We start from the raw sequence: 55,462 nt of genomic DNA, 5'->3' as shown, positions 1-55,462 counted from the left end.
GCTTGTTGTTTCGGTCATAAGGGCGTTTCTTTCGATATCGTCTCATGACCTCAACACACAAGAAATCTGACAGGCTCTGCCCTGAGCCTGCTACCCCGCACTAGCAACCGTAAGTTGCTAGTGAAGCGCCATTCCACTCCCTAGTGCGACGTCCGCTCCACGCCTAGATTGGTCTCAACGGCGGCTGCACGGCGCCATCCCCGGAACCACACCGGGATATGCGCAGCACCCACCGTCCGCCTCATTCTTCGATGACCAGTCTCCAGGAGCGACATCATGATTGCCCAACTCGCACGCACCCTTGTTCCCGCCGCCATCTCGCTGGTGGTCGCCGTCTCCCCCCAGAACGCCAATGCCGCGCCAGCCGGCAACAGCGCGCCCGCCAGCGTGGCAGCGCGCACGCATGACGTGTTCACCGACGGCCAGCGGCAGGGCAGTTTCGACACCTTCTCCGAAGGCGCGCATAACCGTGGCGCCGCCGCGCTCGTTGCCGGCCTCGACCGCGGCGAGGTCTCGGCCACTCCGCGGCGAAAGTTCGATCCGTACACCGATGGTGCCCGTGCGGTCGAAGGCGATCCGCGCCCGCGCGGCACGGCGTTGAATGGCGCATCGGCGTGGGTGTGATCGCCCGCTCCGAAGTCGAGGCAACGCGGCAGCGCAAGACCTGAACGGCTGACTCCGGCCCCAGACAAAGCGCCTTTCCAGACATCTCATTCTGGCCCTTCGCTTGACTTTTTCTCAACCGAAAACGCCGGAAATATCGTTTGTCGCGCAGGCCGACGACGACAACAATTACGCCAAGGCCAACCCACAGGAGACAGCCATGTCAGACCAGCCCTATCCGCTCTGGAGCGCGGAACCCGTTCCCCACCTGCTTGCCTCGCGTGATCGTGCCACCGGCGAGTGGATCTTCCCGGCGCTGCCCGCCGACTCGCCGCTGGCGGACGGCCACGAAACCGTCGCCATCACCGGCACGGGCGTGCTCTACAGCTTCACCGTGATCCACCCCGCGCCCAAAAGCGGGCAGCCGCCGTATGCGCTGGGTTATGTCGACTTCGTCGGCCCGGTGCGCATCTTCGGCCGCCTGCAGGGCACGGCGCGCCCGGTCATCGGCGAACGCTACGCGCAGCGGCATGACGCCGGGCTGGGCTATGTCTTCGAGGCCGTCACAGCCTGAACGATCGAGAAAAGGAAAGGTAAGCAAGATGCAAGACATCTATATCCACGGCGGCGCGATGACGCCGTTCGGCCGCCACCCCGGCGTGCTGGCGCCGGAACTGGCGCAACAGGCGATCCTCAAGGCGCTGGCCGATGCCGAGGTGCCGGCCGGGCGCATCCAGGCGGTCTACTGCGCCAACGTGCTGGGCGGCATGATTCTCGGCCAGCTGATCGTGCGCGACCTGGGGCTCAAGGGCATCCCGGTCTACAACGTCGAGAACGCCTGCGCCAGCGGCGCCACCGGCGTGCACCTGGCACGGCACGCGCTGCTGGCCGGGCAATACGACACGGTGCTGGTCTTCGGCATCGAGCAGCTGACCGCGCTCGGCGGCGGCACCATCCCGCTGCAGCGCAATGACCAAAAGACCGAGCTCTATGCGAAGTCGGGCATGGTGCTGCCCGCGGTGTATGCGATGCGCGGCACGCGTTTTCTGCACGAGCGCGACGCCAATCCTGCCGACCTCGCCGAAGTGGCCGTGAAGAACCGCTACCACGGCTCGCTGAACCCGTATGCCCAGCAGCGCAAGACCACCACGGTCGAGGAAGTGCTGGCCTCGCGCATGATTGCCGACCCGCTGACGCTGCTGCAGTGCTGCCCGTCGCAGGTCGATGGCGCGGCGGCGGTGGTGCTGAGCACGCGCCGCCCGGCGCAGGCGCGGCCGGTGAAGGTGCTCTCGTCGGTAGTGGTGTCGGGCATGCGAGAGGAGGCCGACGACGACATTCTCGATGCCGAGATCACCGCGCGCGCTGCGCGCCAGGCCTATGAACAGGCCGGTCTCGGCCCGCAGGACGTCGACGTGGTCGAGCTGCACGACGCCTTCACCATCGCCGAACTGCTCTACTACGAAGCCCTCGGCCTGGCACCGCGCGGCGACGCCGTGCCCCTGCTCAAATCCGGCGCGACGCGCCTGGGCGGGCGCGTGCCGGTCAACCCGAGCGGCGGCCTGCTGGCCAAGGGCCATCCGCTGGGCGCCACCGGCGTGGCGCAGATGGTCGAGATCCTGTGGCAGCTGCAAGGCCGCGCCGGCGAACGCCAGGTGGCGGATGCGCGCATCGGCCTGACGCAATGCACCGGCGGCGGCATCGCGGGCGTGGACCACGCCGCCTCTTCCGTCCATTTGCTGGGAGTCTGAGATGGGCACGCAACGCTTCGATCCTTCCCATGTAGCCGTGGTCACTGGCGCCGCGCGCGGCATCGGCCTGGGCATCGCCACGCAACTGGCCCGCCAGGGGCTGGCCGTGGCCCTGCTCGACCGCGACGCGGCCGCGCTCGATGCCGCCGTCGGCGCGCTGGTCGCCGAGGGCTTCAACGCCATTGGCGCCAGCGTCGACCTGACCGACTCGGCAGCGGTCAACGACGCCTTCGCGCAAGTGCAGGCGCGGAGCGGCCGCGTCGACTACCTGGTCAACAACGCCGGCGCGGTCCGCGACATGCGTTTCCTGAAGATGACCGACGAGGACTGGGACCTGGTCATCGATACCAACCTGCGCTCGCAGTTCCTGTGCTGCCGCGCGGCGCTGCCGGGCATGGTCGAGCGCGGCTACGGGCGCGTGGTCAATATCTCGTCCCGGGCCTGGCTCGGCGGTTTCGGGCAAGCCAACTACTCCGCAGCCAAGGGTGGTGTGGTCAGCCTGACGCGCTCGCTGGCGATCGAGTTCGCGGCCAAGGGCATCACCGTCAATGCGGTGGCGCCGGGCATCGTCGATACCCCGCTGTTCCGCGGCTTTACGCCCGAGGTGCAGGCACGGCTGCAAAAGTCGGTCCCGGTGCAGCGCATCGGCACCGCCGACGACATCGCCAACGCGGTCAGCTTCTTCCTCGATCCGCAGTCGTCGTACGTGACCGGGCAGACGCTCTATGTCTGCGGCGGGCGCAGCCTGTCGTCGCCGAGCGTATAAGGAGGCCGCCATGACCGTACGACTCCACACCGAAGGCGCGGTCGCCGTGCTGACGATCAACCGGCCCGAGGCGCTCAATGCGCTGGACGTGACCGCGCTGCGCGAACTGCGCGCGCATCTCACCGAAGTGCGCGACCGCGACGACCTGCGCGTGGCCGTCCTGACCGGCGCCGGCACGCGCGCCTTCTGCGCAGGCGCCGACCTGAAGGGCACGCGCAGTTCGCCCGCCACCTACCCGGAAGCGCTGTTCCGCGCGCCGGAGCAGGCGGCCGACCTCGGCCTCTATATCCGGCTGATGGACCTGACCGACCTGAGCCTGTGCAAGCCGCTGATCGCTGCCGTCAACGGGCATTGCCTCGGGGCCGGGCTGGAGATCGCGCTGCAATGCGATGTGCGGATTGCGTCGGAGCGGGCGAGCTTCGGCCTGCCCGAAGCCGCGGTCGGATCGATCCCCGCCGTTTCCGGCCTGCATCGCCTGCTCAAGGCCGTGCCGGCGGCGCATGCGATGCAGATGGTGCTGACCGGCGAGCGGATCGATGCGGTGCAGGCCGCGCGCATTGGCCTGGTCACCGAGTCGGTGGCGCCAGCCGCGCTGCTCGACCGTGCGCTGACCATCGCCACCTGCATCGCCGCCAATGCACCGCTGGCGGTTCAGGCAGTCAAGCGGCTGTCGCGCCAGACCAGCCACCTCAGCGAAGCCGATGCGCAGCAGCTGACTGAACTCTACTGGGGCGTGCTGCGCGATACCGCCGACCGGACCGAAGGCCGGCAGGCATTTGCCGAGAAGCGCCAGCCCCGCTACACGGGCCGCTGAGCGTTTGAAAACACACACACAGGAGACAAAGCATGACTCGCATTACCCGATTCGCACGCCTGGCGCTGGCCGGCATGCTGGCAGCCACCGCCCTGGGCGCGGCGGCACAGGCGCCCTTCCCCACGCAGAAGCCGATCACCCTGGTAGTGCCGTTCGCCCCCGGCGGCGGCAACGACATCCTGGCGCGGCTGATTGCGCCCAAGATGGGCCAGTTGCTGGGCCAGACCATCGTCATCGAGAACAAGCCCGGCGCGGGCGGCAACCTTGGCGCCGACTACGTCGCCCATGCGGCGCCGGACGGCTATACGCTGGTGATCGCGTCGAGCCAGGTGACGATGAACCCCTTCCTCGGCACCAAGATTCCGTTCAGCATCGAACGCGACTTCGAGCCGGTGGGGCGGATCGCGTCGGTGCCAATCATGCTGGTCGCCAACCCCAACCAGCCGTTCCGCACGCTGCAGGACTTTATCCAGTACACCCGCGCCAACCCCGGCAAGCTCAGCTATAGCAGCCCGGGCAACGGCACGCCGCAACACCTCGCCGGTGAAGTCTTTGCCAAGCTCAACAAGACCGAACTGCTGCACGTGCCCTATCGCGGCACCGGGCCGTCGATCACCGACCTGATGGGCGGCCAGGTGCAGATCTCCTTCGCCACCTTTGCCTCGGCGATCCAGTACGTGCGCGCCGGCAAGCTGCGCGCGCTCGGCATCGCCGGCAAGACGCGCACCGCGCTGATGCCGGACCTGCCGACCTTTGCGGAAGCCGCCATGGCCGGCTACGACGCCGAGCTGTGGTACAGCCTGCTGGCGCCGGCGCGGACGCCCAAGCCGGTGGTCGACAAGATCAACGCCGCGCTGGTGGCGGCGCTGAAATCGCCTGATGTGGCGGAGCAGATGGGCAAGCAGGGCTTCGAGCCGCAGGCATCATCGCCGGCCGAGCTGAAGGCGTATATCGGCAAGGAGATGGCGCGCTGGCAGCGCCTGATCCGGGACAACGGCATCAAGGTGGCGCTATGAACACGCATACCGAAAGCCATGTCCTGCCCGCCACGGACAACCCGCTGCTGGACTACCTCGGCATCCGCCTGGCCAGCGTCGGCGACGGCCGCTGCACCTTCGAGCTCGATCTCGAGCCGCGCCACCTGAACCGCCAGGGCAGCGTGCAGGGCGGCGTGACTGCCACGCTGCTCGACGCAGCCTGCGGGTACGCCGGGCTGCCCGCCCGCCGTGACGGCGCGCTCGGCCACGCGGTCACTGTCATGCTGACGATCAGCTACCTCAGCAAGGCCAGCACGGGCCGGCTGCGCGCCACGGCGCAGGTCACCCGTGCCGGCATGAGCCTGTACTTCGCCTCGGCGGAGCTGACCACCGATGCCGGCGTGCTGGTGGCCACCGCGCAAGGCACATTCAAACGATCCCGCACCCTTCCGGAGGCATGACATGTTGCGCGACGCACTGGACGGCCTGACCGTCATCGACTTCACGCAGATCGGCGCCGGGCCGACCTGCACCATGCTGCTGGCCGACATGGGCGCCAGGGTCATCAAGGTGGAGCCGCCCGGCGGCGAACTGGGCCGCGGTCTGGGACCGGGCTGGCTCGGCGACGACAGCGCGCTGTTCCACGGCTTCAACCGCAACAAGCTGGGCGTGGCGCTCGACCTCAAGTCCGCTGACGGCGTGGCCGTGGCACGCCGCCTGATCGCGGGCGCCGACATCGTGGTGGAAAGCATGCGCCCGGGCGTGATGGAGCGCCTCGGCCTCGGCCATGCGCAACTGGCCAACGCGCACCCCGCGCTGATCTACTGCTCGATCTCCGCCTACGGGCAGGAAGGGCCGCATGCGCATCGCGCCGGCGTCGACGGCATCATGCAGGCCGATTCCGGCCTGATGAGCCTGATCGGCCTGCCCGACGGCGAGCCGTGCAAGGTGCAGGCGCCGGTGGTCGACGTGACGACAGGTTACGTGGCCTGCGTGGGCGTGCTGGCGAAGCTCGCGCAGCGGGCGCGCGACGGCCTGGGCGGCCATCTCGACGTCAACCTGCTCAATGCGGCGCTGGCGCTGCAGCAGTCGTCCATCACCAGCTATTGCGCCGACGGGAAACTGCCGGAACGCGTGGGCAGCGCGGCACCCTACTCCGCGCCCAACCAGGCCTTCCGCACCGCCGATGGCTGGGTCATGGTGGCCGCCTATATGCCCGAGCGCTGGCGCCGGCTGTGCGATGTAGTGGGCCGGCCCGAACTGGCCGACGATCCGCGTTTTGCCACCTCGCCGCTGCGCGTCGCCAATCGCGCGGCAATGGTGGAGGCGCTGACCAGTGTCTTCATCACCAGCACGACCGACACATGGCTGGCGTTGCTCCAGGACGCCGACATTCTGTGCGCCCCCGTGGCGACCTACGAGGACGTCATGGCGCATCCGCAGGTGGCTGCCAACCGCATGGTGCAGCGCGTCCGGCACGACACCCTGGGCGAGATCCGGATGCCGGGATTCCCAATCAACAGCGCTCAGGAGAACGCATTGCCATCGCGGCCGGCACCGGCTTGCGGGCAGCATACGCAGGCGGTGCTGGGCGAGCTTGGCTACAGCCGCGACGAAATCGCCGCGCTGTCGTCACGGGGCGCTATCCACTGCGGCGATATCGAGGAGAAGCGACACGTGGTCGCGGCGGCATCGTGAGCGCGCTCAACCCTGAGCGTCAAACTGCGCCAGCAACCACTGCCGGAACACCGCCATGCTCGCGCTTTCCTTGCGATCGGCGGGCGTCAGCAGGTAGTAGGTGAAATCGCCCATGTCCACGGTCTGGCGGAATGGCGCCACCAGCCGGCCGGCGTCGAGATCCGCCGCCACCAGGAAGCGCTGCGCGATGGCAAAGCCCTGCCCTTCGACCGCGGCCGCATAGGCCATGGCCGAGCTCTGGTAGGTCATGCCGCTGTGCGCATCGACCTGCCCCTCCGCGCGCGCGGCCTTGAGCCAGTGGGCCCAGTCGTCGGGCCGCGCGATCGAGTGCAGCAGGGTCTGGTGCTGCAGGTCAGCGGGCTTCTTCACCTTCGGCCCGCCCTCCAGCAGCCCTGGGCTGCATACCGGCACCAGGATGTTCGACACCAGCCGGTAGGTATTCACGCCGCTCCACTTGCCGTCGCCCAGCCGGATCGCGCCGTCGATGTCTTCCTTGCGGAAGTCGACCGGATCGAGCGACGCCGTCAGCAGCACCTCGATGCCGGGATTGGCGGCATGGAAGCTCGACAGCCGCGGGATCAGCCAGCGCATGGCAAAGGTGGTGTAGGCGCGCACCTTCAGCTGCTTGCGCTTGGCGCGCTTGCTCAATCGCCGCGTGGCCTCGCGCAGGTCGTCCATCGCCTTGGTCACGGCGCGGTAGTAGTCCTCGCCGGTGCGGGTCAGCGAGATCTGCCGGTGGCCGCGATGCAGCAGCTGCACGCCCAGCCCCTCCTCCAGCGCGCGGATCTGGCGGCTGACGGCGCCGGGCGTGACGTGCAGCTCCTCGGCAGCCGTGGTGATGCTGAGGTGCCGTGCGGCCGCCTCGAAAGCGCGCAAGGCGTTCAGTGGGGGCAGTTTGTCCATGCCGGCGAGTCTGCCACACGGTTGAGGTTTGCTCAATCGACGCGCTGGCTTTTCATTCACAACTAGTAGTTGTTATTGAAACTCGATTACGCCGCCTAGTGTTGCGGGCATCGCCAGCCTAAATTTGTCTCCGTGGCCCCCGCCATCAGACATCGCAGTCAAACGGAGCACCCTGAAAGGAGATTCACCATGTCCGCCAACACCACCAACACCACTGTCAACGCCACCAGCAAGGTCTGGTTCATTACCGGCGCTTCGCGCGGCTTCGGCCTGGAACTGACCCGTGCCGCGCTGGCACGTGGCGACCGGGTCGTCGCCACCGCGCGCCGCCCGGAAACGATCACCGCCGCACTGGGCGAACACGCCAACCTGCTGGGCGTGGCGCTGGACGTCACCAGCGAAGCCCAGGCCATCGCCGCCGCCGGGGCCGCCGTGGCCCGCTTCGGCCGCATCGACGTGCTGGTCAACAACGCTGGCTACGGCCTGCTCGGCGCGGTCGAAGAGGCCTCCGCGCAGGAAGTCGAGCAGCAGTTCGCCACCAACGTGTTCGGCGTGCTCACCGTGACGCGTGCCGTGCTGCCGCAGATGCGCCGGCAGCGCAGCGGCCGCATCCTCAACATCTCGTCGATCGGTGGCTACGCGGCGTACCCTGGCTGGGGCGTCTACGGCGCCACCAAGTTCGCGGTCGAGGGCCTGACCGAAGCGCTTGACGCGGAACTGTCGCCGCTGGGCATCCGCGCCACCGTGGTCGAGCCGGGCTTCTTCCGCACCGACTTCCTCGATGCCAGCTCGCTCGTGCGCGTGCGCACCGAGATCCCGGCCTACGCGGAAACGGTCGGCGCAATGCGCGAGCACATGACTTCGGCGAACCACCAGCAGCCCGGCGACCCGGCCAAGCTGGCGGCAGCGCTGCTGACGCTAGCGGACAGCGAAACCCCGCCAGTGCGCCTGCCGCTGGGCTCGGACACGGTCTACCGCATCGCCGAGAAGAACCGCAAGGTGGAAAGCGAACTAGCCGCGTGGCAGGCGCTGGCGGTGTCGACCGACCACGACGACGTGCGCCGCTGATCTTTGCTGCGGCGCACCAGCGCACGGTTTGCTGCAGTGCAGGCAAGCCGTGCGACCCGCGAAACAAAGGCCGGCCGAGCGCCGACCTCGCCACTTGCGGGCCATCTTGCGTCCGGCATTGCACGGTGTCGGGCATCCGCGTATGTCGCTTCCGGCGAATTTCGCCAATAATGCCCTGAGAGTCATTGCCGGACGAACCGAGAGCCAACATGCACGATAGTCCCGATGCCATCCGCACCGTCGCCCTGCTCGGGCACGCGGGGTGCGGCAAGACCTCGCTGGCCGAGGCACTGTTGTACAAGGGCGGTGCCGTGCACACGCCCGGCAGCATCGAACGCGGTTCCACGGTGTGCGACAGCGATCCGTTGGAGCGCAAGTACAAACGCTCGCTGACGTCCGCGGTCGCCCACCTGCACTACCGCGACACCCGCATCTACCTGGTTGACACCCCCGGCTACCCGGACTTCTCCGGGCTGGCGATCAGCGCACTGGCGGCGGTGGAAACCGCCGCCATCGTCATCAATGCGCAGACCGGCATCGAGATGACCACGCGCCGGGCCATGGCCTGGGCGCAGGCGCGCCAGCTGTGCCGGATGATCATCATCAACGGCATCGACGGCGACAAAGTCGACCTGCCCGCGCTGCTGACGGAGATCCAGGAGGCCTTCGGCAAGGAATGCCTGCCGATCAACCTGCCGGCCGACAACGGCAGCAAGGTGGTTGACTGCTTCTTCAATCCGGCCGGCGAGTCGGATTTTTTATCTGTGCCCTCCGCGCACGATGCGCTGATCGACCAGGTCATCGAGATCGATCCCGAGCTGATGGAGCTGTACCTGGAACAAGGCGAGGCGATCACGCCGGAGCAGCTGCACGCGCCGTTCGAGCGCGCGCTGCGCGAAGGACACCTGGTGCCGATCTGCTTTACCTCGGCGGCGACCGGCGCCGGCATCACCGAGCTGCTGGATGTGTTCGTGCGGCTGCTGCCCAATCCCACCGAGGGCAATCCGCCACTGTTCTATCGCGATACGGGTGAAGGCAGCGAGAACCGCAAGGCCGTGCGCGCGGAGCCCGTGCCGGACAAGCATGTGCTGGCGCACGTCTTCAAGATGGTCGTCGATCCCTATGTCGGCAAGCTGGCGGTGTTCCGCATCCACCAGGGCACGATCACGCGCGACAGCCAGCTCTATATCGGCGAAGGACGCCAGCCGTTCAAGGTGGCGCACCTGCTGCGGCTGCAAGGCAAGGAGACACAGGAAGTGCCACGCGCCGGGCCGGGCGATATCTGCGCGGTGGCCAAGATCGATGAACTCGGCTTCGATGCCGTGCTGCACGATGCCACCGAGGACGGCGATATCCACCTGACGCCGCTGGAATTCCCCACGCCGATCTACGGACTGGCGATCGAGCCGGCACGCCGCGGCAACGAGCAGCGGCTGGCGGAGGTACTGCACAAGCTGAGCGCCGAAGACCCGTGCCTGCGCGTGGAGCATCCGGCCGGCACCAACGAGACCGTCGTGTTCGGCCTGGGTGAGTTCCACCTGCGCTGTGCGCTGGAGCGGCTGACCGAGCAATACAAGGTGGAGGTGGTGACGCGCCCGCCCAAGATCGCCTACCGCGAAACCATCGGCGGCAAGGCCGAGGGCCACCACCGGCACAAGAAGCAGACCGGTGGCGCGGGGCAGTTCGGCGAAGTGATGCTGCGCGTGGAGCCGCTGTCGCGCGGCGAGGGCTTCGACTTCGTCGATGCGGTCAAGGGTGGCGCGATTCCCGGCCAGTTCATTCCCGCCGTGGAAAAAGGCATCCGCCAGGTGCTGGACAGCGGCCCGCTGGCGGGCTTCCCGATGCAGGACGTGCGCGTGACCGTGTTCGACGGCAAGAGCCATCCGGTCGATTCCAAGGAAGTCGCGTTCGCGACCGCCGGACGCAAGGCGTTTATCGACGCGGTGCTCAAGGCCAGGCCCAGCGTGCTGGAGCCGATCGTCGATATCGAGGTGACGGCGCCGGGCACCGCCATGGGCGACATCATCGGCGACCTCTCCACCAAGCGCGGCCAGGTCCATGGCACGCGCACCGCGGCCGGCAACGCCGTGATCGTGGCCGGCCAGGTGCCGCTGTCCGAGCTCAATGACTACCAGTCACGGCTGAACAGCATCACCGGCGGCCACGGCAGCTATACCATCCAGTTCAGCCACTACGACAACGTGCCGCCGGCGCAGCAGGACAAGATGGCATCGAAGCACAAGGCGCAGCAGGATACGGATTGAGGGGTTCGCGCCCGCGGCTGCATCTAGTACGTTTCCAGATGCAGCCGCCCTTCCCGCTTCAAGCCTTCAGCCAGCGCCTCCCACTGCAGCCCCGCCTGCTGCGCTACGTCCCGCAGCGCCAGCACCACGCCCTCTTCCATGCTCTTGAGCCCGCACACATAGAAGTACGTGTCAGGGCTCGCCAGCAGTGCCGTCAGGTCCGCCGCGCGCTCGCGCATCAGGTCCTGCACATAGCGCTTGGGCTGCCCCGGCGTGCGCGAGAACGCAAGGTTGATGTCGATGAAATCCTTGGGCAGGTTCTGCAGCGGGCCGAAATAAGGCAGCTCCTCCTGCGTGCGCGCGCCGAAGAACAGCATCAGCTTGCCGCCATCGAACTTGCCGGCCTTGCGCAGGCGCCGGCGCCATTCGGTCATGGCGCGCATCGGCGCGCTGCCGGTGCCCGTGCAGATCATCACGATGTTGGAGCGCGGGTGGTTGGGCATCAGGAAGCTGGCGCCGAACGGTCCGATCACTTCCACCTTGTCGCCGACCCTCAGGTCGCACATGTAGTTGGAGGCCACGCCGCGCACCGAATTGCCGTCATGGTCCTGCAGCACGCGCTTGATCGTCAGCGACAGGTTGTTGTAGCCGGGACGCTCGCCGTTGCGCGGACTGGCGATCGAGTACTGGCGCGCATGGTGTGGACGACCGCTGGCTTCAGTGCCCGGCGGCACGATGCCGATGGACTGGCCTTCCAGCACCGGGAATGGTGTCGCGCCAAAGTCCAGCACGATGTGATGCGTGTCGTATTCGCGGCCGACTTCAGTCACGCGCACATTGCCGGTCACGGTAGCGGTGATGGTCTGGTTGGCGGACTTGGCGCCGTACAGGTTGGTGTAGGCATGCGCTGCGGACCACGGCGGCACGGTGGCGCCGTGGCGGGCGCTGTTGACGGCGTCTTCACCGGTGCCGGCCAGCGGCGACGTGGCGGGAATCTCCGGCGCGGCGGTCTGCATCTCGGCGCCGGGTGCCAGGTCGGCCAGCTGCTCGGGCGTCAGTTCTTCCGGCAGCGTGTCCCAGGTGAGTTGCTCTTCGATGCTGTAGGCGCGCAGCTTCGGCATGGCGCGCCAGTTGTCGATCGAGCCCGTCGGGCACGGGGAAATGCAGGCCATGCACAGGTTGCACTTGTCGGCATCGACCACGTAGTTGCGCGAGTCGTGCGTGATCGCGCCCACCGGGCAGGTCGCTTCGCAGGTGTTGCAGCGGATGCAGATCTCGGGATCGATCAGGTGCTGCTTGATGACTTGAATTTCTGCCATGTCCATGGCGGTCTCCACAGAATCAGGGGCGTTCGGGGTGAGGGTCGTTGTTGCAGCGGCGCTTCATGGACGCGCCAGCCCTCTCCCCCGGCCCCTCTCCCGCAAGCGGGAGAGGGGAGCAAACAGGGAGCAATGGGTAAGACCGTGGCTCAATTGAAGCGCACGTATTCGAAATCCACCGGCTGGCGGTTGATGCCCATCACCGGCGGCGCGATCCAGTTGGCGAACTTGCCCGGCTCGACCACGCGGCCCATCAGGCTGGCGACAAAGGCGCGGTCGCCTTCGCTGGGCAGCCACTGGTCGCGGAAGTCGCGCCATTCGGCATCGGAGATCACGCGGCCGTCCGGCGAAACCTTGACGCCGGCCAGCGCGCCGATATTGCGGTGGAAAGCCTTGTGCGGGACCTTCAGGCGGAACGGGATGCCGGCCTTCTCGATGACCTTGTTCCAGCGCTCCACGCCGCCCATGCTGTCCTTGATGTAGTCATCGCGCAGCACTTCATTGAGTGCGTTGAGCATCGGCACTTCCTTCTCGGTCAGCTGGCCGTTCTGCGCCTGCAGGATGCGGTAGGTCTGGCCCTTGAGCACGTGGTCGTCCATGCGCTTGCCTTCTTCGTAGCGGCCCTTGAGGCCGGTGCTGTAGAAGGTGGCGGCGTTGCTCGACTCATCGGCGCCGAACAGGTCGATGGTGACGCTGTAGTGGAAGTTCAGGTAGCGCTGCAGCGTCGGCAGGTCGATCACGCCGGCCGCGCGCAGCTTCGCGGGATCGTCGGTCTTGAGTTCGCTCATCACCTGGCAGGTGCGCTGGATCACGCGCGACACGCCCGATTCGCCCACGAACATGTGGTGCGCTTCCTCGGTCAGCATGAACTTCGTGGTGCGTGCCAGCGGATCGAAGGCGCTTTCGGCGAGCGCGCACAGCTGGAACTTGCCGTCGCGGTCGGTGAAGTAGGTGAACATGAAGAACGACAGCCAGTCCGGGGTCTGCTCGTTGAACGCCTGCAGGATGCGGGGGTTGTCCTGCTGGCCGCTGCGGCGCTCCAGCAGCGCTTCACCTTCCTCGCGCCCGTCGCGGCCGAAGTACTTGTGCAGCAGGTAGACCATGGCCCACAGGTGGCGGCCCTCCTCCACGTTCACCTGGAACAGGTTGCGCAGGTCGTACATGCTGGGCGCGGTCAGGCCCAGGTGGCGCTGCTGCTCGACCGACGCCGGCTCGGTATCGCCCTGCGTCACGATGATGCGGCGCAGGTTGGCGCGGTATTCGCCCGGCACGTCCTGCCACGCATCCTCACCCTTGTGGTCGCCGAAATGGATCTTGCGGTTGGCCTCGGCCGGGTTCAGGAAGATGCCCCAGCGGTAGTCCGGCATCTTGACGTGGCCGAAGTGGGCCCAGCCCTGCGGATCGACGCTGATCGCGGTGCGCAGGTAAATGTCATGCTGGTGCGAGCCTTCCGGGCCCATGTCGTTCCACCAACTCAGGTAGTTCGGTTGCCACTGCTCAAGCGCGCGCTGCAGGGTGCGGTCTTCGCTCAGGTTGACGTTGTTGGGGATCTTGTCGCTGTAGTTGATGCCGGACATGGAGGTCTCCTTCAAAGAACGATTCGGTTGTCGTGTAAGGCTGGATCAGACGCGGTTCCAGTCGAAGGCGGCCTTGTCGCCCTTGCCGTAGACCTTGAGCGCACCCTTTTCGCCCACTGCGTTGGGGCGCTGGAAGATCCAGTTCTGCCACGCGGTCAGGCGGCCAAAGATGCGGGTGAACATGTTTTCCTGGCCGTTGAAGCGCAGATTGGCTTCCATGCCGGTCAGCGCATCGGGCGACATCGCCACGCGTTCTTCCAGCGCGATGCGCACTTCATCGGTCCAGTCGATGTCGTCGGGGTTGGCGGTGACCAGGCCGAGCGCATAGGCGGCATCGGCATCGAGCGGCTGGCCGGCCTTGGCGCGCACCGCGTCCAGCGCGGGCTGCTCGTCGTAGAAGCGGCGGCCCAGGCGGCTCTGGCCGGTGGCCATCGGGTAGAGGCCGAAGTTGACTTCCGCCACGGTGATCTTCGGTGCGCGCTCCTCGTCGTCCGGCAAGGCCAGGTGGTAGCTGCGGTCGCAGGCCAGCGCCAGTTCCAGGAAGGTGCCGGCAAAGCACGATTGCGGCTCGATCAGCGCGAACAGGCTGCGCGACGACACATCCAGGCGGCTCAGCGTGCGGCGCAGCAGGCCGATGGTCTCGCGCACCAGCCAGTGGTCCTTGTGCGCCAGCAGCGTGGCGTCGGTGGCCAGCACCGCGGCGGCGTCGCCGCTGGTCTTGATCAGCCAGGTGCCGATGTCCAGTTCATTGGTGCGCATCGACAGGATCGCGTCTTCCAGTTCGCGCGCCAGTTGCAGCGGGTACCAGGCGGCGCCGGCTTCAACGATGTCATCGATGTTCTGCGGCTGCGTGCCCGTCGGCGCCTTGACCGTAAAGGTGGCGGTGCGGCCGGCGCGGTCGATCCCGATCGTCACATGCGTGTAGCGCAGCGCATCGGCTTCGATGGTGCGCTCGATCGGGGCAAGTGGCACGCCCTTGCCGTCGGCCGGGCGGTCGCTCTGCGCTGCCAGCGCCAGCGCGCGCTCCTGCACTTTCTGCGCGAACACGGCGGGCTTGGCAATGTCGTCGACCAGGCGCCAGTCCTTGGCACGCTGGCCGCGCACGCCTTCGGTGGTGGTGCAGAAGATGTCGGCCAGGTCATGGCGCACGTGGCGCTTGTCGGTCACGCGGGTCAGGCCGCCAGTGCCGGGCAGCACGCCCAGCAGCGGCACTTCCGGCAGGCTCACGGCCGACGAGCGGTCGTCCACCAGCAGGATCTCGTCACAGGCCAGCGCCAGTTCATAGCCGCCGCCGGCGCAGGCGCCGTTGACCGCGGCCAGGAACTTCAGGCCGCTGTGCTGCGAGGAATCCTCGATGCCGTTGCGGGTCTCGTTGGTGAACTTGCAGAAATTGACCTTCCACGCATGGCTGCTGACGCCCAGCATGAAGATGTTGGCGCCGGAGCAGAACACCTTGTCCTTGCCGCTGGTGACGACCACGGTGCGCACTTCCGGGTGCTCGAAGCGGACGCGGTTGAGCGCGTCGTTCAGTTCGATATCGACGCCGAGGTCGTAGCTGTTGAGCTTGAGCTTGTAGCCGGGGCGCAGGCCGGCGTTCTCGTCGATGTCCACCGCGAGCGTGGCGACGGGGCCGTCGAACGTCAGCTTCAGGTGCTTGTATTGGGTGGGGGCGGTCTGGTAGTCGACGCGGGGGGCGGTGGTCACGGCGGTGTCTCCTCTGCGAAACTGCACTATTTTGCACGAACAGGAATCTGGTGAGACGAACTATAGTTCATCAAGCAGAATTTCTGCAAGCAATATTGTGCAGATTTCTCAAGAGGTGCCGGTCACGGCCCGATGCCGCGTTATTGCGCCTCAGCCGTCACAACGGCATGCGCAGGGCCTGGCGTACCAGTTCACGCAGCGCGGCAAATGTGGGTTCCAGCGGCTGCGCGCTGGTGTCCAGCGAGAACTCCGCCTTGGAATAGAAGGCCGCGCGCCCGGCCAGGATATGGCGCAAGTCCTCCATGGCCTCCTTGCTGGCCGCCATCGGCCGGAAGTCGCCCTGCTCGCGCACCCGCTCCATATGGTCTTCCGGCTCCGCCTGCAGCCAGACCGTGGTGCAGTGGGCCAGCAGCAGGTTGAAGGTGGCCGGATCAGAGACCAGGCCGCCGGGCGTGGCGATCACGGCCTCGGGATAGATCTGGATGGCTTCTTCCAGCGCGCGCCGCTCGTAGCGGCGGTAGGCATTCATGCCATACAGGCCCTGGATCTCCGAGATGCTGCAGCCGGCAAACTTCTCGATCTCGCGGCTCAGCTCGACAAAGGGGAAATCCAGGTCTTCGGCCAGCATCCCGCCCAGCGTGGTCTTGCCGGCGCCGCGCAGCCCGATCAGCGCCACGCGCGGGCTGCGCGCGGCCTGGCCGGCATTGTCGCCACCCGTGCCGAGCATCTCGCCCACGGCAACGCGCACGCGCCGCAGCGTGGCTTCGTCGCGGTGCTCCAGCAGCTCGCGCAACAGGATCCATTCAGGCGACGACGTGGTGACGTCGCCCAGCAACCCGGCCAGCGAGCACTGCAGCGCATCGGCAATGTGCTGCAGCACCAGGATGGAAGCGTTGCCGCTGCCGTATTCCAGGTTGGCCAGGTGCCGCTCCGACACGCCGGCGGCCTGTGCGGCGGCCTTTCGGGTCAGGCCGCGGCAGGAGCGCAGCTCGCGCACACGCTCGCCGAGCGTGACCAGGAACGGGTTCTTCTCGGTGCCGTTGGCAGCGCTTGCATCTGAATCATGGTGCAGGTCGGCTTCCGGGGTTAACCCAGCTTTATGCAATATAGTGCTTGACATGATTTCGGTGCGGCTCTATTTTTCGTACATGCACAATAATGCATGAAGCCAGTGATAGCAACTGGCGAATCAGACGGAGCCCCTCACCATGTCCCCCACAGAATTCCGCAGCCAGATCGCGCAGCTCACCGCGCAACTGGCAGGCCGCCCGCTGGATACCGCACTCGATGCCTGGCTCAATGCCGAACACGGCGCCGGCAGCCCCACCTACCAGCAACTGAAGGACGCATGCCAGGCCGGCGTGGCCGAAGGCTGGCTGTGCGACCGCGAAGGCGGCGGCATCCGCTATGGCCGCATCTTCAAGCCTGCCGACGACCTGCACGGCTTTTCCGTCGACGTGGTCGACATGCAGGACATTGCCGGCCCGCATCACACCCATCCCAACGGCGAGATCGACCTGATCATGCCGCTCGAGGGCGAGGCACAGTTCGACGGCCGCCCCGCCGGCTGGCTGGTGTGCCCGCCGGGCAGCGCCCACCGCCCCACCGTCAGCAACGGCCGCGCGCTGGTGCTCTACCTGCTGCCGGAAGGCCGCATCGACTTCACGCGCTGAGATCCCCCATGACCGAATTGCTATCCAACTACCTCGGCGGCAAGTGGCAGGCCGGCAGCGGTGCCGGCACGCCCTTGTTCGATCCGGTGCTGGGCGACGAACTGGTGCGCGTGGACGCCACCGGGCTGGACCTCGCGGCCGGCTTCGCCTTTGCCCGCGAACAAGGCGGCGCTGCCCTGCGCGCGCTGACCTATCGCCAGCGCGCCGCGTTGCTGGCCGACATCGTCAAGGTGCTGCAGGCCAATCGCGATGCCTATTACGACATCGCCACGGCCAACAGCGGCACCGTCAGGAACGACTCCGCGGTCGACATCGATGGCGGCATCTTCACGCTGGGCACTTACGCAAAGCTGGGCGATACGCTCGGCGACCGGCACTACCTGCTGGATGGCGAGGCCGCGCGGCTGGGCAAGGACCCGTTGTTCCAGTCCCGGCACGTGCTGGTGCCCACGCGCGGTGTGGCGCTCTTTATCAATGCCTTCAACTTCCCGGGCTGGGGACTGTGGGAGAAGGCGGCGCCGGCATTGCTGGCCGGCGTGCCGGTGATCGTCAAACCCGCTACCGCCACCGCCTGGCTGACCCAGCGCATGGTGCGCGACGTGGTCGAGGCCGGAGTGCTGCCGGCCGGCGCATTGTCGGTGGTGTGCGGCAGCTCGGCCGGACTGCTCGACCAGTTGCAGCCGTTCGACGTGGTGTCGTTCACCGGTTCGGCCGATACGGCCGCGGTGATCCGTTCGCACCCGGCGATCGCGCAGCGCTCGGTGCGCGTGAATATCGAGGCGGACAGCATCAATTCCGCGGTGCTGTTGCCAGGCGACGGCCCGGACACCGAAGCCTTCGACCTGCTGGTCAAGGAATTGGTGCGGGAGATGACGGTCAAGTCAGGCCAGAAATGCACCGCGATCCGGCGCGTGTTCGTGCCTGGGGCGCTGTTCGCGCAAGCTGCCGAGGCCATCGGTGCGCGCCTGTCGAAAGTCACCGTGGGCAACCCGCGCAACGACGCCGTACGCATGGGCGCGCTGGTCAGCCGCGCACAGTTCAACGCCGTACAGGAAGGCCTTGCAAACCTGCGCAAGCATGCACAGGTGCTGCACGACGGCACGCAGCAGCCACTGGTCGATGCCGATCCCGCCGTAGCCTGCTGCATCGGCCCGATCTTGCTCGGCGTCAACGATGCGGACGCCGCCGCCGCGGTGCATGACACCGAAGTCTTCGGCCCCGTAGCCACCCTGCTGCCCTACCGCGATACCGCCCACGCGCTCACGCTGGTGCGCCGCGGCCAGGGCTCGCTGGTGACATCGCTCTATGGCAATGACGCTGCCGCGCTGGGCGCCGCCGCGGTGGAGCTGGCCGACAGCCACGGCCGCGTGCACGTGATCTCGCCCGACGTCGGGCAACTCCACACCGGCCACGGCAACGTGATGCCGCAATCGCTGCACGGCGGCCCCGGCCGCGCCGGCGGCGGCGAGGAACTGGGCGGCCTGCGTGCGCTGAATTTCTACCACCGCCGCAGCGCCATCCAGGCCAGCACCGCGGTGCTCGACACCCTCGCCTGACAGTCAGCCATCCGGCTTTACCGCGCCGCCACGCCCGCGTGGCGGCGCGCAGCACACCGTACACCAGAAACGGGGAGACACGCATGACCGCCATCACAGCAGACGTCCCGGTCCAGCCGCCGGGCACGTCCTTCAACTTTGCGGCGCACCTGCTCGGCTGCAACGCGGGGCGCACCGGCAAGACCGCCTATATCGACGACGACGGCCAGCTTAGCTATGGCGAACTGGCGCAGCAGGTGCGCCGCCTGGCCGCCGCGCTGCTTGATGCCGGCATCCGCCGCGAGGAGCGCGTGCTGCTGCTGATGCACGACTGCACGGACTGGCCGGTGTGCTTCCTGGGCGCGATGTATGCCGGCATCGTGCCGGTTGCCGTCAATACGCTGCTGACCGCCGACGACTACGTCTACATGCTGCAGCACAGCCGCGCGCAGGCGGTACTGGTCTCGGCCGCGCTGCTGCCGCTGCTGCAGGAAGCGCTGGCGCGGCCCGGGCATGAAGTCGGCAAGGTGTTCGTGTCGCGGGCGCGCGGGCCGCTGCCGGACGGCATGGTGGCGCTCGATACCGTGCTCGCCACGCAAGCGCCGTTGTCCGCGCCTGCCGCGACCAGTCCCGACGATCCCGGCTTCTGGCTCTATTCGTCCGGCTCGACCGGGCAGCCCAAGGGCGTGGTGCACAGCCACGGAAATCCGTACTGGACAGTCAGCCTGTATGCGGGCCCCGTGCTCGGCCTGCAGGAACAGGACATCTGCTTCTCCGCGGCCAAGCTCTATTTCGCCTACGGGCTCGGCAATGGCCTCAGCTTCCCGCTCAGCGTGGGCGCGACGGTAGTGCTGATGGCCGAGCGGCCCACGCCCGAAGCCACCTTCCGCCGCTGGCGCGAGCAGAAGCCGACCGTATTCTTCGGCGCGCCCACGGGCTATGCCGGCATGCTCGCATCGCCGGCGCTGCCCGCGCGCGACGAGGTGGCGCTTCGGCTGTGCTCGTCCGCCGGCGAGGCGTTGCCCGCCGACATCGGCCAGCGCTTCACCGCGCATTTTGGCTGCGAGATCATCGACGGCATCGGCTCCACCGAGATGCTGCATATCTTCCTGTCGAACCGGCCCGGCCAGGTGCGCTACGGCACCACCGGGTGGCCGGTGCCGGGCTACACCATCGAACTGCGCGACGAGGAAGGCCGCCCGGTGCCCGACGGCGAAATCGGCGACCTCTATATCCAGGGCCCCAGCGCCGCCATGATGTACTGGGCCAACCGCGAGAAGTCGCGCGAGACCTTCCGCGGCGGCTGGACCAAGAGCGGCGACAAGTACGTGCGCAACCCCGACGGCACCTACAGCTACGCCGGGCGCAGCGACGACATGCTCAAGGTCAGCGGCATCTACGTATCGCCGTTCGAGGTCGAGGCCACGCTGGTGCAGCACCCGGCCGTGCTGGAAGCCGCGGTGATCGGCGTGCCCGACCAGGAAGGGCTGGTCAAGACCAAGGCCTTCGTGGTGCTGAAGGCGGGCGCGCAGCTTGGCGACGGCGAGCTGAAGGCCTTCGTCAAGGAACGGCTGGCCGCCTACAAATACCCGCGTGCGATCGAGTTTGTCGAGGCACTGCCCAAGACCGCCACGGGCAAGATCCAGCGTTTCGTATTGCGCGAGCGCGAACTGAAGGCCGCCGAAGAGCGCGCCGCCGCGGTGGCGTGACCGGCAACGCCGGCCGCCCCGCCATACCACCATACCGGAGACAAACCATGCGTCAGATCGATGTCCACAAGCTGGCCGACGAGGCCCGCTTCAACCGCTTCCACGCGCTTATCCTGTTCTGGTGCGCGATCATCATCATCTTCGACGGCTACGACCTGGCCGTCGCCGGTATCGCGCTGCCATCGATCATGAAGCAGATGGGCGTGACGGCCACCAGCGCGGGCTTCATGGTCAGCTCGGCGCTGTTCGGCATGATGTTCGGCGCGATCTTCCTTGGCACCGTGGCCGACCGCATCGGCCGCAGGCGCGCCATCGCCATCTGTATTGCGCTATTCAGCGTCTTCACCGCGGCGGCTGGCTTTACCAGCGACCCGGTAACGTTCAGCATCACGCGCTTTCTCGCAGGCCTGGGCATCGGCGGCGTGATGCCAAACGTGGTGGCGCAGATGACCGAGTACTCGCCGCGCAAGCTGCGCGGCACACTGGTGACGCTGATGTTTAGCGGCTATTCGGTCGGCGGCATGCTGGCCGCGCTGCTGGGCAAGGGGCTGATCGAGAGCTATGGCTGGCAGTCGGTTTTCCTCGCTGCCGGCCTGCCCGTGCTGCTGGTCCCGCTGGTGCTGCGCTCGCTGCCGGAGTCGATGCCCTACCTGCTCCGCACCGGCCAGACCGACGCTCTGCAATCCGTGGTATCGCGCCTGGTGCCGTCGCATCGCGCGCAAGCCGGCGACGTCTTCACGCTGGCTGCGGACGACAACGCCGGCAGCGCGCCGATCCGCCGCCTGTTCCAGGACGGCCGCGGCTTCAGCACGGTGATGTTCTGGGTTGCGTTCTTCATGTGCCTGTTTATGGTGTACGCGCTCAGCTCGTGGCTGACCAAGCTGATGGCGGGCGCGGGCTACAGCCTGGGCTCGGCGCTGACTTTCGTGCTGGTGCTGAACTTCGGCGCCATGCTCGGCGCGATCGGTGGCGGCTGGCTGGCCGACCGGCTGCCGATCAAGTACGTGCTGATCGCCATGTACTCGCTGGCCGCGGTGTCGATCACGCTGCTGGGCTACCCGATGCCCAGCGCAGCGCTGTTCGTCGTGGTGGGCCTGGCAGGTGCTTCCACCATCGGCACGCAGATCGTCACCTATGCCTATGCGGGCCAGTTCTATCCGATGGCAGTGCGCGGCACCGGCATCGGCTGGGCTTCAGGCGTGGGACGCAGCGGCGCCATCCTGGCACCGATCGTGATCGGCGTGCTGGTGGGGATGTCGTTGCCGCTGCAGCAGAACTTCCTGGCGATGGCGATCCCGGCAGTGATTGCGGTGGGGGCGGTGTCGATGATCAATCACCGGCGCTCGGCGTCGGCGCAGGCGGAAGTCGCTGCGCCGCCGGTGAGGGGGGCTGTGAAGGAAGCCTGAGGGACCTTGCTTGCCACTTGGGTGTTCCCCTCTCCCGCTTGCGGGAGAGGGGAACAAACCAGCGGCTCGCTGAAGGGCGTTGCTTACTTGCTGCCCTTCACTGCCGTGTACGCCGTAATCAAATTCCGATAGTCCGGAATATGGTTCGAGAACAGCGTGCCCAGACCCTCGATGTCGTTGCGCCAGTCGCGATGCAGTTCGCAAGCCACGCCGAACCACGACATCAGCTGCGCGCCAGCGTCAGACATCCGTTGCCAGGCCGAATCGCGCGTGATTTCGTTGAAGGTGCCAGAGGCATCGGTCACGACAAAGACTTCGAAACCCTCTTCGATCGCCGACAACGCCGGGAAGGCCACGCAAACCTCGGTGACCACGCCGGCGATCAGCAGTTGCTTCTTGCCGGTGGCACGCACCGCGGCCACGAAGTCCTCGTTATCCCAGGCGTTGATCTGGCCCGGGCGCGGAATGAACGGTGCGTTCGGGAACATGGCCTTGAGCTCGGGCACCATCGGTCCGTTGGGGCCATCCTCGAAGCTGGTGGTCAGGACGGTCGGCAGCTTGAAGTACTTGGCCAGGTCGGCCAGTGCCAGCACGTTGTTCTTGAACTTGTCGGGCTCGATATCCCGCACCAGCGACAGCAGGCCGGCCTGGTGATCGACCATCAGGACGGCGGCCTGGCTCTTGTCCAGGCGCTTGTAGGGCTTGCTCATGACGTTCTCCTGTGAACAGAAGGTGCGGACCCGCGGCGTTCGCCGAGGGTCCGCACCCGGGGTGTGCAGGCCGTTGCCAGCCTGGCGTCAGCGCTTGGAGTCCAGGACCTCGTGGTTCTTCTCCACGTCCTGGGCCTTGAGATAGCTTTCGATCAGCAGGCGGTAGGCCGGGAAGATCTGCGTGTAGACCTCGGCCCATTGCTGCGCGTCGGGGCGGTTCCAGCTCTGCTGCAGTTCAGAGGCCACGGCGGCGGTATCCATCGGCACCACGCCGGCCTGGACGATGCGCGCCAGGGTGATTTCCTGCGCCATCTTGGAATAGGTGCCCGAGGCATCCACCACGGCGAACACCTTGTAGCCGTCGGCCACCGCGCTGATCGACGGGAACGCCATGCACACGCTGGTGATGGTGCCGGCGATGATCAGGGTCTTCTTGCCCGTCTCACGCACCGCGGCGACAAAGTCGGGGTTGTCCCAGGCGTTGATCTCGCCCTTGCGCGCGACGTATTTGGCATGGGGGGCGTTTTCGTGGATTTCCGGAATCAACGGGCCGTTCGGGCCTTGCGGCACGGATGCCGTGGTGATCACTGGCAGCTTGCACAGCGTCGCCATCTTGGCCAGCGCGGCAGCACGGGCGCGCAGCTCAGGCATCGGCATATCACCAACGGTCTGGAACAGGCCGCTCTGGTGGTCGATCAGCAGCATGGCCGTATCGGCGGGATCCAGTACCGGACGCTTGCCGTTGAAATTCGCGGGTGTGGTCATGTGGCTTTCTCCTATGCGGTTGGCGAAACCGGCGACTCGGGGCAGTCCCAAGCCGACCGTGTGGGCAAAGCATAGGTCTTGGCAGATCGCACCGGTAGGACGGAAAATCTGCCCTCAGCGTCCTACTGGCAGGACGACAGGAGCCGCCCGCTTGCATCCCGACCTGAATGACCTGTATTACTTCGCGCAGGTAGTCGACCACCAGGGCTTTGCGCCCGCCGGGCGCGTGCTCGGCATACCCAAGTCCAAGCTGAGCCGGCGCGTGGCCATGCTGGAAGAGCGCCTCGGCGTGCGCCTGATCCAGCGCTCGACGCGGCGCTTCTCCGTGACAGAACTGGGACAGACGTACTACACCCACTGCAAGGCCATGCTGGTGGAGGCCGAAGCGGCCGAGAGCGCGATCGTGCAAACCCGCGCCGAACCCAGCGGCCTGGTGCGCATGAGCTGCCCGGTGGCGCTGCTGCACGCGCGCGTGGGCGACATGATTGCGGATTTCATGGCGGCGAACCCCAAGGTCATCGTGCACCTGGAAGCCACCAACCGGCGCGTGGACGTGGTGGCAGAGGGGATCGACCTGGCCATCCGCGTGCGCGTGCCGCCACTGGAAGACAGCGACCTGGTGATGCGCGTGCTGGCCGAGCGCGCCTGGTGCTTCGTGGCCAGCCCGGCGCTGCTGGCCGGCCATGGGCCGCTGCTGGCGCCCGCGGACCTCAACGCGCTGCCAACGCTGGACCTGGGCCCGCCGCGCCCCTCGCACACCTGGCTGTATGGCCCCGATGGCGCCAGCGCCGACCTGCACCACAAGCCCCGGCTGGTCACCGACGACATGATCATGCTGCGCACCGCGGCCGTGGCCGGTGCCGGCATCGTGCAGCTGCCGGTCATGATGATGACCGACGAGCTGCGCGATGGCCGGCTGGTGAAGGTCCTGCCGGACTGGTCGGTCAGGGGCGGCGTGATCCACGCCGTGTTCCCGTCACGGCGCGGGCTGCTGCCTTCGGTGCGTGAACTGATCGACTTCCTGTCGCAGCGCTTCGCGCAGATCAGCGAACACTGAGCACTACAAGGCGGCCGCACCAGGGGCACTGCCCGTCACGCGGGCAGGATTGGCCCGGAAGTGGTATCATTCGGCATTCTATGCACGGATCGGCAACGCCCGACATCCGTGCGCCAGCCGCAAGACAATCTCACAAAAGCATTCAGCGGCGGCATATCGGGCGTACACCCGATGCGTCTTTGGGCCGAACGGCCCACCACCCTTATCCGACCGGCGGCATGTCCGCTCCGCAACGATCGCCCCTGTACCCGGCGCATCGGCTTGCGCAGGCATGGTCCACTTCACGCCAGATTCAACGCCCGTGCTGCCGCGCGGGCCCGACGCTGGCACACAGCAACGGCGAACGGCCGCCACCGCGCGACGCTCAGCATCGGCAATCCGATGCACCGCGCCACCTGCGGCCGCGCCCATGAACAGGCATCACATTGAATCGAATCAACCCTACCCCTTACACCGTTTCCGTCTATCCCATCCAGCAGGAACCCGGCCTCTGGTTCGCGACCTACATGATTGCGGAATACCGCAATGGCGCCGAACGCATCGTCGCCAACGTGGCAATGCGCCACGACACGCACCGCTCTGAAGCCCGCGCGAGGCAGTCAGCCCGCCGTGCCGGCGAACGCGCCGCGGCACGCCTGCGCCAGCAGTAAGCCAGGCATAGCAAGCCCCATCCCATCGGCCAGTTGGTGTCCAGTTGGCCGTCACAACAGCTCGCGCACAAGCGGCGCGGCTACAGCAAGGAGCCTCCTTGGCAAAAGAAGAACTGGTCGAATTTGGCGGCAAGGTGTCGGAAGTCCTGCCCGACAACCGTTTCCGCGTGATCCTGGAAAACGGCTTCGAAGTCTGGGCGTACTCGTCCGGACGGCTGAAGAAGAACCGCATCCGCGTGCTGGCGGGCGACCGCGTCACGCTGGAGATGTCGCCCTACGACCTCACCAAGGGACGCATCAACTACCGGCACAAGTCGTAAAGCCAGCGTCCCCTCGCCATGGCATGCGCCGCGCCGGCGCGTGCCGTCCCGCTAACGATTCATCCCTCAATCAAGGAGAACCGATCATGTCCGTCATCGAAGAATGGGAAGCCGTGCACCTGACGCCCGAAGGCTGGCAGGCAGGCAGTTACCGGCATGCACCGTGGCAGGCGGTTGAAGTCGCACCGCCCGCGTCAGGCGTGCTGACCGTCAGGCGCCATGTGACGGCCACCTATTGCGGGCCGTCGCGCGCGGTGGAAGACCGTACTCCCGAGATCGCCGACATGGCGCTGATCGAGGCGCTGCTGGAGCGCCACGGCGACCCAGTATTCCAGATCTGACTGACCGGGCTTGACGATTGCGTGCGGCCTCAGCCAAGCACGCGCACATGCGGCCGGGCCGTCCTGAGCCCCGCGCCGACCGGCCTCAGCTCGCCGTCCCATGGTGAGGCGGCGAGGTCCAGAACCGAATCTCCCTCGCGTGCCTTGTCGTGCAACTGGTCGCGCACCACCTGGCCGATGGCCAGGCGGCACAGCGCCTCGCCGCTGGCGGCAAGCTGACCCTGCAGGGCCCCTTGCTCGGCCAGCACGCCGAACGACCGCCGCCCCACACCCACGAAGCTGGTGAACAGCACCCCAGTGGGACGCTCCGCATCGATAAAGCAGACTGCTACGTGATAGGTGATGCCTTTGCCCTCACCGGGCAACGTGCACAGAAAACCAGATGATCCCGAACGCATGTCCATGAACGGACTCCTTGCAGTCTGACGGATAGCGCCGCGCCTGTTTCCCCGCTCCGCAAACGGCCTGTATCAGGCCGCTGCGGAACCGGATAATACCTAGATCGACGTCACGGATTCGCCGGCGACCAGGCCATTGATGATATCTTCGCCGAACTGCAGCGCACCGCGGCGCGCCGAGCCGATGTTCTCCCAACGCGATTCACCCATGGGGTACACGCGCGCATGGTCGCTGCCAGGGCGATAGCCCTCGCGGCAAATCACGATCGACGCGAGGAAGCTGTTGTCGGGCTTGATGCGCGGCCAGGCCTGCTCAGGCCGATGGCGATAAACCAGGGGATACAGATCGAAACCCTTGTAGCTGGCAAAGGGCGTACTGCCGGGAACAGTGTTGCCGGGACTGCGGCTGGGACTGCTGTCGCTCACGACATCTCCATGCGGCATCGTGCCGCGCTGATAGGAAGGATTGCTGAACTCATGTGGATCACGCGCACGACATGAGCTATGGCCCTGCGCGGGCGTCAGTGGTAAAGAATGCACCACGGCGCCAGGGCCCGTCGTCGGACCTTCAGGACGCCATCGGCGCGCCGGCCGTTGTTACCGATACCCCCGGCACCGCGCCATTGATGATGGCCTCGGCATAGCGCAACGCACCGCGTCGCGCGCCACCGACGTTATCCCACGGTGCGGCGTCCAGGCGGAACGTGCGCGCCTGCATGCCTTCGGGCGACTCGCCTTCCAGGCAGATCACCACGGCAGCATCGAAGGAACGGTCGGGCCGCGGCTCGGGCCATATGCGCTCGGCGGCGTGCTTGTACACCAGGGGATAGAGGTCGTATCCCTTGTAAGTTGCAGCCGGATAGATATCCATGGCAGCCTCCGCCGTTTGGTGATCCTGCCCCCACTCTACGCTTGTTGCCGCGCCAGCAGTGGCTTTATTTCACCGTTGCGGGGAATAGCGGCAACGGAAATAAAAAAGCTCCGCGTTGGCGGAGCTTTTTTCATTGGACTGGCGCCTCGGCGCTCAGCTCAACTCAGGTCGGTGCGATTCAGATCGGCTCGATCTTGGTCGCGGCCGGGCCCTTTTGGCCGACGCCAGCGACGTAACGCACCTTCTGGCCTTCTTGCAGCGACTTGAAGCCGTTGCCCTGGATTTCGGAGAAGTGCGCGAACAGGTCGTTGCCGCCTGCATCAGGCGTAATGAAGCCAAAACCCTTCGAATCGTTAAACCACTTGACGGTACCGGTTTCCATGTTGGATTCCTCAATAAGTTTTTTCTCACCGGCAAAAGCGCCGGCAAGGCATGACGATCAAGGAAGACACAAGGAGAAAAAGTGGCGCCGTGTGGGCAAGCACCTGGACTTCTAGGTTGCTGCTTGAAAGATCCTGCACTCAACCTTATACAGGCCCCACTCAGGCATGTCAATGAACTTCGCCGGATCGGGTCCAAATCACATGGAAAGTGCCGGGTTGAGGGTCTCGCCGGGCGAAATCCCGTGTGCGCCGCATGTGCACGTCCACTTCCGGCCCCGAAGGCGCCGGCATGCTACAGTGGCCGATCGAACGGAACAGACACGGATGACACTCTGCACTGCCTGCCAGGCCATTGAACGCCACGTGCGCGGCGCCCCCGGGCACGCGGCACTGCGCATCACCGACACCCGACGCATAAAGCCCGCCGGTTCCGCCGCCATCACCATCAGCAGCTTCGTCTGCCAGGACTGCGGCGCGCTCTGGACGTACCGTGACCAGAAGAGCGGTCCGGAACAGGGGTGGGACATCCATATGGAAGCGCAGCAGCCATAGCGCCATCTGCGGCGCAAAAAGAAAAACCCCGGGCCAGGGCCCGGGGTTGCGACACCTGCCGGCCCGCCAGGCGGGCCAGTCCGGTCAGGCCGTCACGGTCGACAGCGCGGCGTTCAGCGTCTGGCTCGGGCGCATTGCGGCGCTGAGCTTGTCGGCTTCCGGCATGTAATAGCCGCCGATATCCACCGGCTTGCCCTGCACGGCGCCCAGTTCGCCAACGATCTTCTGCTCGTTGTCGGTCAGCGTCTTGGCCAGCGGCGCAAACTTGGTGGCCAGTTCCGCGTCGTCCGACTGGACGGCGAGTTCCTGCGCCCAGTACATCGCCAGGTAGAACTGGCTGCCGCGGTTGTCCAGCTGGCCGGTCTTGGGCGACGGGCTCTTGTTGTTGTCCAGCAGCTTGCCGGTAGCAGCATCCAGCGTCTTGGCCAGGATCTTGGCGCGCGCGTTGCCGGTCTTGATGCCCACGTCTTCCAGCGACACCGCCAGCGCCAGGAACTCGCCCAGCGAATCCCAGCGCAGGTGATTCTCTTCCACCAGCTGCTTGACGTGCTTCGGTGCCGAACCGCCGGCGCCGGTTTCATACATGCCGCCGCCGGCCATCAGCGGGACGATCGACAGCATCTTGGCGCTGGTGCCCAGTTCCATGATCGGGAACAGGTCGGTCAGGTAGTCGCGCAGGATGTTGCCAGTCACCGAGATGGTGTCCAGGCCGCGGATCACGCGCTCCAGCGTGTAGCGCATGGCGCGCACCTGCGACATGATCTGGATGTCCAGGCCGGTGGTGTCGTAGCCCTTCAGGTAGGCCTCGACCTTCTTGATCAGCTCGGCCTCGTGCGGACGGTACGGGTCCAGCCAGAACACGGCCGGCATGCCCGAGTTGCGCGCGCGCGTGACGGCCAGCTTGACCCAGTCGCGGATCGGCGCATCCTTGACTTGGCACATGCGCCAGATGTCGCCCTGCTCAACGTCCTGCGTCAGCAGCACTTCACCGGTGGCCAGGTCGACGATGTTGGCGACGCCGTCTTCGGCGATCTCGAAGGTCTTGTCGTGCGAGCCGTATTCTTCGGCCTTCTGCGCCATCAGGCCCACGTTGGGCACAGTGCCCATGGTGGTCGGGTCGAAGTTGCCGTTGGTCTTGCAGAAGTTGATGATCTCCTGGTAGATGCGGGCAAAGGTGCTTTCCGGAATCACGGCCTTGGTGTCCTTCGGACGGCCGTCGGCACCCCACATCTTGCCGCCGATGCGGATCATGGCCGGCATCGAGGCATCGACGATCACGTCGTTGGGCGCGTGCAGGTTGGAGATGCCCTTGGCCGAATCCACCATGGCCAGTTCCGGGCGATGCTCGTGGCAGGCGTGCAGGTCGCGGATGATCTCTTCGCGCTTGGAGCTGGGCAGCGCCTCGATCTTCTCGTACAGGTTGACCAGGCCGTTGTTGACGTTCACGCCCAGTTCATCGAACAGCGCGCCGTGCTTGGCAAAGGCTTCCTTGTAGAAGATCTTGACGGCGTGGCCGAACACGATCGGGTGCGACACCTTCATCATGGTCGCCTTGACGTGCAGCGACAGCATCACGCCGGTCTTGCGCGCGTCTTCGAACTGCTCTTCATAGAAGTCGCACAGCGCCTTCTTGCTCATGAACATGCTGTCGATGATCTCGCCATCCAGCAGCGAGACCTTGGGCTTGAGCACGATGGTCTTGCCGCTCTTGGTGACCAGTTCCATCTTGACGTCACGCGCCTTGTCCAGGGTCATGGACTTTTCGCCGTGGTAGAAGTCACCATGCTTCATGTGCGCCACGTGCGTGCGCGAAGCCATGCTCCACTCGCCCATGCTGTGCGGGTGCTTGCGCGCGAAGTTCTTGACCGCTGCCGGTGCGCGGCGGTCGGAGTTGCCCTCGCGCAGGACCGGGTTCACGGCGCTGCCCAGGCACTTGGAGTAGCGCTTCTGGATGGCCTTTTCTTCGTCGGTCTTCGGGTCTTCCGGATAGTCCGGCACCTTGTAGCCCTTGCCCTGCAGTTCACGGATGGCGCTCACCAGCTGGTGCACCGAGGCGCTGATGTTGGGCAGCTTGATGATGTTGGTGTCCGGCAGCTGCGTCAGCTTGCCCAGCTCGGCCAGGTTGTCCGGCACGCGCTGTGCTTCGGTCAGGAATTCGGGGAATTCGCCCAGGATACGGCCGGCCACCGAGATATCGCTGGTGGTCACGTTGATGCCGGCCGGCTTGGTGAAGGTCTGGATGATCGGGAGGAACGCACTGGTCGCCAGCAGCGGAGCTTCGTCGGTCAGCGTGTAGATGATGGTGGGTTGCTGGTTACTCATTGCTTCTCTCAGATCCTCGAACGGGTGGTGGGACATCCGCCTGCTGGGTCACAGCCGGCGGCAAACTAGGCGAAAAATAGAATTTTGCCTCAGTTTGCTTTCAGGGGCCTGAAATCCCACTGCTTTTTGCGCGGCTATCGGCAAAAATCCGGACGCCGGTGCCGCATTGGGCCGCCCGCGCAGCATGATTGTTCGCAGATTGCACCGGCACGGTGCCCGCATGGCGCCTACGCTGCGGCGCAACATGACCGGGCCGTGCGCCCCGCGGATCACAGTCCTGTCAAACTTGGCGTCGACAATGCAGGGTTTTGTCCTCTTCAACGCCAAGGAAAACCACAATGTCTCGTCATTTGCTGCTGGCCCAGGCGGCCATCGCACTGGGCTGCCTGGGGGTGGCGCAGGCCTGGGCGCAGGCCCCTGCTGCCTACCCCGCCACGCTGGCCGGCCACGCGGTGCTGCCGGCCCAGACCCTGCTTGCCGTGCCGAAGGACGCGCCCGCTGACCTGCAGGTCAGCGGCAAGTTCACCACCGCGCAGCGTGTGGACACGCCGGGCACGGTCGAAGGCAAGTCCAATGGCCGCCCCACCGGCGTGTCGCTGCCGTTCCGCGGCCAGCCGGCACAGGGGCATTCCGGCATCAAGCGCATGGCCGACGGCAGTTTCTGGGTGCTGACCGACAACGGCGCCGGCGCCAAGGCCAACTCGCCGGACTTCATGCTGTACCTGAACCACTACAAGGTGGACTTTGGCAGCGGCCGCCTGCAGCGCCTGAAGACCATCTTCCTGCACGACCCCGACAAGAAGGTGCCGTTCCGCATCGTCCACGAGGGCACCAGGCAGCGCTACCTGACGGGGTCGGATTTCGATACGGAGAGCTTCCAGTTCGCCGGCGGCGCGCTGTGGATCGGCGATGAATTCGGCCCGTTCCTGATCAAGGCGGACCTGGACGGCAAGGTACTGGCCGTGTTCGACACCATGGTCGACGGCAAGGTGGTGCGCTCGCCCGACCATCCCGCCGTCACCGCGCCCGGCGCGCCGGACGGCAGCGTGAAGTTCCAGGTGCGGCGCTCCAAGGGTTTCGAGGGCATGGCGTCCTCGCCCGACGGCAGCAAGCTGTACGCGCTGCTGGAAGGCGCGCTGTGGGACGAGGCCGCCAAGGGTTACGAGAACGAAGGCGGCAAGCCCTACCTGCGCGTGCTGGAGTTTGATGTCAGGCAGCAGGCCTGGACCGGCCGCCACTGGAAATACGTGCTGGAAGGCGCCAGCCATGCCATCGGCGACTTCAACATGATCGATGCCACCACCGGCCTTATCATCGAGCGCGACAACGGCGAAGGCACGCCGGACAAGGCCTGCCCGGCCGGGCAGAAGCGCCCGGACTGCTTTGACGACGTGGCCAAGTTCAAGCGCGTGTACAAGGTCGAACTGAGCGATGCCAACGCCGGCGGGCCGCTGCGCAAGATCGGCTATATCGACCTGCTGCGCATTGCCGATCCGGGCAAGCTTGCGCGCAAGCCGTTGACGGATGGCGTGCTGGCGTTCCCGTTTTTCACCATCGAGAACGTCGACGTGGTCGACGCCACGCATATCGTGGTGGGCAACGACAACAACCTGCCCTTCAGCAGCAGCCGCGAGCCGAACCAGGCGGATGACAATGAGCTGGTGTTGCTGGAGGTGGCGGATTTCTTGAAGGCGCGGTGAGCGTCTGCTGTGATGGGGGATTCTCCCCTCTCCCGCTTGCGGGAGAGGGGAGAAAACAAACAGGGTGCGCTTACGCCGCCAGCCTGAACGTCGACACTGCCTCTTTCAGCCGCTGTGCCTGCTCCTCCAGCGAGCCCGCTGCAGCGGCGGCCTCTTCCACCAGCGCCGCGTTCTGCTGCGTCACGGTATCCATTTGCGTCACCGCCTGGTTGACCTGCTCGATCCCCGCGCTCTGCTCGGCCGAGGCCGCGCTGATCTCGCCCATAATGTCGGTCACGCGCTTGACCGCGGCAACGATCTCCACCATGGTCTGGCCGGCCTGCGTCACCTGCATCGAACCCTTCTCGACGCGATCGACCGAATCCCCGATCAGCGCCTTGATTTCCTTGGCGGCAGAGGCGCTGCGCTGCGCGAGCGTGCGCACCTCGCCCGCGACCACGGCGAAGCCGCGGCCCTGTTCGCCGGCACGCGCCGCTTCCACCGCGGCATTGAGCGCCAGGATATTGGTCTGGAAAGCGATGCCTTCAATCACGGCGATGATGTCGACCACCTTCCTCGACGCGCCGTTGATCTCTTCCATGGTCTCGGCAACCTTGCCCGCCGCGTCGCCGCCCTTCTCGGCGATGTCCGAGGCATTGACCGCCAGCGTGCTGGCCTGTCGCGCGTTGTCCGCGTTCTGGCGCACGATGCTGGTCAGCTCTTCCATGCTGGCCGCGGTCTGCTGCAGCGACGAGGCCTGTTCTTCCGTGCGCTGCGACAGGTCGGTGTTGCCGGCCGCGATCTGGCTGGTGCCGGACACGATCGACTCCGTGCCCGCGCGCACCTGGCGCACGATGCGCAGGATATTGGCGTTCATGTCCGCCAGCGCCTGCAGCAGCTGTCCGGTTTCATCGCGGCTGTCGACGTCGATGCGGCTGGTCAGGTCGCCCGACGCCACGGTGCGCGCCACCGCCACGGCGCGATGCAGCGGCCGCGTGATGCCCGCCGTCAGCCATACCGAGAACGCGATGCCGATCGCCAGCACCACCACGCCCAGCCCGATCAGGCTATTGCGGGCGTTGACGTAGATGCCGTTGATATCGCGCGCGGTGGCGTCGATGCTGGCGCGCTGGATGTCGAGCAGCTTCTGGATCTCGCCCAGGTAGGCGTCGCCGGCGGGAACGAAGTCTTTCTCCAGCACCTGGTTGGCCTCTTCGGTCAGCCCCTCTTGCTTGAGTTTGGTGATCTTGTCGCGGCCGTTGTTGTACGGGTCGCGCACACTCAGGATCTTCTGGAATGCGGCCTTCTCCTCGGCCGAGCTGAGCATCGGCTGGAGCTTGTCGCGCAGCGCGGCGATGCCTTCGATCGACGCCTTGGTCTCGGCCGCGAAGAATGCCCCGAGCGACGGGTCGGCACTGCGCGCCACCGCCGTGGTGCGGCGCACGCTGGTGTGCATGAGGCGGTACCAGTCGCTGACCAGCCGCTCCTTGGTCAGCGGCTGCTGCATCATTGCGTGCGTGCGCTCAGCCACCTGTTGCAGGCGCATCATGCCGAATACCGTCATGAGCGCAGAAAGCAGCAATACCACCCCAAAGCCGATGCCGAGGCGGACCCCGATGCCTAGATTCTTCATGTCTTCTACCTGATTAGCACTGGTTACGGCGAAGTGCCGGTCCGCGCCTGGGACCGGCGCGGCGTTCTTCGCTCTCATCGTCCGCGGACGGGCCCGGTCGGGCCGACGCACTTGCGGGCTATGGATGCCAACGGCATGGGGTCCGGAATCTTTAGGGTCTTCCTCGATTGACGGCCAGAAGTGTGCGGATACCGGCTATAGTGGACAGGAATCCGGCCGAAGGGAGCATGCCAACCCCGCCGCCGGCCACCCTGCCAGTCCTTCCAGAAGGAGACCCAGCATGGCCACGCCTCCCAATCCCTTTGCAGACTTCACCAAGATGATGGAACAGTTCCGCCTGCCGGGCGTGGACATGAGCGCGGTAATCGAAGCGCGCCGCAAGGACATCGAGGCCCTGACCGAGGCCAACAAGCTGGCCTATGAGGGTATCCAGGCCGTCGTGCAGAAGCAGCAGGAGATCTTCGCCCAGACCATGCAGCAGCTGCAGGCGGCCGCTCAGCAGTACAGCACCGCGGGCAATCCTGCCGAGGCCATGGCCAAGCACAGTGAATTCGTGCAGCAGCAGCTGCACCAGGCATTGGAGAACATGCGCGCGCTGGCCGAAACCGCGCAGAAGGCGCAGGCCGAGGCGCTTGCGGTGATCAGCAAGCGCGCCGAGCAGAATGTGAAGGAGGCTGGCGAGTTGCTCAAGCCGAAAACCAAAGGCTAGCGCAGACCACCGCTAGCGCTGCTCGGGCGGGCTGGGGCAATCGCCCCGGCAAAGCGGGCGTGCGCCTCGAGGTCCGCCGGCCGATGCTTCACCCTGGTACTGGCCGGGTCGTTGCCGAGGTAGTTGCTTCCTGTGTGGAGGAACGATTGGGGACCTACGCTATCGTAGCCGCAAGCCGTGCCACCGCCGCGGCAGGCGACGACCCTGGCACTACCGCCGCGGGTCCCGGCTCCCTGAAGGCGGCCTCACCGCACCCATCCCCGCTCCATCAACGGCACATCCCACGGCGGCTCGCCCTGCAGGCTTTCCGCCAGGTAGTCCACCAGCACCCGCACCTTCAGCGCCTGCCGCTGCGTGGCCGGATACACGGCGGCGAACTCGAACGATGACAGCGAATAGTCGTGCAGCACCGGCACCAGCCGGCCGGCCAGCAGGTCTTCGCTGGCGACCAGCGTGGGCAGGCAGACCACGGCGGCGCCGCTGACGGCGTAGTCACGCAACAGGTGGACGGAGTTGGTGCGCATGCGCGGGGCCAGGTCGATCTCGACCGATTCGGCATCGCGCGAGAAGGTCCACTTGTTGCGGGTCGGGTAGGCGGAATACAGCGCCACCTTGCTGCAGATCAGGTCCGCCGGCCGCTCCGGCTTGCCCCAGCGTTCGATGAACGCCGGGGCCACGCAGAAGATGCGGCGCAGCGTGAACAAGCGCCGCGCGATCAGCGAATCGTTCTGGGGCGCAAAGATCTGGAAGGCCACGTCGAAGCCTTCTTCGATCGGGTCGATGACGCGGTCGTTGACGACGATGTCCAGCTCGATATCCGGATACTGCTGGCTGAAGCCGGCCAGGATGTCGGCGAAGTGCCGGATGGCAAACCCGGGCAGCACCTGGATGCGCAGGCGCCCGGCCGGGGTGGCGCGCAGGTCGCGCATCTGGTCGGTCAGGTCGGTCAGGTTGGCGACCACGTCGGCGCATTGACGATAGTAGGTCTCGCCCACTTCCGACAGGCGCACGTGCCGCGTGCTGCGATGGAACAGCGGCGCGTTGATGTACTTCTCGAGCTGCTGCACGCGGTGGCTGACCACGGAATTGGTCACGCCGAGCTGGCGCGCGGCCTCGGCAAAGCTAAGCGTGTCCGCGACCCTGACAAAGGCTTCGATACTTAGAAAACGGTCCATGGCAAACCCGGCGGCGAAGGGATCGATGTTGACACGCGGCAGTGCTACCATCTGGCGCTCGCCGGGCCGATGGGAGCGCCCGGCAACTTGCCGCGCTTGGTTGCACAACGTTGACGCGCGGCGCCATTCCAGCCGCGATCAGAAGGCAGTTCGACGGCAATCATAGCGAACGAGGGGCAGATCCGTCATGCAGATCCGTGCATTGCATCGCCGCCGGCTGGTGCTGGGCGGCGCCGCGGCCGTGCTGCTGGCCGGCCGCGCCGGCGCACAGGCGCGCAGCAACGGCTCGCTGGTGCTGGTCGTGCCGTTTGCGCCAGGCGGCGTGGTCGACAAGACCGCGCGCGAAGTCCATGCGGGCCTCGGACGGCGGCTCGGCCAGAACGTGGTGATCGAGAACCACGACGGCGCCGGCGGCACCATTGGCACCAGCATCGTGGCGCGCAGCAAGGCCGATGGCCACACCATCGGCCTGGTCTATGACTCGTATGCAACCGAGCCGCTGGCCTACCCGAACCTGCCTTACCGCGCCGGGCGCGATCTCACCGGCGTGTCTTACATGGTGCGCCCGCCGATGGCGCTGGTGGTGCCGGCCGCGTCGCCGTGGCGCACGCTGCAGGACTATGTACGGGCGTGCCGGCAGTCGCGCGAGGTGTCTTATGCCTCCGTGGGTGTCGGCAGTTCCAACCACCTGACCGCCGAATGGTTCCACCAGGCCGCCGGCACCCATGGCCTGCACGTGCCGTTCCGCGGCGGCGCCCCGGCACTGAAAGACCTGCTGGGCGGCCATGTCGACTCGATGTTTGCCAGCCTGCCGCTGGTGCTGGCGCAACTGCAGGCCGGCAAGCTGCGGGCGCTGGCGGTCAGCGCTTCTGCGCGCAATCCGCATCTGCCGACGGTGCCCACGCTGGCCGACACCTGGCCGGGCCTGGTCAGCTACTCCTGGGTCGGCATGATCGCGCCGGCCGGTACGCCGGCCGCGCAACTCGACCGCCGGGCCGCCGCAGTCAGCCAGACGCTGCGCGAAACGGCCGTAACGCAGCGCCTTTACGACAATGGCTTCGAAGTCGTGGCCAGCGGACGTGAAGCGATGAATGCGCTAGTCGCTTCCGAAGCGGCGCGCTGGGCGGAGCTGGCGCGGCAACGCACGCTGGCGCTGGGCTAGCGCAATGCCTAGTGCGCCTGCGGCTGGTCCCCGGCGTCCTGCGCTGCCGGGCGTGCCGCCGTCGGCGCCGCCGGTGCGCCGGTGATCTTCGGCACGCACTCGCCACGGAACCAGGCCACCGTGACCGGCTCGCCCGCCAGCAGGCGCTTGACGGGCGGCACCACTTGCTCGCCGATCAGCATGCCCAGCAAGCCGATCAGCGCCACCACCGGCGGCGCCGGCGAGCGCACCTGCAACAGTGCATAGATGATGCCGACCAGGATGCCGGCGGCCAGTGATACCAGATAGAGCTTCATTGCTTTTTCCCTGAAATGGTTGGTGGTGCCGCGCGGGCGTCAGCGCGCAAAGTGCGGCGCAATGCCGGCATCCACGTTGATCCACACCGAGCGCGACTCGGTGTAGCCGTGCATCGCCTCGAACCCCATGTCGCGCCCGTAGCCGGATTCGCCCACGCCGCCGAAGGGGCTGCCCGGATGGACGCGCTTGTAGCAGTTGACCCAGCACATGCCGCCGCGGATATCGCGTGCGAGGCGGTGCGCGCGGGCCAGGTCGCGCGTCCATAGCCCGTTGCCCAGCCCGTATTGCGTGGCGTTGGCGATGGCCAGCGCCTGCTCGTCGCTGGCAAAGCGCAGTACCGTGACGACCGGGCCGAAGACCTCTTCCTTGGCGATGCGGTCCTGCGGGCGCGCAGCGACCACGGTGGGATCGACATAGAAGCCCTGGCGCAGGCGGGGGTCGGCGGGCGCCTTGCCGCCGGCCAGCACGGTGCCGCCCTGGGCCCGTGCCATCTCCACAGACTCCAGCACGCGGTCGCGATGGGCGGCCGAGGTCAGCGGCCCCATCTCGGTGGCGGGGTCGGCCGGATCGCCCACGCGGATCGATTGCGCCAGCGCCACGAAGCGCGCGAGGAAGGCATCGGCGATGTCCTCATGCAGCAGCAGGCGTGAGCCGGCAATGCAGGCCTGGCCCTGGTTGTGGAAGCTGGCCCAGGCTGCGCCCGCCACGGCGGCATCCAGGTCGGCATCGGCGAAGACCATATTGGCGCCCTTGCCGCCCAGCTCAAGCTGGATGCGCTTGAGGTTGCCGCGCGAGGCCTCGACGATGCGCCGCCCGGTGGCGGTGGAGCCCGTGAAGGCGATCTTGTCCACGTCGGGATGGTTGGCCAGCCGCTGGCCGGCCACGTTGCCGAAGCCGGGCACGACGTTGATCACGCCCGGCGGGAAGCCAACGTCAGCCGCCAGCGCCGCCACGCGCAGCGCGGACAGCGGCGTCAGCTCCGACGGCTTGAGCACCACCGTGTTGCCCGCCGCCAGTGCCGGCCCCAGCTTCCAGCCGGTGAACATCAGCGGGAAGTTCCACGGCACGATCTGCCCCACCACGCCGACCGGGGCCCGTTGCACGTAGTTGAGAAAACCGGGTTCGACCGGCACCACAGTGCCTTCGATCTTGTCGGCCATGCCCGCGAAATAGCGGAAGCACGCCGCGGTGCGCGGCACGTCAAGGCCGCGCGCATCGCGGATGGGGTGGCCGGTGTCGGCGCTTTCAAGTTCGGCCAGCCCCGTGTCGGCGTCAATGGCGTCGGCCAGCCGCGCCAGCAGCCTGCCCCGTTCGCCGGCGGCGAGGCGCGACCATGCTGGAAAGGCGCGGCGCGCCGCGGCCACGGCGCGGTCGATATCGAGCTGCGCGCCCGCGGCCACGCGCGTGATCAGGCTGCCGTCGTGCGGATTGACGATGTCGAGGGTGTCCCCGTCGAGGGCATCGACGAAGCGGCCGTCGATAAACAGCTGGTTGTGCATGGGGGTCCTTGGGGACGGGGAATGCGTAGCACGGCGAAGGTGCCATGCGCCAGCGGCGCGAAGCTGCCGCCGGCGGGGGCGGCGGCGCCGGGGATCGGCGCGGGCTTGGCGGCCTGGCTCATGCCTGGCCCATGGCCGCGCGGCGTTGCCGCAGGTCTTCCCAGGCCACCAGGCAAAGGCCGCCGGCCAGCGCGATATGCTCGAAAAAAGCGTTGGCCTGCCCGAAGCGCGCATCCGGCGGCGCCTGCCAGAAGCAGTTGGCGACAAAAGTTGCCAGCACGGTGAACACGGCCAGCGCCAGCGCGCCCAGCCACCGCAGCCGCCCGCTCAGCATCAGCGCGGCCGCGCCCAGTTCCAGCACGATCACGGCCGCCGCCAGGAGTGCGGCCGGCGCCAGGCCGAAGTGCTGCATCTCGGCGATGGCGGCACCAAAGTCAGCCGCCTTGACCAGTCCACCCTGCAGGTAGGGCGCGGACAGTGCCAGCAGCGCCAGCCAGCGCAGCCAGGCCGAGGGCGTGGTCGCTGCGCCCGCCGCGGGGGGGAGGGGATGGGCAGTCATGGTCGGGTCTCCTCGCATCGGCAACGCAGCGGCATCAGAACGCCCAGCATGAGCAACCCAGCGCGCCCCAGAACGTACTCTCGTCCGAGGCGGGCACGCCGGCCGTCCAGGCCCTGGCATGCGCATGGCCGTGCACGCCGCACGAACTGGCACAGCCGCAGGCCGTGTTCAAGGCCAGCTTTTGGGCTTGCGGGCGCGGCTGGTACTGGCTGCCGTGGCGGGCGGGCGACCAGTCCGGCATCGCGGGTGGGATCTGTGGCGAATGCTTGCCGAATTCCCTGTCTCCATAGACGATCTTGCCGCCGAGCACGGTCAGCACCGACGTGATGTCCTGGATGTCGTCGCCCGGCACCGCGAAGTAGTCGGCGGACAACACGGCCAGGTCGGCCAGCTGGCCCGCCTTGATCTGCCCCTTCTTGCCGGTTTCGGACGAGAACCACGTGTTGGCCTCGGTCCACAGGCGCAGCGCCGTTTCGCGATCGAGCAGGTTGGCCTGTGGATACATCGACATGCCGCCCACGGTCTTGCCCGTGGTCAGCCAGTACAGCGAGACCCACGGGTTGTACGAGGCTACGCGCGTGGCATCGGTGCCGGCGCCGACCTTCACGCCCTTCTCCAGCATCTTCTTGATCGGCGGCGTGGCTTCAGCGGCCTTGGCACCGTAGCGCTCGACAAAGTACTCGCCTTGGTAGGCCATGCGGTGCTGCACGGCGATGCCGCCGCCAAGCGCCGCGATGCGGTCGATGTTGCGGTCGGAGATGGTCTCGGCGTGATCGAAGAACCAGTTCAGGCCGTTGAACGGGATGTCCTTGGCGACCTTTTCATAGACGTCGAGCGCGCGCGTGATGGTCTGGTCATAGGTCGCATGCAGGCGCCACGGCCAGCGCTTTTCGGCCAGCAGGCGAATCACTGGCTCCAGGTCGGCTTCCATCGACGGCGCCATGTCGGGGCGCTCGACACGGAAGTCCTCGAAGTCGGCCGCGGTGTACACCAGCATTTCGCCGGCGCCATTGTGGCGATAGAGGTCATCGCCCTGGCCTGGCTTCACGGTCGACGTCCAGGTCTTGAAATCGCTCAGCTCTTCCTTGGGCTTCTGCGTGAACAGGTTGTAGGCCAGGCGCACCGTGAGCTGACCTTCCTTGTGCAGTTCCTCGATGATGCTGTAGTCCTCGGGATAGTTCTGGTAGCCGCCGCCCGCATCGATCACGCCGGTCACGCCCAGGCGGTTCACCTCGCGCATGAAGTGGCACGTCGAGTTCTTCTGGTACTCGGGCGGTAGCTTCGGGCCTTTGGCCAGCGTGGCGTAGAGGATGGTCGCATTGGGCTTGGCCAGCAGCAGCCCGGTGGGATTGCCGCGTGCATCGCGCACGATCTCGCCACCCGGAGGGTTCGGCGTGTCCTTGTTGTAGCCCACTGCGCGCAGCGCGGCGCCGTTCAGAATGGCGCGGTCATAGAGGTGCAGGATGAATACCGGGGTATCGGGCGCCACGGCATTCAGTTCGTCGATGGTGGGCAGCCGCTTCTCGGCGAACTGGTGCTCGGTGAAGCCGCCCACCACCCGCACCCATTGCGGCGCTGGCGTGCGCGCGACCTGGTCCTTCAGCATGCGCATGGCATCGGCGAGCGAGCGCACGCCGTCCCAGCGCAATTCCATGTTGTAGTTCAGGCCACCGCGGATGATATGCATATGGCTGTCGATCAGCCCGGGAATGGCCCGCCGGCCATTCAGGTCGACCACCTTGGTCTGCGCGCCGGCCAGCTTCATGATGTCCTGGCGCGTGCCGACGGCGACGAAGCGTCCGTCACGGATCGCGACGGCGTCCGCCTGCGGCTTGGACTTGTCGAGCGTAGTGAACTTGCCATTGACGAGGATGAGGCTGGGTTGACTGCCAGGCGACATGGCGAAGGTCTCCGAAAAAGGCGCCGCGCCGAGCGCGGCGGCCGAAGCGATAAATTGCCGGCGGGTGACTGACATCTGGCTCAGGCCTTCAGGAAGGCCAGCAGGTCGGCGTTGACCTGGTCGGCATTGACCACGCACATGCCGTGCGAAGCGCCCGGATACACCTTGAGGGTCGCGCCCTTGACCAGTTCCGCCGACCGCTTCGCCGAAGCGTCGATGGGCACGATCTGGTCGTCATCGCCATGCAGGATCAGCGTGGGCACGTCGAACTTCTTCAGGTCCTCGGTGTAGTCGACTTCCGAGAATTCCCTGATACATGCGTACTGGCCCACGATGCCGCCGGCCATGCCCTGCGCCCAGAAGGCGTCGATGGTGCCTTGCGAGACCTTGGCGCCGGGGCGGTTGAAGCCGAAGAACGGCGTCGCCAGGTCCTGGTAGAACTGCGAGCGGTTGTCGGCCACGCCCTTGCGGATGCCGTCGAACACATCGATCGGCAGCCCGCCGGGGTTGGCCGCGGTCTTGAGCATGATCGGCGGCACCGCGCCGATCAGCACGGCCCTGGCGACACGGCCGGTGCCATGGCGGCCGATGTAGTGCGCCACCTCGCCGCCACCGGTGGAATGGCCCACCAGCGTGGCATCGCGCAGGTCCAGCGCGTCCAGCAGCGCCGCCAGGTCATCGGCATAGGTGTCCATGTCGTTGCCCTGCGCCGGCTGGTCCGAGCGGCCATGGCCGCGGCGGTCATGGGCGATCACCCGGAACCCCTGCCGCACCAGGAACAGCATCTGCGCATCCCACGCATCGGCATTGAGGGGCCAGCCGTGCGAGAAGACCACGGGCTGGCCACTGCCCCAGTCCTTGTAGAAGATCTGCGTGCCGTCCTGCGTCGTGATGATGCTCATGATGGGGCTCCTGGATGCAATCAAGGGATCGGGTGAACTTGCGGCGGGTTCAGTGCCGGCTCAGCGGGCAGGCACGGCGGCCAGTGCCTCATGCGGCGTGGCGGTGCGCTGCGCAGCCTTGTGGACCATGGTGTAGGCGTAGTCCACTCCCATACCGTAGGCGCCCGAGTGCTCCTTGACCAGTTTCATCACCGCGTCGTACGTGTCGCGGTGGGCCCAGTCGCGCTGCCATTCCAGCAGCACCTGCTGCCAGGTCACTGGCACCACGCCCGCCTGGACCATGCGCTGCATGGCGTAGTCGTGGGCTTCCTTCGAGGTGCCGCCGGAGGCATCGGCCACCATGTAGATCTCATAGTTGCCTTCGAGCATCGCGCACAGCGCGAAGGTGGTGTTGCAGACCTCGGTCCACAGGCCGGCCACGACCACCTTGTTGCGGCCGTTGGCCTTGAGCGCATCGCGCACCTTCTGGTCGTCCCACGAGTTCATCGAGGTGCGCTCCAGCGTCTTCTGGTCCGGGAACACGTCGAGCAGTTCCGGATAGGTGAAGCCCGAGAACGACTCGCTCTCGACGGTGGTGATCGTCGTCGGGATATTGAAGATCTTTGCCGCCTTGGCCAGGCCGACGACGTTGTTCTTCATCGCCTGGCGGTCCATCGACTGGACGCCGAACGCCATCTGCGGTTGGTGGTCGATGAAGATCAGCTGGCTGTTTTGCGGGGTCAGGACTTCGAGCTTGGGGTTCGTCATGATGATCTCCGGTCAGGGGGCGTTAGGTAGGCTGGCTTGCAAGTTAGTAATTGCTACCGCTGCATTCATTCACCAGTGGCGTTCGCTTGGTGTGTGTGCATAGTAGGCAAGGCGCCATACACTGACTACGGGCCAAACTCCGAGGACAGTGTTCGCGGTTTGCGAATAATCGGGAGATGCAGCCGGGCGGCAGGCCGTGGCGGCGGATGACGGCATGGGGGGCGCTGCCCGGCGCTGCGGGATGGATACTGCCTGGGGGAATCGGGGGGAGATGCGCCAGACGGGTGCGTGCCTGCACCCGCCCGGCAGCGGCCGGCATTGCGCCGGCCGGAACTTCAGGTCAGATCACGCCTTGCGCCAGCATGGCGTCGGCCACCTTGACGAAGCCGGCGATGTTCGCGCCTTCCACGTAGTTGATATAGCCACCCGCCTTCTGGCCGTGGTGGATGCAGTTCTGGTGGATGTCCTTCATGATCGCGTGCAGCTTCTCGTCGACCTCGGCATGGTGCCAGGACAGGCGCATGGCGTTCTGCGACATTTCAAGTCCGGAAGTGGCAACGCCGCCGGCATTGCTGGCCTTGCCCGGGGCGTAGAGGATCTTCGCGTCGACAAAGCGGTCCACGGCTTCCAGCGTCGACGGCATGTTGGCGCCTTCGGCCACGCAGATCACGCCATTGCCGAGCAGGGTCTCGGCGTCGTTGCCGTCCAGCTCGTTCTGGGTGGCGCACGGCAGCGCCACGTCGGCGGGCACGTGCCACGGGGTGCGGCCGGCTTCGAAGGTCATGCCGTGGCGGGCGGCAAAGTCGGACAGGCGGCCGCGCTCTTCATTCTTGAAGGCCATCACTTCGGCCAGCTGCCCGGTGGTCATGCCTTGCGGGTAGTGCAGCACGCCGCCGGAATCGGACAGCGTCAGCACCGTGGCGCCGAGCTCGATCGCCTTCTCTGCTGCGTACTGGGCCACGTTGCCCGAGCCGGAGATCAGCACGCGCAGGCCGTCGAAGGCGCGCCCGCGACGGTGCAGCATCTCCTGCGCAAAGTAGACCGTGCCGTAGCCGGTCGCTTCCGGGCGCATCAGGCTGCCGCCGTAGGCCAGGCCCTTGCCGGTAAAGACACAGGCGGACTGGTTCGACAGCTTCTTCATCATGCCGGCCATAAAGCCGACTTCACGTGCGCCCACGCCGATGTCGCCGGCCGGGATGTCGGTATCCGGGCCCAGGTGGCGGAACAACTCGGTCACCAGCGCCTGGCAGAAGCGCATCACTTCGGCGTCGGACTTGCCCTTGGGATCAAAGTCCGAGCCGCCCTTGCCGCCGCCCATGGGCAGCGTGGTCAGCGCGTTCTTGAAGGTCTGCTCGAAGCCCAGGAACTTCAACACCGACAGGTTCACGGTCGGGTGGAAGCGCATGCCGCCTTTGAACGGGCCGATGGCCGAGCTGTGCTGCACGCGGAAGGCGCGGTTGACCTGCACGCGGTTCTGGTCGTCGGTCCAGGCCACGCGGAACTGGATCACGCGCTCAGGCTCCACCAGCCGCTCAAGCAGGGCCTGGTCGGCGTAGCGCGGATTGCGCTCGACAAAGGGCCAGAGCGTCATCATCACTTCCTTCACGGCCTGGAGGAATTCAGGTTGATTGGGGTCGCGGCGGGCAACCCCCGCCAGGAATGCGTCAAGGGAGGGAGAATTCACGGATGTCTCTGCTGTGCTGGAGTGGCTGGATCCGGCAGCCTTGCCGGCTTGGTACCGGTCTGTGGTGCCGTCTGGCGTTGCGCCGATGGAAGGTGGGTGGCCTCCGGTTGTCAGACATTCACGGCGGGCCGTGAATGTCTGACAACGCAGCACTTTAGCACCAGCGTGGGGCACACAACAGTCAAAACACCTGTGACAGCGGCGTGAAAGCCGCATTTTTGTGCGTGAGGCGGGGATTTCCGTGCGATCAGCGGACAGCCCTAAAGCCATTCTTAATTCTGCTCTCAGAAATAATCAGGGCAATAAAGCACAAAGGTGGTATTTCTGCACGCATGGCATTAGTCGCTGCTCCCTACACTCGTCTTGCCGGACGGCAACACCGAACCAGGGGATAGATGAACCAGACAACGACCGCACTACAAGGCGGGAAAGAGGCATTTGCTACTCGCGTAGGCCGCGTGCAGAGCTCTGCAGTACGGGACCTGCTGAAGTACAGCAAGGCACCAGGCGTCATCTCGCTTGCCGGTGGCATCCCCGCACCGGATCTGTTCGATTCCGCAGGTCTTCGCGAAGCGCTGGCTGCAGTGCTTGACGGCGGCGATACCGCTGCGTTCCAGTACGGACTGACCGAAGGCGAGCCGGCGCTGCGCGATCAGATCGCGCAATTGCTCCGGCTGCGCGGCATCGTAGCGGATCCGACCAGCATCCTGGTCACGTCGGGTTCACAACAGGGCCTGGATCTGGCCGCGCGCGCTTTGCTCAACCCCGGTGACACGGTGCTCGTGGAACGGCCGTCCTACCTCGCAGCGCTGCAGACCTTCGGCCTCGCCGAGGCCAGTATTATCTCCGTGCCATCCGACGAAGCAGGCATCGATGTGGACTGGATCGAGTCCTACGCTTCGCGTCATCCGGTCAGGGCTATCTACGTCGTCCCGAACTTTGGCAACCCGAGCGGTCGCACGCTCTCCCTGACGCGACGCCGGCAGCTCGTCGACCTTGCCGGTCGCGCCGGCACCTACATCATCGAGGACGATCCCTATGGAGAGCTGCGCCTCTGCGGCAACCCAGTAGCCAGCATCCTGGCGCTCGCCACCGGCAGTGCCGCGCAGTCCCGCGTCCTCTACTTGTCGTCGTTCTCCACACGGCGCGCTGATCGGTGAGACGTATGCACGCCTGGTAGCGGCGCATATCGTGACCTGCTACGGCAAAGGGCCTCGCGGTGGCGGCCGAATGCCGGCGTTGACTGCCGTGCGCATGAAATGGCTGGATGAGTACATAGAAACGCACCTCACGCATCGGATCACGCTGGGGACCGTTGGCGCGGCAGGCGGGTCTCAGCCCCTACTATTTCACTCGCGTGTTCAAGGACGCCACTGGCCTGCCGCCCTCTCGATACGTCCTGCATAAGCGCATCGAATTTGCCTGCGCCGCCTTGCGCCGCGACGAGCTTTCGATTGAAAGTGTGGCGCTGGCCTGCGGCTTCAGCGACAGCGCGCAGTTCTCCAAGCAGTTCAGGAAGGTTGGCACACCGGCAAAGCGTGTAACGCCGAGCTCGTCGGCGACTTCGCGCAGCGTGCAGTCATCCAGCGTCATGAGGCACAGGCTGCCGAGCGGACGCACATAGCGCACGCTGTGGCCGCATCCGTTTGGCACATAAGCGGTGGAGCCGCGACGCTGCACTTCAGTCCTTTGCCCAGGCGCCGGACAACTTCGTGCTCAACGCCTTCGAGGCGCTCGACCGGGAACTGCGCAACGGCAATCCCCTGTGGGCGCGCTTCGCGCCGCAGGTGGATGCCGCGCAGGTGCTGCCGGCCGCGATCAAGGCCGGCGTGACCTTTGTGCCAGGCGCGGCATTCTTTGCCGATAACCCCGAACACAATACGCTGCGCCTGTCCTACTCGACCGTCGACGCCACATCCGCCGAAATGGGCGCCGCGCGGCTGGCCCAGGCGCTGCGCGCCAGCTGCAACGGCGTTCTGCCTTCGGCTACCGATGTACTGTTCCAGACCGGCGAGCACGCCATTGACGGGCACTACCTGATGGTCAAGCTCAATCCGCTCTCGATCGCGGAGCGCCGCATCGACGGCAGGCTACGTACAGATCTGCGGCGTACCGCCATCTGTCTATCGCATGGCGTGCAGGCGAGAGGAAATCGCGGGAATTGCATGAAACATGAGAAGCCCAACTCGCCTTCGCACAAGCGGTGAGGCGTGGATATCTCCAGAGCGCCAAGGCACCTGCGGCTCAAGCAATCAGCAGCTTCGTCCCGCGCTCCTTCAGCGCCGCCGCCAGTTCCGGCTCCGGCGCCATATCCGTAATCAGCCAGGCAGCCAGGTCGAAATGCTTGATGGTCACGCCGGTATTGCGCCCGAACTTGGTATGGTCAGCCACCACGCAGGCCACGTCGGCGGCCAGCAGCATGCGGCTGCGCAGCTCCGCCGCGGCGCGGGAGAAGTCGCAGATCTCGCCGCGCGGCGTGACGCCGCCGATGCCGACAAAGGCAAAGTCGGTGTGGTAGCGCGACAGCTGTTCGATGGTGTCCCAGCCGTGCGTGGCGTCTTCGTTGTCCTGCAGCTCCCCGCCCAGCACGATCACCCGGTTGCCGTTGCGCCGGCCCAGCAGCTGGGCGATGGCAAGGTCGTTGGTGTAGACCAGCAGGTTGTGGTGGCCATGCAGCGCCTGCGCCACCGCGTGGGTGGTGGTGCCGTAGTCGAGGATCAGGGAGGCGCCGTCGCGCACCAGCTCCGCCGCACGCACGCCAATAGCGCGCTTGCCTTCGGCATTGACCGCGGCGCGGGTCTGGGTATCGGGCTCGGTGCGGTCCGAGGCCAGCGCGCCGCCGTGGGTCAGCACCAGCAGGCCGCGCGCGGCCAGCGCGTTGAGGTCGCGCCGAATGGTCTCGCGCGAGACGTCGAGCTCGGTCACCAGTTCGCTGATGGCCAGCGCGCCGGTGGCGGACAGCTGGTCGAGGATGTATTTCTGCCGTTGTTCGGCGAGCACGGTGACTCCGGATTGGGGCGCGATGGGCGGGAAAGTACCTGTTGGGCGCCGATTCTAGCGCAATGCAGGCAAAAGCCGGCGCAGTGGCCGGCTTGCCAGGGATGCGCCGCCTTCCCTCACCCCCACGGCAACGTAATCGTCTTCAGGTTGGTAAAGCTCTTTGCCGCCTCCTGCACGCCTTCCTTGTAGCCCAGCCCCGAATCCTTGATCCCCCCGAACGGCGTCAGTTCAATACGGTAGCCGGGCACCTCCCACAGGTTGACCGTACCCACATGCAGAGAATTGGCGATCCTGGTGAAATCCTCGATGCGGTTGGTACAGACGCCAGAGGACAGCCCGAACGCGGTGCCGTTGGAAATCCGGATGGCATCGCCCACGTCGCGGAAGGTGATGATCGGCGAAACCGGCCCGAAGGTTTCCTCGCGCACCACGGTCATCGACGGGTCCACGCGGTCCAGCACCGTCGGCGAATAGCTGGCGCCGTTGCGCTGGTTGCCCACCAGCAGCCGCGCGCCCTGCGCCACTGCCTCATTGACGCGGGCCTCGAACAGCTGCGCGGCCTGCTCGTCGATCACGGTGCCCATGTCGACGCCGCGGTCCATCGGGTCGCCGTATTTCCACGCGCGGGTCTTCTCCACCACCAGTTCGGTAAAGCGCGCGGCCACGGCTTCATGCACCAGCATGCGCTTGACCGCAGTGCAGCGCTGGCCGGAGTTCTTGTACGAGCCCTGCACCGCCAGGTCCGAGGCGCGGTCCAGGTCGGCGTCGTCCAGCACGATCAGCGGGTCGTTGCCGCCCAGTTCCAGCACCACGCGCTTGTAGCCGGCCTTGCTGGCAATGTACTTGCCGATCGCCACGCCGCCGGTAAAGGTCACCAGGTCCACGGCGGGGTGCGTGATCAGCTCGTCGGCGATCTCGCGCGGGTCGCCGGTGATCACCTGCAGCATCTGCGGCGGCAGGCCGGCTTCATACAGCAGGTCGGCCAGGTAGAACGCCGACAATGGCACCTTTTCCGACGGCTTGAGCACCATGCGGTTGTTGGTGGCGATCGACGGCGCCACCTTGTGCGCCACCTGGTTCATCGGGTGGTTGAACGGCGTGATGGCACAGATCACGCCCAGCAGCGGCTCGCGCTGGGTCATCACGCGGCGCTTCTTGCCGTGCGGAGTCAGGTCGCACGAGAACAACTGGCCATCGTCGCGCAGCGCCTCGGTGGCGGCAAAGCCCAGTACGTCGGCGACACGGCCGATCTCATACAGCGAATCCTTCTTGGACAGGCCGGATTCCAGCGTGATCAGGTCCGACGCTTCCTCAGTGCGCTCGCGCAGCAGCGCGGCGGCGCGGTTCAGGATGGCGGCGCGCTCATAGCGGGTCAGCGTGGAGCGGTAGGCCTGGACCACTTCGAAGGCACGGCGCACATCGTCCAGCGTGGCCTTGGGCACGGTACCGACCAGCGTGCCGTCATACGGATTGCGCACTTCGATCACGCGCTCGCGCACGATCTTCTGGCCGTCGATGCGCAGGGCCTCGGCGCGGAAATGGGGGTTGACGGCACCAGCGGGGAATTGGGGGGCGTTCATGTGTCTCCTCCGGTCAATACAGTTCGGTACGGCTCAATGCACTCAGTGCAGATGGTTCAGCGCGACATCGAAGATGTCGAAGTTGCGCAGCAGGGCCTTGCCGGGAATGCCGGCCGTGGCACGGTTGAATACCAGCGGCACGGTCTGCTCCGACACGCCGCCGTGCGAGCGCAGCGGCGCGTCCAGCCCGGAAAGGTCGTGGCGGCTGCGGCTGGTGCCCAGCACCACATGCTTGTCGCTGGTCACCACCAGGTCGCCGACGCGGTCAGGCGGCAGCTCGAAGCGCGCGCAGGCCTCGGCATTGGTCAGCACGCTTTCCACGCCCTGCAGGTCGGACAGCCGGGCCTGGATCGCGGCCGGGTCCGCATCGTCGGGCAGATAGATGGTGGCGTAGGACCCGAGCGCGCCGTGGTGGACCACGTAGGGATCGGTGATCGGCAGGATCACGCGCGCGCCGCCGTCTTCCACGCCGCGGCCCAGCCATGCGTCCAGCTGGTCCTGCAGGTAGATCACGTTGGGCGCCTTGGTGGCGTCGTCGTGCTTGGCGTTCATGCCGTGGTCGGCGGTCAGCGCGACCACGCAGCCCTGCGCGTCCAGTTGCGCCAGGTATTTGTCCATCATGGCGTAGAAGGCGTTGGCACCGTCCGAGCCGGGTGCGAACTTGTGCTGGATATAGTCGGTGGTGGACAGGTACATCAGGTCCGGGCGGCGCGTTTCCATCAGGCGCACGCCGGCGGCGAAGACGAACTCCGACAACTCCGCGCTGTACACGTCAGGCACCGGCATGCCGACCAGTTCGACCACGCCGTCGATGCCGTTCTCTTCCACCGTGGCCTGGTCGGCCTTCTCCGACGAGAAGCAGATGCCCTGCATGCCGTGGCCCAGCAAGCGGCGCAGCTTGTCCTTGGCGGTCACCACGGCGACGCTGGCCCCGGCGTCGGCAAACGCGGCCAGGATGGTGCCGGCGCGCAGGTACTTGGGGTCGTTCATCATCACTTCCTCGCCGCGCCCGCCGTTGGCGCTGCGGTCAAAGAAGTAGTTGCCGCAGATGCCGTGCACCGCGGGCGGCGCGCCGCAGACGATGGACAGGTTGTTGGGGTTGGTGAAGGTGGGCACCACGCAGGCGCCGCGGAAGGCGGAGCCGGCTTCCAGCAGCTGCTTCAGGTAGGGCGCGCGGCCGCTGGCGGCGGCGGCTTCCAGGTAGTCGAACTCGCAGCCGTCGACGCAGACCACCACGACGGGCTGCTGCATCCAACGATAGGTACGCTGGTTGACGGTAATGGTGCGGGCATTGGTGTCAGGCATGTTGGGGTTCCTGTGCGTGGGCGCGATCGGGGTCGGTACTTTCCGTGGATGCGGTCGGATTCAGGCGGCAGCGCCTTTGTCGGCGCTGGCCGGGTCCACCGCGGCATGCATGCGGGCGCGGCCACGCTCGACGTGCTCGCGCATCAGGCGCGCGGCCAGTTCGCCGTCACGCGCGGCAATCGCCGAGACGATGGCGCGGTGCTCGCGGGTGGAGTCGGGCATGGCGGCGTGGCTGCCGGACAGCGCTTCGCGCCGGAACAGCGTCAGCTCCTTGACCAGGCGCCGGTAGGTATCCAGCAGCTTGCGGTTGCCGGCCAGTTCCACCATCCGGTCGTGGAACGCCAGGTTCAACCGCGTGTACTCATCGACATCGCGCGCCTGGCTGGCGGCGCCCAGTGATTCCACCAGCGCGCGCAGTTCGCGCAGGCTCTCGGGCGTGATGCGGGCGGCCAGCTGCCGGCCGATGAACTCATCCAGCACGGCGCGCAGCTCATAGATCTCATCGGCTTCTTCCACCGAGATGGCGCGCACGAACACGCCGCGGTTCTTCTCGGTGCGCAGCAGGCCGGCCTGCTCCAGCGCCCGGAAGGCTTCCCGCACCGGTCCGCGCGACACATTGAGCTGCCCTGCCACCTCGATCTCATTGAGCTTGGCGCCGGGGGGCAGGTCGCCCGACATGATCCGCAGTTCCAGTTCGCGCTGCACCAAGGTAGCCAGGGACTGGCTCTGCAGGATGGTGATTTCGCTTGCCAGCGGTGCTTGGCGTGACATGAAAACTCCCGTTTGTGACGGATTGCGCGATATCGAAAATCCTTATTGCCATTAAAGCAAGCGGTTTGTATATTGTCAACAATCAAGACATCGGTGTAGCGCAGTTGGTGTCGTACGGAGCGCGGAAAACCAGGTATATGTCTTACAAGTGTTGTAGCACAAGGGTTTCACGGTGATTCAATGTTGTGCGGCATGCCCCGCGGCAATGCAACATATTCACCAAATCGACACATATCTCCACCTACAATGCCAGAAGGAGTCCCCATGCAACCGTCCTTCACATCCACCCTGCGCACCGCCGCCGCCATGCTTGCGCTAGCCGCCTCCGGCACGGCGCTGGCCCAGAAGACCACCCTCACCGTCTACACAGCGTGGGAGATCGAGACCCTCAAGCCGTACGCCGAGGGCTTTGCCAAGGTAGCGCCCGATATCGAACTGAAGTACGTGCGCGACTCCACCGGCGTCATCACCGCCAAGGCGCTGGCCGAAAAAGGCAACCCGCAGTCCGACGTTATCGCCGGGCTGGCGGCGTCGAGCCTGGAACTGCTCAAGCAGGAAGGGATGCTGGCGCCCTACGCGCCCAAGGGCTTCGAGAAACTGACGCGCGACTACAGCGACAAGGCCACGCCGCCGTCGTGGGTGGGGCTGGACGTCTGGGGCGCCACCATCTGCTTCAACACCATCGAAGCCAAGAAGCGCAACCTGCCGCGCCCCGAGACCTGGAAGGACCTGGCCAAGCCCGTCTACAAGGGCACCATCGTGATGCCCAACCCGGCCTCTTCCGGTACCGGCTTCCTGGACGTGACCGCCTGGCTGCAGCTCTATGGCGAGCAGGATGGCTGGAAGTACATGGATGCTCTGCACGAGAACATCGCCCAGTACACCCATTCGGGATCCAAGCCATGCAAGCAGGCCGGCTCGGGTGAGTTCCCGATCGGCATCTCGTTCGAACTGCGCGCGCACAAGACCCTGGCCTCGGGCGCGCCGATCGAGATGATCTTCCCCAAGGAAGGCCTGGGCTACGACATCGAGGCTGCCGGCATCGTCAAGGGCACCAGGAAGATGGAGGCCGCGCAGCGCTATATGGACTGGCTGGCCAGCAAGGAGGCCAACCAGCTGTTTGCCAGGGACTGGGCCATCGTCGCCTACCCGGGCGTGGCGAGAAAGATCGAGACCATCCCGGCCAACTACGAGCAGATGCTGGTCAAGAACGACTTCAGCCATATCGCCAAGAACCGCGAGCGCGTGCTGACAGAGTGGCAGAAGCGCTATGCCAGCAAGTCGGAGAAGCAGCCCTGAGCGCCTGAGCGCCGTCCTGTACCGGCGCCCTCGCCCCGGGGCAGAGGACGCCGGGTCCCCCAACAGAACACACCGGGCCCACACGCCATGCAGACCTCCCCATCCACGGCCGAGACCTACCTCAGCCTGAAAGGCATCCACAAGCGCTTCGGCGGCAGCAGCGGCGCCTTCGTGGCACTCCAACATATCGACCTGGACGTGCGCCAGGGCGAGCTGCTGTGCTTCCTGGGCCCGTCGGGCTGCGGCAAGACCACGCTGCTGCGCATCATCGCCGGGCTGGAATCGCAGAGCGCCGGCACCATCCACCAGGGCGGGCGCGACATCTCCACGCTGCCGCCGATGGAGCGCGACTACGGCATCGTGTTCCAGTCCTACGCGCTGTTCCCCAACCTGACGGTGGCGGACAACGTGGCCTACGGCCTGGTCAACCGCCGCATGCCGCGTGACCAGCGCCGCGCCCGCGTGGATGAGCTGCTGACGCTGGTGGGGCTGCCCGAGCGCGGCAACCAGTACCCGGCGCAGCTTTCCGGCGGCCAGCAGCAGCGCGTGGCAATTGCGCGCGCGCTGGCCACCTCGCCCGGCCTACTGTTGTTGGATGAGCCGCTGTCAGCGCTCGATGCCCGCGTGCGGGTGCGGCTGCGCAGCGAGATCCGCGCGCTGCAGCAGCGGCTGAACATCACCACCATCCTGGTCACGCACGACCAGGAAGAGGCATTGTCGATGGCCGACCGCATCGTGGTGATGAACCAGGGCGCGATCGAGCAAGTAGGCACGCCGGCGCAGATCTACCAGCGCCCGGCCACGCCGTTCGCCGCGGACTTCGTCGGCAAGACCAATATGCTGGGCGCGCGCGTCTGCGGCGACGGCGAGCTGCACCTGGGCGGCGTGCGCATGCGCTGCGCCGCGCCCCAGGGCTGTTGCGCCGACGAGGACGTGCAGGTGTTCTTCCGCCCCGAAGACGTCTGCGTGCGCGGCATCGAACAGCATGGCCCCAACGTGCTGGAGGCCACCGTCGACAAGATCGAGTTCCTCGGCGCGTTCTCGCGGCTGACGCTGCGCCTGCCTGACGCAGCGTCCGGCGCACTGTACGCCGACCTCTCCCTCAATGACCTGCACGAGCTGCGCCCGAACACCGGCGACCTGCTGCGCCTGGCCATTCCCGCTGACCGTATCCGCATTTTCCGCCACGCATGCGCATGAGCCTCACTGCGGCGCCGGCCACCACGTCTGCCACTACGTCTGCCACCATGCCGGCCACCGATACCGTCCCCGCCCCCGCCACCAGCGGGCCGGCCGGGCCTGCCAACCCTGGCGCGCAGCCCGCGCCGCCGGCCCTGGTCGCCACCGCGGTGCGCGCACACTGGACCGACCGCCTCGCCCACGTGCTGCTGGCGCTGGCCGCGCTGGCGCTTGCATGCTTCGTGCTGGCGCCGATCGTGATGATCCTGGCCAAGAGCGTGCAGAACCGCGACGGCAGCCTGGCCGGCATCGCGCACTTCCGCGCGTATTTCGAGTCGCCGGCGCTGCTGCGCTCGGTGTGGAACAGCCTGTGGGTCTCTGCCCTGGCCACCTGCATCACGGTGCCGCTGGCGTTCAGCTTTGCCTATGCGCTGACGCGCAGCCGCATCGCCTGCAAGGGCCTGCTGCGCAACCTGGCGCTGATCCCGCTGCTGGCGCCATCGCTGCTGGCGGCGATCTCCTTCATCTTCTGGTTCGGCAACCAGGGGCTGTTCAAGCCGTGGATGGGCAGCACCCAGATCTACGGGCCGCTGGGCATCGTGGCGTCGCTGGTGTTCGCCACCTTCCCGCATGCGCTGATGATCCTGATCACCGCGCTGTCGCTGACCGACGCGCGGCTGTATGAGGCGGCCGATGCGCTGGGCACCTCGACCGTGCGCAAATTCTTCACCATCACCGTGCCGGGCGCGCGCTACGGCCTGGTCAGCGCGGCCATGGTGGTGTTCACCTATGCGATCTCGGACTTCGGCATCCCCAAGGTGATCGGCGGCAATTTCCATATGCTGGCCACCGACATCTACAAGCTGGTGATCGGCATGCAGGACTTCTCGCAGGGCGCGGTGGTATCGCTGATGCTGCTGGTGCCGGTGGCCGTCACCTACTACGTCGATGCGCGCGTGCAGCGCCGCCAGATGGCGCTGATGTCGGCACGCTCGGTGCCCTACGTGCCGCGCCGCAGTCGCCGCTTCGACCTGATCATGGCGGTGTTCTGCTGGCTGATGGCGGCGCTGATGCTGGCGGTGATGGGCATGGCGATCTACGCATCCTTCGTCAAGCTGTGGCCGTACAACTTCTCGCTGTCGCTGAACCACTACCGGGTGGGGCTGGTCGAGGGCGGCGTGGTCGATTCCTACCTGAACAGCCTGCGCATGGCGGGACTGGCCGCCGTGATCGGGCCGGTGTTCATCTTCGCCACCGCCTACCTGCTGGAGAAGACCCGCGGCATGGACTGGCTGCGCAGCTTCGTGCGGCTGATGGCGGTGCTGCCGATGGGCGTGCCGGGGCTGGTGCTGGGCCTGGGCTACATCTTCTTCTTCGTGCCGCAGGCCAACCCGATGCACGGGCTGTACCAGACGTTGGGGATCCTGGTGCTGGTGACCATCGTCCACTATTACGCCTCCTGCCACCTGACCGCCGTGACCGCGCTCAAGCAGCTCGACAGCGAGTTCGAGGCCGTGTCCGCGTCGCTCAAGGTGCCGTTCTACAAGACCTTCTTCAAGGTCACGGTGCCGGCCTGCCTGCCCGCCATCCTGGAGATCTCGCGCTACCTCTTCATCAATGCGATGACCACGGTCTCGGCAGTGGTGTTCCTGTACGGCGCCGACACCAAGCTGGCCTCGGTCGAGATCGTCAACCTGGATGAATCCGGCGACATCGGCCCCGCGGCGGCGATGGCGACGCTGGTGGTGCTGACCTCGGCCTTCGCCTGCCTGCTCTATTACCTGCTGCAACGCGTGCTCGATTGCAAGACCCAGGCCTGGCGCCAGGGCAACGACTGACCTTCTCCTATCTCCACTCCTTCCCAATCAGGAGCTCACCATGATTCGCGGCAACGACCCGATCCTTCTGACCCCCGGCCCCCTGACCACCTCGCTCGCCACCAAGCAGGCCATGCTGCGCGACTGGGGTTCGTGGGACACCGCCTTCAACACCATCACGCGCAGCCTGTGCGACGACCTGGTGCGCATCGTCTACGGCGAAGGCACCCATGTGTGCGTGCCGATGCAGGGTAGCGGCACCTTCTCGGTGGAAGCCGCCATTGCCAACGTGGTGCCGCGCGACGGCAAGGTGCTGGTGCCGCAGAACGGCGCCTACTGCCAGCGCATCCTCAAGATCTGCAAGGTGCTGGGCCGCGCCAGCGTGGAACTGCCGATCCCCGAAGACCAGCCCGCCACCGCCGCGGTGATCGAAGAGGCCATCCGGCGCGATCC

Annotated in this window: 54 protein-coding genes (1 of these 54 cut by a window edge); 29 read left to right on the top strand and 25 right to left on the bottom strand. The window is 66.5% G+C overall.

Annotated elements, in window-relative coordinates; genetic code table 11:
* Positions 1–276: 276 nt before the first annotated feature.
* The 8 genes from AC3WL8_RS23920 to AC3WL8_RS23885 all read left to right on the top strand — a co-directional run bounded on the left by AC3WL8_RS23920 (position 277) and on the right by AC3WL8_RS23885 (position 6,606).
* Complete coding sequence (locus tag AC3WL8_RS23920; protein WP_013953503.1) at positions 277–624, top strand: hypothetical protein; 348 nt, start codon at positions 277–279, stop codon at positions 622–624.
* A 199-nt stretch (positions 625–823) separates the two neighbouring features.
* Positions 824–1,177 carry a Zn-ribbon domain-containing OB-fold protein gene (locus tag AC3WL8_RS23915; RefSeq protein ID WP_041228687.1) on the top strand — a complete coding sequence of 118 codons (354 nt, stop codon included), beginning with the start codon at positions 824–826 and terminating at the stop codon, positions 1,175–1,177.
* A gap of 28 nt (positions 1,178–1,205) precedes the next feature.
* Complete coding sequence (locus AC3WL8_RS23910; protein WP_013953505.1) at positions 1,206–2,351, top strand: thiolase family protein; 1,146 nt, start codon at positions 1,206–1,208, stop codon at positions 2,349–2,351.
* 1 nt (position 2,352) lies between these two features.
* A complete protein-coding gene (locus tag AC3WL8_RS23905) occupies positions 2,353–3,117 on the top strand; it encodes an SDR family oxidoreductase (RefSeq protein WP_013953506.1) in 765 nt (254 codons plus the stop codon).
* A gap of 10 nt (positions 3,118–3,127) precedes the next feature.
* Entirely contained in the window at positions 3,128–3,931 is an 804-nt protein-coding gene (locus AC3WL8_RS23900; RefSeq protein WP_492378920.1) for an enoyl-CoA hydratase/isomerase family protein, read from the top strand.
* A 32-nt stretch (positions 3,932–3,963) separates the two neighbouring features.
* Positions 3,964–4,947, top strand: coding sequence for a tripartite tricarboxylate transporter substrate binding protein (locus AC3WL8_RS23895; protein ID WP_492378919.1), 984 nt, complete (start codon positions 3,964–3,966; stop codon positions 4,945–4,947).
* Positions 4,944–5,369 carry a PaaI family thioesterase gene (locus tag AC3WL8_RS23890; protein WP_013953509.1) on the top strand — a complete coding sequence of 142 codons (426 nt, stop codon included), beginning with the start codon at positions 4,944–4,946 and terminating at the stop codon, positions 5,367–5,369. Before AC3WL8_RS23895 ends, AC3WL8_RS23890 begins: the two co-directional genes overlap by 4 nt.
* Before the next feature lies 1 nt (position 5,370).
* The gene (locus AC3WL8_RS23885; protein WP_013953510.1) at positions 5,371–6,606 is read left to right on the top strand and encodes a CaiB/BaiF CoA transferase family protein; all 1,236 of its coding nucleotides are present in this window, start codon (positions 5,371–5,373) and stop codon (positions 6,604–6,606) included.
* A gap of 6 nt (positions 6,607–6,612) precedes the next feature.
* Here AC3WL8_RS23885 and gcvA read toward each other — a convergent pair whose 3' ends face one another.
* Positions 6,613–7,509: a transcriptional regulator GcvA gene (gene gcvA, locus AC3WL8_RS23880; RefSeq protein WP_013953511.1), complete on the bottom strand. Its 897-nt coding sequence runs from the start codon at positions 7,507–7,509 to the stop codon at positions 6,613–6,615.
* Positions 7,510–7,698: 189 nt separating this feature from the next.
* Here gcvA and AC3WL8_RS23875 point away from each other — a divergent pair, with 189 nt between their 5' ends.
* Together AC3WL8_RS23875 and fusA are read left to right on the top strand one after the other, a co-directional pair.
* Positions 7,699–8,577 (top strand): oxidoreductase, encoded by an 879-nt coding sequence (locus tag AC3WL8_RS23875; protein WP_013953512.1) that lies wholly within the window; start codon positions 7,699–7,701, stop codon positions 8,575–8,577.
* Positions 8,578–8,786: 209 nt separating this feature from the next.
* Positions 8,787–10,841, top strand: a complete 2,055-nt coding sequence (gene fusA / locus AC3WL8_RS23870) for an elongation factor G (RefSeq protein WP_013953513.1) — start codon at positions 8,787–8,789, stop codon at positions 10,839–10,841.
* Positions 10,842–10,864: 23 nt separating this feature from the next.
* Here fusA and boxA read toward each other — a convergent pair whose 3' ends face one another.
* The 4 genes from boxA to AC3WL8_RS23850 all read right to left on the bottom strand — a co-directional run bounded on the left by boxA (position 10,865) and on the right by AC3WL8_RS23850 (position 16,540).
* Positions 10,865–12,145 (bottom strand): benzoyl-CoA 2,3-epoxidase subunit BoxA, encoded by a 1,281-nt coding sequence (gene boxA / locus AC3WL8_RS23865; RefSeq protein ID WP_013953514.1) that lies wholly within the window; start codon positions 12,143–12,145, stop codon positions 10,865–10,867.
* Between the two features lie 143 nt (positions 12,146–12,288).
* Positions 12,289–13,716, bottom strand: coding sequence for a benzoyl-CoA 2,3-epoxidase subunit BoxB (gene boxB, locus AC3WL8_RS23860; protein WP_013953515.1), 1,428 nt, complete (start codon positions 13,714–13,716; stop codon positions 12,289–12,291).
* A gap of 45 nt (positions 13,717–13,761) precedes the next feature.
* Positions 13,762–15,420: a 2,3-epoxybenzoyl-CoA dihydrolase gene (gene boxC, locus AC3WL8_RS23855; RefSeq protein WP_013953516.1), complete on the bottom strand. Its 1,659-nt coding sequence runs from the start codon at positions 15,418–15,420 to the stop codon at positions 13,762–13,764.
* A gap of 157 nt (positions 15,421–15,577) precedes the next feature.
* Positions 15,578–16,540, bottom strand: a complete 963-nt coding sequence (locus AC3WL8_RS23850) for a helix-turn-helix transcriptional regulator (protein WP_013953517.1) — start codon at positions 16,538–16,540, stop codon at positions 15,578–15,580.
* 88 nt (positions 16,541–16,628) lie between these two features.
* Here AC3WL8_RS23850 and AC3WL8_RS23845 point away from each other — a divergent pair, with 88 nt between their 5' ends.
* From AC3WL8_RS23845 to AC3WL8_RS23830, 4 genes are all read left to right on the top strand, one after another.
* Positions 16,629–17,093, top strand: coding sequence for a DUF4863 family protein (locus AC3WL8_RS23845; protein ID WP_153955761.1), 465 nt, complete (start codon positions 16,629–16,631; stop codon positions 17,091–17,093).
* Between the two features lie 8 nt (positions 17,094–17,101).
* The gene (locus AC3WL8_RS23840; protein ID WP_041228688.1) at positions 17,102–18,649 is read left to right on the top strand and encodes a 3,4-dehydroadipyl-CoA semialdehyde dehydrogenase; all 1,548 of its coding nucleotides are present in this window, start codon (positions 17,102–17,104) and stop codon (positions 18,647–18,649) included.
* Between the two features lie 83 nt (positions 18,650–18,732).
* Positions 18,733–20,337, top strand: a complete 1,605-nt coding sequence (locus AC3WL8_RS23835; RefSeq protein WP_013953519.1) for a benzoate-CoA ligase family protein — start codon at positions 18,733–18,735, stop codon at positions 20,335–20,337.
* 47 nt (positions 20,338–20,384) lie between these two features.
* Complete coding sequence (locus AC3WL8_RS23830) at positions 20,385–21,743, top strand: MFS transporter (protein ID WP_013953520.1); 1,359 nt, start codon at positions 20,385–20,387, stop codon at positions 21,741–21,743.
* An 83-nt stretch (positions 21,744–21,826) separates the two neighbouring features.
* On the opposite strand, the gene ycaC is transcribed toward AC3WL8_RS23830, so the two are convergent.
* Both ycaC and AC3WL8_RS23820 read right to left on the bottom strand, forming a co-directional pair.
* Complete coding sequence (gene ycaC / locus AC3WL8_RS23825; RefSeq protein ID WP_013953521.1) at positions 21,827–22,453, bottom strand: isochorismate family cysteine hydrolase YcaC; 627 nt, start codon at positions 22,451–22,453, stop codon at positions 21,827–21,829.
* 87 nt (positions 22,454–22,540) lie between these two features.
* A complete protein-coding gene (locus AC3WL8_RS23820) occupies positions 22,541–23,218 on the bottom strand; it encodes an isochorismatase family protein (protein ID WP_013953523.1) in 678 nt (225 codons plus the stop codon).
* A 151-nt stretch (positions 23,219–23,369) separates the two neighbouring features.
* Between AC3WL8_RS23820 and AC3WL8_RS23815 the strand changes: the two genes are divergently transcribed.
* From AC3WL8_RS23815 to AC3WL8_RS23800, 4 genes are all read left to right on the top strand, one after another.
* Positions 23,370–24,275: a LysR family transcriptional regulator gene (locus tag AC3WL8_RS23815; protein WP_492378918.1), complete on the top strand. Its 906-nt coding sequence runs from the start codon at positions 23,370–23,372 to the stop codon at positions 24,273–24,275.
* Between the two features lie 425 nt (positions 24,276–24,700).
* Positions 24,701–24,925, top strand: a complete 225-nt coding sequence (locus tag AC3WL8_RS23810; protein ID WP_013953524.1) for a hypothetical protein — start codon at positions 24,701–24,703, stop codon at positions 24,923–24,925.
* A 98-nt stretch (positions 24,926–25,023) separates the two neighbouring features.
* On the top strand, positions 25,024–25,245 hold the full coding sequence (gene infA / locus AC3WL8_RS23805; RefSeq protein ID WP_008646230.1) for a translation initiation factor IF-1: 222 nt from the start codon (positions 25,024–25,026) through the stop codon (positions 25,243–25,245).
* Positions 25,246–25,331: 86 nt separating this feature from the next.
* Positions 25,332–25,586 (top strand): hypothetical protein, encoded by a 255-nt coding sequence (locus tag AC3WL8_RS23800; protein ID WP_013953525.1) that lies wholly within the window; start codon positions 25,332–25,334, stop codon positions 25,584–25,586.
* Between the two features lie 29 nt (positions 25,587–25,615).
* Here AC3WL8_RS23800 and AC3WL8_RS23795 read toward each other — a convergent pair whose 3' ends face one another.
* From AC3WL8_RS23795 to AC3WL8_RS23780, 4 genes are all read right to left on the bottom strand, one after another.
* A complete protein-coding gene (locus AC3WL8_RS23795) occupies positions 25,616–25,990 on the bottom strand; it encodes a hypothetical protein (RefSeq protein WP_013953526.1) in 375 nt (124 codons plus the stop codon).
* Between the two features lie 93 nt (positions 25,991–26,083).
* The gene (locus AC3WL8_RS23790; RefSeq protein ID WP_041228690.1) at positions 26,084–26,410 is read right to left on the bottom strand and encodes a hypothetical protein; all 327 of its coding nucleotides are present in this window, start codon (positions 26,408–26,410) and stop codon (positions 26,084–26,086) included.
* A gap of 142 nt (positions 26,411–26,552) precedes the next feature.
* Positions 26,553–26,855 carry a hypothetical protein gene (locus AC3WL8_RS23785; RefSeq protein ID WP_013953528.1) on the bottom strand — a complete coding sequence of 101 codons (303 nt, stop codon included), beginning with the start codon at positions 26,853–26,855 and terminating at the stop codon, positions 26,553–26,555.
* Positions 26,856–27,033: 178 nt separating this feature from the next.
* Positions 27,034–27,237 carry a cold-shock protein gene (locus AC3WL8_RS23780; protein WP_010812830.1) on the bottom strand — a complete coding sequence of 68 codons (204 nt, stop codon included), beginning with the start codon at positions 27,235–27,237 and terminating at the stop codon, positions 27,034–27,036.
* Positions 27,238–27,562: 325 nt separating this feature from the next.
* Between AC3WL8_RS23780 and AC3WL8_RS23775 the strand changes: the two genes are divergently transcribed.
* Positions 27,563–27,790 carry a hypothetical protein gene (locus AC3WL8_RS23775; RefSeq protein WP_018308943.1) on the top strand — a complete coding sequence of 76 codons (228 nt, stop codon included), beginning with the start codon at positions 27,563–27,565 and terminating at the stop codon, positions 27,788–27,790.
* An 84-nt stretch (positions 27,791–27,874) separates the two neighbouring features.
* On the opposite strand, the gene AC3WL8_RS23770 is transcribed toward AC3WL8_RS23775, so the two are convergent.
* Entirely contained in the window at positions 27,875–30,112 is a 2,238-nt protein-coding gene (locus AC3WL8_RS23770) for an NADP-dependent isocitrate dehydrogenase (RefSeq protein ID WP_041228691.1), read from the bottom strand.
* 338 nt (positions 30,113–30,450) lie between these two features.
* Between AC3WL8_RS23770 and AC3WL8_RS23765 the strand changes: the two genes are divergently transcribed.
* Entirely contained in the window at positions 30,451–31,812 is a 1,362-nt protein-coding gene (locus tag AC3WL8_RS23765; protein ID WP_013953532.1) for an esterase-like activity of phytase family protein, read from the top strand.
* Positions 31,813–31,882: 70 nt separating this feature from the next.
* Here the strand turns inward: AC3WL8_RS23765 and AC3WL8_RS23760 are convergent, their stop codons facing one another.
* Entirely contained in the window at positions 31,883–33,424 is a 1,542-nt protein-coding gene (locus tag AC3WL8_RS23760; RefSeq protein WP_013953533.1) for a methyl-accepting chemotaxis protein, read from the bottom strand.
* Between the two features lie 280 nt (positions 33,425–33,704).
* Between AC3WL8_RS23760 and AC3WL8_RS23755 the strand changes: the two genes are divergently transcribed.
* Entirely contained in the window at positions 33,705–34,133 is a 429-nt protein-coding gene (locus AC3WL8_RS23755) for a phasin family protein (RefSeq protein ID WP_013953534.1), read from the top strand.
* 245 nt (positions 34,134–34,378) lie between these two features.
* Here AC3WL8_RS23755 and AC3WL8_RS23750 read toward each other — a convergent pair whose 3' ends face one another.
* A complete protein-coding gene (locus tag AC3WL8_RS23750; RefSeq protein ID WP_041228923.1) occupies positions 34,379–35,308 on the bottom strand; it encodes a LysR family transcriptional regulator in 930 nt (309 codons plus the stop codon).
* Between the two features lie 187 nt (positions 35,309–35,495).
* Here AC3WL8_RS23750 and AC3WL8_RS23745 point away from each other — a divergent pair, with 187 nt between their 5' ends.
* Positions 35,496–36,470, top strand: coding sequence for a tripartite tricarboxylate transporter substrate-binding protein (locus tag AC3WL8_RS23745; RefSeq protein WP_492378917.1), 975 nt, complete (start codon positions 35,496–35,498; stop codon positions 36,468–36,470).
* 8 nt (positions 36,471–36,478) lie between these two features.
* Here the strand turns inward: AC3WL8_RS23745 and AC3WL8_RS23740 are convergent, their stop codons facing one another.
* The 7 genes from AC3WL8_RS23740 to gdhA form a co-directional block, all read right to left on the bottom strand.
* A complete protein-coding gene (locus tag AC3WL8_RS23740; RefSeq protein WP_013953538.1) occupies positions 36,479–36,766 on the bottom strand; it encodes a XapX domain-containing protein in 288 nt (95 codons plus the stop codon).
* Between the two features lie 39 nt (positions 36,767–36,805).
* Complete coding sequence (locus AC3WL8_RS23735) at positions 36,806–38,266, bottom strand: aldehyde dehydrogenase family protein (protein ID WP_013953539.1); 1,461 nt, start codon at positions 38,264–38,266, stop codon at positions 36,806–36,808.
* 118 nt (positions 38,267–38,384) lie between these two features.
* Entirely contained in the window at positions 38,385–38,825 is a 441-nt protein-coding gene (locus AC3WL8_RS23730) for a DoxX family protein (protein WP_013953540.1), read from the bottom strand.
* Positions 38,826–38,859: 34 nt separating this feature from the next.
* Positions 38,860–40,725 carry an amidohydrolase gene (locus AC3WL8_RS23725; RefSeq protein ID WP_202947899.1) on the bottom strand — a complete coding sequence of 622 codons (1,866 nt, stop codon included), beginning with the start codon at positions 40,723–40,725 and terminating at the stop codon, positions 38,860–38,862.
* Between the two features lie 80 nt (positions 40,726–40,805).
* Positions 40,806–41,627 (bottom strand): alpha/beta fold hydrolase, encoded by an 822-nt coding sequence (locus tag AC3WL8_RS23720; RefSeq protein ID WP_211981900.1) that lies wholly within the window; start codon positions 41,625–41,627, stop codon positions 40,806–40,808.
* 60 nt (positions 41,628–41,687) lie between these two features.
* Positions 41,688–42,374 carry a hydrolase gene (locus tag AC3WL8_RS23715; protein ID WP_013953543.1) on the bottom strand — a complete coding sequence of 229 codons (687 nt, stop codon included), beginning with the start codon at positions 42,372–42,374 and terminating at the stop codon, positions 41,688–41,690.
* Between the two features lie 340 nt (positions 42,375–42,714).
* Positions 42,715–44,058, bottom strand: a complete 1,344-nt coding sequence (gene gdhA / locus AC3WL8_RS23710; RefSeq protein ID WP_041228692.1) for an NADP-specific glutamate dehydrogenase — start codon at positions 44,056–44,058, stop codon at positions 42,715–42,717.
* 395 nt (positions 44,059–44,453) lie between these two features.
* On the opposite strand from gdhA, the gene AC3WL8_RS23705 reads away from it, so the two are divergent.
* The 3 genes from AC3WL8_RS23705 to AC3WL8_RS23695 all read left to right on the top strand — a co-directional run bounded on the left by AC3WL8_RS23705 (position 44,454) and on the right by AC3WL8_RS23695 (position 46,265).
* Entirely contained in the window at positions 44,454–45,218 is a 765-nt protein-coding gene (locus tag AC3WL8_RS23705; RefSeq protein ID WP_492378916.1) for an aminotransferase-like domain-containing protein, read from the top strand.
* A gap of 197 nt (positions 45,219–45,415) precedes the next feature.
* Positions 45,416–45,682, top strand: a complete 267-nt coding sequence (locus tag AC3WL8_RS23700) for a helix-turn-helix domain-containing protein (protein WP_371827406.1) — start codon at positions 45,416–45,418, stop codon at positions 45,680–45,682.
* An 88-nt stretch (positions 45,683–45,770) separates the two neighbouring features.
* The gene (locus tag AC3WL8_RS23695) at positions 45,771–46,265 is read left to right on the top strand and encodes a hypothetical protein (RefSeq protein WP_193351075.1); all 495 of its coding nucleotides are present in this window, start codon (positions 45,771–45,773) and stop codon (positions 46,263–46,265) included.
* Positions 46,266–46,302: 37 nt separating this feature from the next.
* Here the strand turns inward: AC3WL8_RS23695 and AC3WL8_RS23690 are convergent, their stop codons facing one another.
* The 4 genes from AC3WL8_RS23690 to AC3WL8_RS23675 all read right to left on the bottom strand — a co-directional run bounded on the left by AC3WL8_RS23690 (position 46,303) and on the right by AC3WL8_RS23675 (position 50,714).
* Entirely contained in the window at positions 46,303–47,058 is a 756-nt protein-coding gene (locus tag AC3WL8_RS23690) for a DeoR/GlpR family DNA-binding transcription regulator (RefSeq protein WP_013953548.1), read from the bottom strand.
* Between the two features lie 116 nt (positions 47,059–47,174).
* Positions 47,175–48,638, bottom strand: a complete 1,464-nt coding sequence (phnY, locus tag AC3WL8_RS23685) for a phosphonoacetaldehyde dehydrogenase (RefSeq protein ID WP_013953549.1) — start codon at positions 48,636–48,638, stop codon at positions 47,175–47,177.
* Positions 48,639–48,680: 42 nt separating this feature from the next.
* Positions 48,681–49,943: a phosphonoacetate hydrolase gene (phnA, locus tag AC3WL8_RS23680; protein WP_013953550.1), complete on the bottom strand. Its 1,263-nt coding sequence runs from the start codon at positions 49,941–49,943 to the stop codon at positions 48,681–48,683.
* Positions 49,944–50,003: 60 nt separating this feature from the next.
* The gene (locus AC3WL8_RS23675; protein WP_013953551.1) at positions 50,004–50,714 is read right to left on the bottom strand and encodes a phosphonate utilization associated transcriptional regulator; all 711 of its coding nucleotides are present in this window, start codon (positions 50,712–50,714) and stop codon (positions 50,004–50,006) included.
* Between the two features lie 264 nt (positions 50,715–50,978).
* Here AC3WL8_RS23675 and AC3WL8_RS23670 point away from each other — a divergent pair, with 264 nt between their 5' ends.
* The 4 genes from AC3WL8_RS23670 to AC3WL8_RS23655 form a co-directional block, all read left to right on the top strand.
* Positions 50,979–52,013: a putative 2-aminoethylphosphonate ABC transporter substrate-binding protein gene (locus tag AC3WL8_RS23670; protein WP_492378915.1), complete on the top strand. Its 1,035-nt coding sequence runs from the start codon at positions 50,979–50,981 to the stop codon at positions 52,011–52,013.
* 87 nt (positions 52,014–52,100) lie between these two features.
* Positions 52,101–53,213, top strand: a complete 1,113-nt coding sequence (locus AC3WL8_RS23665; protein ID WP_013953553.1) for a putative 2-aminoethylphosphonate ABC transporter ATP-binding protein — start codon at positions 52,101–52,103, stop codon at positions 53,211–53,213.
* Entirely contained in the window at positions 53,204–55,030 is a 1,827-nt protein-coding gene (locus AC3WL8_RS23660) for a putative 2-aminoethylphosphonate ABC transporter permease subunit (protein WP_013953554.1), read from the top strand. The genes AC3WL8_RS23665 and AC3WL8_RS23660 overlap by 10 nt, the downstream gene beginning before the upstream one ends.
* 40 nt (positions 55,031–55,070) lie before the next feature.
* Positions 55,071–55,462 carry the 5' portion of a 2-aminoethylphosphonate--pyruvate transaminase gene (locus AC3WL8_RS23655; protein ID WP_492378914.1) on the top strand. Its footprint extends 742 nt past the window's final position, so 392 of the gene's 1,134 nt are visible here — the first part of the coding sequence; its start codon is at positions 55,071–55,073; its stop codon lies beyond the right edge, outside the window.

The organism is Cupriavidus sp. FW305-F7 (genome assembly GCF_058782875.1).
This window is presented reverse-complemented; position numbering and strand designations above follow the sequence as displayed.

Coding starts and splice junctions, on each gene's coding strand:
- AC3WL8_RS23895 (WP_492378919.1), top strand. CDS start 3,964: ATGACTCGCATTACCCGATTCGCACGCCTGGCGCTGGCCGGCATGCTG.
- ycaC (WP_013953521.1), bottom strand. CDS start 22,453: ATGAGCAAGCCCTACAAGCGCCTGGACAAGAGCCAGGCCGCCGTCCTG.
- AC3WL8_RS23755 (WP_013953534.1), top strand. CDS start 33,705: ATGGCCACGCCTCCCAATCCCTTTGCAGACTTCACCAAGATGATGGAA.
- AC3WL8_RS23915 (WP_041228687.1), top strand. CDS start 824: ATGTCAGACCAGCCCTATCCGCTCTGGAGCGCGGAACCCGTTCCCCAC.
- fusA (WP_013953513.1), top strand. CDS start 8,787: ATGCACGATAGTCCCGATGCCATCCGCACCGTCGCCCTGCTCGGGCAC.
- AC3WL8_RS23735 (WP_013953539.1), bottom strand. CDS start 38,266: ATGCACAACCAGCTGTTTATCGACGGCCGCTTCGTCGATGCCCTCGAC.
- AC3WL8_RS23850 (WP_013953517.1), bottom strand. CDS start 16,540: ATGTCAAGCACTATATTGCATAAAGCTGGGTTAACCCCGGAAGCCGAC.
- AC3WL8_RS23785 (WP_013953528.1), bottom strand. CDS start 26,855: ATGGATATCTATCCGGCTGCAACTTACAAGGGATACGACCTCTATCCC.
- AC3WL8_RS23750 (WP_041228923.1), bottom strand. CDS start 35,308: ATGGACCGTTTTCTAAGTATCGAAGCCTTTGTCAGGGTCGCGGACACG.
- AC3WL8_RS23765 (WP_013953532.1), top strand. CDS start 30,451: ATGTCTCGTCATTTGCTGCTGGCCCAGGCGGCCATCGCACTGGGCTGC.
- AC3WL8_RS23730 (WP_013953540.1), bottom strand. CDS start 38,825: ATGACTGCCCATCCCCTCCCCCCCGCGGCGGGCGCAGCGACCACGCCC.
- AC3WL8_RS23845 (WP_153955761.1), top strand. CDS start 16,629: ATGTCCCCCACAGAATTCCGCAGCCAGATCGCGCAGCTCACCGCGCAA.
- AC3WL8_RS23900 (WP_492378920.1), top strand. CDS start 3,128: ATGACCGTACGACTCCACACCGAAGGCGCGGTCGCCGTGCTGACGATC.
- AC3WL8_RS23795 (WP_013953526.1), bottom strand. CDS start 25,990: ATGGACATGCGTTCGGGATCATCTGGTTTTCTGTGCACGTTGCCCGGT.
- AC3WL8_RS23820 (WP_013953523.1), bottom strand. CDS start 23,218: ATGACCACACCCGCGAATTTCAACGGCAAGCGTCCGGTACTGGATCCC.
- AC3WL8_RS23835 (WP_013953519.1), top strand. CDS start 18,733: ATGACCGCCATCACAGCAGACGTCCCGGTCCAGCCGCCGGGCACGTCC.
- AC3WL8_RS23775 (WP_018308943.1), top strand. CDS start 27,563: ATGACACTCTGCACTGCCTGCCAGGCCATTGAACGCCACGTGCGCGGC.
- boxB (WP_013953515.1), bottom strand. CDS start 13,716: ATGTCCGGCATCAACTACAGCGACAAGATCCCCAACAACGTCAACCTG.
- AC3WL8_RS23780 (WP_010812830.1), bottom strand. CDS start 27,237: ATGGAAACCGGTACCGTCAAGTGGTTTAACGATTCGAAGGGTTTTGGC.
- AC3WL8_RS23660 (WP_013953554.1), top strand. CDS start 53,204: ATGCGCATGAGCCTCACTGCGGCGCCGGCCACCACGTCTGCCACTACG.
- AC3WL8_RS23770 (WP_041228691.1), bottom strand. CDS start 30,112: ATGAGTAACCAGCAACCCACCATCATCTACACGCTGACCGACGAAGCT.
- AC3WL8_RS23670 (WP_492378915.1), top strand. CDS start 50,979: ATGCAACCGTCCTTCACATCCACCCTGCGCACCGCCGCCGCCATGCTT.
- AC3WL8_RS23715 (WP_013953543.1), bottom strand. CDS start 42,374: ATGACGAACCCCAAGCTCGAAGTCCTGACCCCGCAAAACAGCCAGCTG.
- AC3WL8_RS23720 (WP_211981900.1), bottom strand. CDS start 41,627: ATGAGCATCATCACGACGCAGGACGGCACGCAGATCTTCTACAAGGAC.
- phnA (WP_013953550.1), bottom strand. CDS start 49,943: ATGCCTGACACCAATGCCCGCACCATTACCGTCAACCAGCGTACCTAT.
- AC3WL8_RS23760 (WP_013953533.1), bottom strand. CDS start 33,424: ATGAAGAATCTAGGCATCGGGGTCCGCCTCGGCATCGGCTTTGGGGTG.
- boxA (WP_013953514.1), bottom strand. CDS start 12,145: ATGGACATGGCAGAAATTCAAGTCATCAAGCAGCACCTGATCGATCCC.
- gcvA (WP_013953511.1), bottom strand. CDS start 7,509: ATGGACAAACTGCCCCCACTGAACGCCTTGCGCGCTTTCGAGGCGGCC.
- AC3WL8_RS23705 (WP_492378916.1), top strand. CDS start 44,454: ATGAACCAGACAACGACCGCACTACAAGGCGGGAAAGAGGCATTTGCT.
- AC3WL8_RS23905 (WP_013953506.1), top strand. CDS start 2,353: ATGGGCACGCAACGCTTCGATCCTTCCCATGTAGCCGTGGTCACTGGC.
- AC3WL8_RS23885 (WP_013953510.1), top strand. CDS start 5,371: ATGTTGCGCGACGCACTGGACGGCCTGACCGTCATCGACTTCACGCAG.
- AC3WL8_RS23875 (WP_013953512.1), top strand. CDS start 7,699: ATGTCCGCCAACACCACCAACACCACTGTCAACGCCACCAGCAAGGTC.
- AC3WL8_RS23725 (WP_202947899.1), bottom strand. CDS start 40,725: ATGTCGCCTGGCAGTCAACCCAGCCTCATCCTCGTCAATGGCAAGTTC.
- AC3WL8_RS23800 (WP_013953525.1), top strand. CDS start 25,332: ATGTCCGTCATCGAAGAATGGGAAGCCGTGCACCTGACGCCCGAAGGC.
- AC3WL8_RS23665 (WP_013953553.1), top strand. CDS start 52,101: ATGCAGACCTCCCCATCCACGGCCGAGACCTACCTCAGCCTGAAAGGC.
- AC3WL8_RS23675 (WP_013953551.1), bottom strand. CDS start 50,714: ATGTCACGCCAAGCACCGCTGGCAAGCGAAATCACCATCCTGCAGAGC.
- AC3WL8_RS23920 (WP_013953503.1), top strand. CDS start 277: ATGATTGCCCAACTCGCACGCACCCTTGTTCCCGCCGCCATCTCGCTG.
- AC3WL8_RS23745 (WP_492378917.1), top strand. CDS start 35,496: ATGCAGATCCGTGCATTGCATCGCCGCCGGCTGGTGCTGGGCGGCGCC.
- AC3WL8_RS23830 (WP_013953520.1), top strand. CDS start 20,385: ATGCGTCAGATCGATGTCCACAAGCTGGCCGACGAGGCCCGCTTCAAC.
- AC3WL8_RS23890 (WP_013953509.1), top strand. CDS start 4,944: ATGAACACGCATACCGAAAGCCATGTCCTGCCCGCCACGGACAACCCG.
- AC3WL8_RS23840 (WP_041228688.1), top strand. CDS start 17,102: ATGACCGAATTGCTATCCAACTACCTCGGCGGCAAGTGGCAGGCCGGC.
- phnY (WP_013953549.1), bottom strand. CDS start 48,638: ATGAACGCCCCCCAATTCCCCGCTGGTGCCGTCAACCCCCATTTCCGC.
- AC3WL8_RS23740 (WP_013953538.1), bottom strand. CDS start 36,766: ATGAAGCTCTATCTGGTATCACTGGCCGCCGGCATCCTGGTCGGCATC.
- AC3WL8_RS23910 (WP_013953505.1), top strand. CDS start 1,206: ATGCAAGACATCTATATCCACGGCGGCGCGATGACGCCGTTCGGCCGC.